The organism is Chitinophaga jiangningensis, from assembly GCF_900142605.1.
Lineage (GTDB): Bacteria > Bacteroidota > Bacteroidia > Chitinophagales > Chitinophagaceae > Chitinophaga > Chitinophaga jiangningensis.
The window spans coordinates 288,358-346,028 of the sequence record NZ_FRBL01000005.1 but is presented as its reverse complement, the minus strand read 5'-3'; the positions used below and the strand labels follow the sequence as shown (position 1 = coordinate 346,028).

51 protein-coding genes (2 of these 51 only partly in view) are annotated in these 57,671 nt (G+C 45.8%); 35 read left to right on the top strand and 16 right to left on the bottom strand.

Annotation, left to right across the window (positions count from 1 at the left end):
- The 3 genes from BUB18_RS14355 to BUB18_RS14345 all read left to right on the top strand — a co-directional run.
- Nucleotides 1–1,883: the final stretch of an Ig-like domain-containing protein gene (locus BUB18_RS14355; RefSeq protein ID WP_143159950.1), read on the top strand. It extends 7,831 nt beyond the left edge of the window; only the last 1,883 of its 9,714 coding nucleotides appear in the window; its start codon lies off the left edge, out of view; its stop codon occupies nucleotides 1,881–1,883.
- 85 nt (nucleotides 1,884–1,968) lie between these two features.
- Nucleotides 1,969–2,976 (top strand): PorP/SprF family type IX secretion system membrane protein, encoded by a 1,008-nt coding sequence (locus tag BUB18_RS14350; protein WP_073082131.1) that lies wholly within the window; start codon nucleotides 1,969–1,971, stop codon nucleotides 2,974–2,976.
- Nucleotides 2,977–3,035: 59 nt separating this feature from the next.
- A complete protein-coding gene (locus BUB18_RS14345; RefSeq protein WP_073082767.1) occupies nucleotides 3,036–5,090 on the top strand; it encodes an OmpA family protein in 2,055 nt (684 codons plus the stop codon).
- A 155-nt stretch (nucleotides 5,091–5,245) separates the two neighbouring features.
- On the opposite strand, the gene BUB18_RS14340 is transcribed toward BUB18_RS14345, so the two are convergent.
- Nucleotides 5,246–5,755 (bottom strand): hypothetical protein, encoded by a 510-nt coding sequence (locus BUB18_RS14340; RefSeq protein ID WP_073082128.1) that lies wholly within the window; start codon nucleotides 5,753–5,755, stop codon nucleotides 5,246–5,248.
- 483 nt (nucleotides 5,756–6,238) lie between these two features.
- Between BUB18_RS14340 and BUB18_RS14335 the strand changes: the two genes are divergently transcribed.
- Nucleotides 6,239–7,162 (top strand): PfkB family carbohydrate kinase, encoded by a 924-nt coding sequence (locus tag BUB18_RS14335; RefSeq protein ID WP_073082125.1) that lies wholly within the window; start codon nucleotides 6,239–6,241, stop codon nucleotides 7,160–7,162.
- Nucleotides 7,163–7,292: 130 nt separating this feature from the next.
- On the opposite strand, the gene BUB18_RS14330 is transcribed toward BUB18_RS14335, so the two are convergent.
- Nucleotides 7,293–8,084: a S1/P1 nuclease gene (locus BUB18_RS14330; RefSeq protein WP_073082122.1), complete on the bottom strand. Its 792-nt coding sequence runs from the start codon at nucleotides 8,082–8,084 to the stop codon at nucleotides 7,293–7,295.
- Between the two features lie 102 nt (nucleotides 8,085–8,186).
- On the opposite strand from BUB18_RS14330, the gene uvrB reads away from it, so the two are divergent.
- From uvrB to BUB18_RS14310, 4 genes are all read left to right on the top strand, one after another.
- Entirely contained in the window at nucleotides 8,187–10,241 is a 2,055-nt protein-coding gene (gene uvrB, locus BUB18_RS14325; RefSeq protein WP_073082119.1) for an excinuclease ABC subunit UvrB, read from the top strand.
- A 439-nt stretch (nucleotides 10,242–10,680) separates the two neighbouring features.
- A complete protein-coding gene (locus tag BUB18_RS14320; RefSeq protein ID WP_073082116.1) occupies nucleotides 10,681–12,072 on the top strand; it encodes an ammonium transporter in 1,392 nt (463 codons plus the stop codon).
- A gap of 318 nt (nucleotides 12,073–12,390) precedes the next feature.
- Entirely contained in the window at nucleotides 12,391–13,476 is a 1,086-nt protein-coding gene (locus tag BUB18_RS14315) for a porin (protein ID WP_073082113.1), read from the top strand.
- Between the two features lie 150 nt (nucleotides 13,477–13,626).
- On the top strand, nucleotides 13,627–14,286 hold the full coding sequence (locus tag BUB18_RS14310; RefSeq protein WP_073082111.1) for a DUF2461 domain-containing protein: 660 nt from the start codon (nucleotides 13,627–13,629) through the stop codon (nucleotides 14,284–14,286).
- A gap of 45 nt (nucleotides 14,287–14,331) precedes the next feature.
- Here the strand turns inward: BUB18_RS14310 and BUB18_RS14305 are convergent, their stop codons facing one another.
- A complete protein-coding gene (locus BUB18_RS14305; protein WP_073082109.1) occupies nucleotides 14,332–14,583 on the bottom strand; it encodes a hypothetical protein in 252 nt (83 codons plus the stop codon).
- 307 nt (nucleotides 14,584–14,890) lie between these two features.
- Complete coding sequence (locus BUB18_RS14300) at nucleotides 14,891–15,880, bottom strand: aspartate-semialdehyde dehydrogenase (RefSeq protein ID WP_073082107.1); 990 nt, start codon at nucleotides 15,878–15,880, stop codon at nucleotides 14,891–14,893.
- 154 nt (nucleotides 15,881–16,034) lie between these two features.
- Here BUB18_RS14300 and BUB18_RS14295 point away from each other — a divergent pair, with 154 nt between their 5' ends.
- The 3 genes from BUB18_RS14295 (at nucleotide 16,035) to BUB18_RS14285 (ending at nucleotide 20,326) form a co-directional block, all read left to right on the top strand.
- Nucleotides 16,035–17,762, top strand: a complete 1,728-nt coding sequence (locus BUB18_RS14295; RefSeq protein ID WP_143159949.1) for a hypothetical protein — start codon at nucleotides 16,035–16,037, stop codon at nucleotides 17,760–17,762.
- A 94-nt stretch (nucleotides 17,763–17,856) separates the two neighbouring features.
- The gene (locus BUB18_RS14290; protein ID WP_073082103.1) at nucleotides 17,857–18,534 is read left to right on the top strand and encodes a DUF5606 family protein; all 678 of its coding nucleotides are present in this window, start codon (nucleotides 17,857–17,859) and stop codon (nucleotides 18,532–18,534) included.
- 70 nt (nucleotides 18,535–18,604) lie between these two features.
- Nucleotides 18,605–20,326, top strand: a complete 1,722-nt coding sequence (locus BUB18_RS14285) for a M3 family oligoendopeptidase (protein WP_073082102.1) — start codon at nucleotides 18,605–18,607, stop codon at nucleotides 20,324–20,326.
- Nucleotides 20,327–20,399: 73 nt separating this feature from the next.
- Here BUB18_RS14285 and BUB18_RS14280 read toward each other — a convergent pair whose 3' ends face one another.
- Both BUB18_RS14280 and BUB18_RS14275 read right to left on the bottom strand, forming a co-directional pair.
- A complete protein-coding gene (locus BUB18_RS14280; RefSeq protein ID WP_073082100.1) occupies nucleotides 20,400–20,834 on the bottom strand; it encodes a Fur family transcriptional regulator in 435 nt (144 codons plus the stop codon).
- Nucleotides 20,835–20,846: 12 nt separating this feature from the next.
- Entirely contained in the window at nucleotides 20,847–21,473 is a 627-nt protein-coding gene (locus BUB18_RS14275) for an SCO family protein (protein WP_073082098.1), read from the bottom strand.
- Between the two features lie 171 nt (nucleotides 21,474–21,644).
- Here BUB18_RS14275 and BUB18_RS14270 point away from each other — a divergent pair, with 171 nt between their 5' ends.
- The 3 genes from BUB18_RS14270 to BUB18_RS14260 all read left to right on the top strand — a co-directional run bounded on the left by BUB18_RS14270 (nucleotide 21,645) and on the right by BUB18_RS14260 (nucleotide 25,836).
- Nucleotides 21,645–22,055, top strand: coding sequence for a MerC domain-containing protein (locus BUB18_RS14270; RefSeq protein WP_073082096.1), 411 nt, complete (start codon nucleotides 21,645–21,647; stop codon nucleotides 22,053–22,055).
- 11 nt (nucleotides 22,056–22,066) lie between these two features.
- Nucleotides 22,067–23,248: a GTP-binding protein gene (locus BUB18_RS14265; RefSeq protein WP_073082093.1), complete on the top strand. Its 1,182-nt coding sequence runs from the start codon at nucleotides 22,067–22,069 to the stop codon at nucleotides 23,246–23,248.
- A gap of 134 nt (nucleotides 23,249–23,382) precedes the next feature.
- Nucleotides 23,383–25,836 (top strand): TonB-dependent receptor, encoded by a 2,454-nt coding sequence (locus BUB18_RS14260; RefSeq protein WP_073082090.1) that lies wholly within the window; start codon nucleotides 23,383–23,385, stop codon nucleotides 25,834–25,836.
- Here the strand turns inward: BUB18_RS14260 and BUB18_RS14255 are convergent.
- The 3 genes from BUB18_RS14255 to BUB18_RS14245 are packed head-to-tail and all read right to left on the bottom strand — an operon-like array spanning nucleotide 25,833 to nucleotide 27,897.
- Entirely contained in the window at nucleotides 25,833–26,504 is a 672-nt protein-coding gene (locus BUB18_RS14255) for a hypothetical protein (RefSeq protein WP_073082087.1), read from the bottom strand. The two genes, BUB18_RS14260 and BUB18_RS14255, sit on opposite strands and share 4 nt — an antisense overlap.
- A 37-nt stretch (nucleotides 26,505–26,541) precedes the next feature.
- Nucleotides 26,542–27,108 carry a phosphoribosylglycinamide formyltransferase gene (gene purN / locus BUB18_RS14250; RefSeq protein ID WP_073082084.1) on the bottom strand — a complete coding sequence of 189 codons (567 nt, stop codon included), beginning with the start codon at nucleotides 27,106–27,108 and terminating at the stop codon, nucleotides 26,542–26,544.
- 39 nt (nucleotides 27,109–27,147) lie between these two features.
- A complete protein-coding gene (locus tag BUB18_RS14245; RefSeq protein ID WP_178372143.1) occupies nucleotides 27,148–27,897 on the bottom strand; it encodes a copper resistance protein NlpE N-terminal domain-containing protein in 750 nt (249 codons plus the stop codon).
- 450 nt (nucleotides 27,898–28,347) lie between these two features.
- Between BUB18_RS14245 and BUB18_RS14240 the strand changes: the two genes are divergently transcribed.
- From BUB18_RS14240 to BUB18_RS14170, 15 genes are all read left to right on the top strand, one after another.
- The gene (locus BUB18_RS14240) at nucleotides 28,348–29,613 is read left to right on the top strand and encodes a c-type cytochrome (protein ID WP_394333096.1); all 1,266 of its coding nucleotides are present in this window, start codon (nucleotides 28,348–28,350) and stop codon (nucleotides 29,611–29,613) included.
- 72 nt (nucleotides 29,614–29,685) lie between these two features.
- Entirely contained in the window at nucleotides 29,686–32,748 is a 3,063-nt protein-coding gene (locus BUB18_RS14235; RefSeq protein ID WP_073082078.1) for a TAT-variant-translocated molybdopterin oxidoreductase, read from the top strand.
- Nucleotides 32,749–32,859: 111 nt separating this feature from the next.
- On the top strand, nucleotides 32,860–34,296 hold the full coding sequence (gene nrfD / locus BUB18_RS14230; protein ID WP_073082075.1) for an NrfD/PsrC family molybdoenzyme membrane anchor subunit: 1,437 nt from the start codon (nucleotides 32,860–32,862) through the stop codon (nucleotides 34,294–34,296).
- Nucleotides 34,297–34,345: 49 nt separating this feature from the next.
- On the top strand, nucleotides 34,346–34,939 hold the full coding sequence (locus BUB18_RS14225; RefSeq protein ID WP_073082072.1) for a DUF3341 domain-containing protein: 594 nt from the start codon (nucleotides 34,346–34,348) through the stop codon (nucleotides 34,937–34,939).
- 81 nt (nucleotides 34,940–35,020) lie between these two features.
- Complete coding sequence (locus BUB18_RS14220) at nucleotides 35,021–35,629, top strand: c-type cytochrome (RefSeq protein WP_073082069.1); 609 nt, start codon at nucleotides 35,021–35,023, stop codon at nucleotides 35,627–35,629.
- Nucleotides 35,630–35,677: 48 nt separating this feature from the next.
- Nucleotides 35,678–36,883 carry a quinol:cytochrome C oxidoreductase gene (locus BUB18_RS14215; RefSeq protein WP_073082066.1) on the top strand — a complete coding sequence of 402 codons (1,206 nt, stop codon included), beginning with the start codon at nucleotides 35,678–35,680 and terminating at the stop codon, nucleotides 36,881–36,883.
- A 62-nt stretch (nucleotides 36,884–36,945) separates the two neighbouring features.
- The gene (locus BUB18_RS14210; RefSeq protein WP_073082063.1) at nucleotides 36,946–37,992 is read left to right on the top strand and encodes a cytochrome c oxidase subunit II; all 1,047 of its coding nucleotides are present in this window, start codon (nucleotides 36,946–36,948) and stop codon (nucleotides 37,990–37,992) included.
- Nucleotides 37,993–38,105: 113 nt separating this feature from the next.
- Nucleotides 38,106–39,917, top strand: a complete 1,812-nt coding sequence (locus tag BUB18_RS14205) for a cytochrome c oxidase subunit I (RefSeq protein ID WP_073082060.1) — start codon at nucleotides 38,106–38,108, stop codon at nucleotides 39,915–39,917.
- A gap of 134 nt (nucleotides 39,918–40,051) precedes the next feature.
- The gene (cyoE, locus tag BUB18_RS14200; RefSeq protein WP_245805673.1) at nucleotides 40,052–40,927 is read left to right on the top strand and encodes a heme o synthase; all 876 of its coding nucleotides are present in this window, start codon (nucleotides 40,052–40,054) and stop codon (nucleotides 40,925–40,927) included.
- 34 nt (nucleotides 40,928–40,961) lie between these two features.
- Nucleotides 40,962–41,510 (top strand): cytochrome c oxidase subunit 3, encoded by a 549-nt coding sequence (locus BUB18_RS14195; RefSeq protein ID WP_245805672.1) that lies wholly within the window; start codon nucleotides 40,962–40,964, stop codon nucleotides 41,508–41,510.
- A gap of 27 nt (nucleotides 41,511–41,537) precedes the next feature.
- Complete coding sequence (locus BUB18_RS14190; protein ID WP_073082052.1) at nucleotides 41,538–42,212, top strand: cytochrome c oxidase subunit 3; 675 nt, start codon at nucleotides 41,538–41,540, stop codon at nucleotides 42,210–42,212.
- Nucleotides 42,213–42,279: 67 nt separating this feature from the next.
- The gene (locus BUB18_RS14185) at nucleotides 42,280–42,690 is read left to right on the top strand and encodes a cytochrome C oxidase subunit IV family protein (protein ID WP_073082049.1); all 411 of its coding nucleotides are present in this window, start codon (nucleotides 42,280–42,282) and stop codon (nucleotides 42,688–42,690) included.
- 57 nt (nucleotides 42,691–42,747) lie between these two features.
- The gene (locus BUB18_RS14180; protein ID WP_083550000.1) at nucleotides 42,748–43,440 is read left to right on the top strand and encodes an SCO family protein; all 693 of its coding nucleotides are present in this window, start codon (nucleotides 42,748–42,750) and stop codon (nucleotides 43,438–43,440) included.
- A gap of 161 nt (nucleotides 43,441–43,601) precedes the next feature.
- A complete protein-coding gene (locus tag BUB18_RS14175) occupies nucleotides 43,602–44,090 on the top strand; it encodes a DUF420 domain-containing protein (protein ID WP_245805671.1) in 489 nt (162 codons plus the stop codon).
- 60 nt (nucleotides 44,091–44,150) lie between these two features.
- On the top strand, nucleotides 44,151–44,366 hold the full coding sequence (locus BUB18_RS14170) for a hypothetical protein (RefSeq protein ID WP_073082040.1): 216 nt from the start codon (nucleotides 44,151–44,153) through the stop codon (nucleotides 44,364–44,366).
- A gap of 60 nt (nucleotides 44,367–44,426) precedes the next feature.
- On the opposite strand, the gene BUB18_RS14165 is transcribed toward BUB18_RS14170, so the two are convergent.
- Both BUB18_RS14165 and BUB18_RS14160 read right to left on the bottom strand, forming a co-directional pair.
- Nucleotides 44,427–45,041: a MarR family winged helix-turn-helix transcriptional regulator gene (locus BUB18_RS14165; protein ID WP_073082037.1), complete on the bottom strand. Its 615-nt coding sequence runs from the start codon at nucleotides 45,039–45,041 to the stop codon at nucleotides 44,427–44,429.
- A 119-nt stretch (nucleotides 45,042–45,160) separates the two neighbouring features.
- The gene (locus tag BUB18_RS14160) at nucleotides 45,161–45,685 is read right to left on the bottom strand and encodes a protoglobin domain-containing protein (protein ID WP_073082034.1); all 525 of its coding nucleotides are present in this window, start codon (nucleotides 45,683–45,685) and stop codon (nucleotides 45,161–45,163) included.
- Nucleotides 45,686–45,874: 189 nt separating this feature from the next.
- On the opposite strand from BUB18_RS14160, the gene BUB18_RS14155 reads away from it, so the two are divergent.
- Complete coding sequence (locus BUB18_RS14155) at nucleotides 45,875–47,143, top strand: chloride channel protein (RefSeq protein WP_073082031.1); 1,269 nt, start codon at nucleotides 45,875–45,877, stop codon at nucleotides 47,141–47,143.
- Here the strand turns inward: BUB18_RS14155 and BUB18_RS14150 are convergent.
- The 4 genes from BUB18_RS14150 to BUB18_RS14135 all read right to left on the bottom strand — a co-directional run bounded on the left by BUB18_RS14150 (nucleotide 47,117) and on the right by BUB18_RS14135 (nucleotide 50,302).
- Complete coding sequence (locus tag BUB18_RS14150) at nucleotides 47,117–47,443, bottom strand: DMT family transporter (protein ID WP_073082028.1); 327 nt, start codon at nucleotides 47,441–47,443, stop codon at nucleotides 47,117–47,119. The genes BUB18_RS14155 and BUB18_RS14150 overlap by 27 nt on opposite strands.
- Before the next feature lie 196 nt (nucleotides 47,444–47,639).
- Nucleotides 47,640–48,302: a DNA alkylation repair protein gene (locus tag BUB18_RS14145; RefSeq protein WP_073082025.1), complete on the bottom strand. Its 663-nt coding sequence runs from the start codon at nucleotides 48,300–48,302 to the stop codon at nucleotides 47,640–47,642.
- Nucleotides 48,303–48,304: 2 nt separating this feature from the next.
- A complete protein-coding gene (gene meaB, locus BUB18_RS14140) occupies nucleotides 48,305–49,207 on the bottom strand; it encodes a methylmalonyl Co-A mutase-associated GTPase MeaB (protein ID WP_073082022.1) in 903 nt (300 codons plus the stop codon).
- Nucleotides 49,208–49,252: 45 nt separating this feature from the next.
- Nucleotides 49,253–50,302: a glycosyltransferase family 4 protein gene (locus BUB18_RS14135; RefSeq protein WP_083549994.1), complete on the bottom strand. Its 1,050-nt coding sequence runs from the start codon at nucleotides 50,300–50,302 to the stop codon at nucleotides 49,253–49,255.
- Between the two features lie 299 nt (nucleotides 50,303–50,601).
- Here BUB18_RS14135 and BUB18_RS14130 point away from each other — a divergent pair, with 299 nt between their 5' ends.
- The 4 genes from BUB18_RS14130 (at nucleotide 50,602) to BUB18_RS14115 (ending at nucleotide 54,133) form a co-directional block, all read left to right on the top strand.
- Nucleotides 50,602–51,237: an LON peptidase substrate-binding domain-containing protein gene (locus BUB18_RS14130; protein WP_073082019.1), complete on the top strand. Its 636-nt coding sequence runs from the start codon at nucleotides 50,602–50,604 to the stop codon at nucleotides 51,235–51,237.
- A 172-nt stretch (nucleotides 51,238–51,409) separates the two neighbouring features.
- Nucleotides 51,410–52,708 carry a BamG family beta-barrel-assembly machinery protein gene (locus BUB18_RS14125; protein ID WP_073082016.1) on the top strand — a complete coding sequence of 433 codons (1,299 nt, stop codon included), beginning with the start codon at nucleotides 51,410–51,412 and terminating at the stop codon, nucleotides 52,706–52,708.
- 111 nt (nucleotides 52,709–52,819) lie between these two features.
- Nucleotides 52,820–53,569 carry an LPS export ABC transporter periplasmic protein LptC gene (gene lptC, locus BUB18_RS14120; RefSeq protein WP_083549991.1) on the top strand — a complete coding sequence of 250 codons (750 nt, stop codon included), beginning with the start codon at nucleotides 52,820–52,822 and terminating at the stop codon, nucleotides 53,567–53,569.
- 225 nt (nucleotides 53,570–53,794) lie between these two features.
- Nucleotides 53,795–54,133, top strand: a complete 339-nt coding sequence (locus BUB18_RS14115) for a tRNA-binding protein (protein ID WP_073082011.1) — start codon at nucleotides 53,795–53,797, stop codon at nucleotides 54,131–54,133.
- Between the two features lie 624 nt (nucleotides 54,134–54,757).
- Here the strand turns inward: BUB18_RS14115 and BUB18_RS14110 are convergent.
- A complete protein-coding gene (locus BUB18_RS14110; protein ID WP_083549988.1) occupies nucleotides 54,758–56,890 on the bottom strand; it encodes a S9 family peptidase in 2,133 nt (710 codons plus the stop codon).
- Between the two features lie 322 nt (nucleotides 56,891–57,212).
- Between BUB18_RS14110 and lysS the strand changes: the two genes are divergently transcribed.
- Nucleotides 57,213–57,671, top strand: partial view of a lysine--tRNA ligase gene (gene lysS, locus BUB18_RS14105; protein WP_073082008.1) — the start only. Its footprint extends 1,056 nt past the window's final position; the window shows 459 of its 1,515 coding nt (coding positions 1–459); its start codon is at nucleotides 57,213–57,215; its stop codon lies beyond the right edge, outside the window.

Genomic DNA, 57,671 nt, shown 5'->3' with positions numbered 1-57,671 from the left:
CTGCAAGAGTACCTGTAACAGTAGTCATCGCGCCAACACCGGCAATACCAACACTGGTTACTAACAGCCAAACTGTTTGCGCAGGAGGTAACGTAACGTTCACAATCAATAACCCGGATGCAGCTGTAACCTATCGTTGGTTCGACGCGGCGGTAAATGGTACTGAGCTTACGCCTGCTTCACCAACTACGTTCACTGCTTCAGGCATAACAGCTACCACCACCTACTATGTGGCCGCATTCAACAGCGCAGGCTGCAGCAATGCAGGTGGCAGAGCAAGTGCAACAGCTAATGTATTACCAGCACCTGCAACACCAACAGTGGTAGTAGCAGATCAGGCAGCTTGTGTGGATAACATGCTCACCTTCCAGATCAGCAATCCGGACGCACAGCTCCGTTATGTATGGTATAACTCACTGACAAATGATAGTCTGGCAACAGGTACGGCCTTTAGCACCGGCAGACTCAGAGCAAGCTCCGATTACTACGTGGTTGCGAAGAATATATCCGGTTGTGCAAGTCTGTCAAGAACAGCGCTCCGTGCAACCATCGTGGATTCACTGGCTACTCCGAGTGTGGCACCAAATGCAAGTGTATGTCTGGGTCAGGCACTCACACTCAGCGTAAATAATCCGATCAATGGCGTGGTTTACCACTGGTATACCAGTGCAACATCTACCACACCGATAGCAACAGGCGCAACTGTGAATATCAATGGTGTAATTACTAATGGCTCTTACTTTGTAGATGCAAGCATTGCAGCAGGTAACTGCGTAAGCAGCAGCAGAGGTCAGGTGAACGTAACAGTTAGCAGCGTACCGGCAACACCAGCAGTTGCAAATGGAGCAGTCACCACTTGTACCAACAGCCTCGCTGTGCTGAAAGTAGCAAACCCTGACCGTAGCCTTACCTACAAGTGGTACACCACTGCTCAGGGAGGTACACCGGTTACTACAGGGGATAGTGTAACTGTCGGACCAGTTACTGCAAATGGTTCCTACTATGTAGAAGCAGTAAATGCGAACGGCTGTAGCAGTGCAACCCGCACACTGGTAAGCGTATCCGTAGGTAATGCACCAGGTGCACCACAGGTTGCCGGCAACGACATCGGTAAGTGTCCGGGTGAAACATATACACTCACCGCCACCTCTACCACACCGGGTGCAAGCTTCGCATGGTATGCTACACCAAATGGCACGACACCGGTGAGCACAAGTGCACAATTCACTACACCTCCGATCAGCCAGGATGTGGTATACTACGTAGAAGCTTCCATCGGCAGCAACTGCGTAAGCGCCACCAGAACAGCAGTACCAATTACAGTATTGAAAGCACCGGCTGCACCGGTAGTAACCGTAGCCGAAAGAACTGCTACCAGCGTAACATTCACATGGGCTCCAGTGCCAGGTGCTGAACGATATGTAGTGGCTGTGAATGATTCTACCGGCAACTTCGTTGCACCAAGTTCCGGTGTTAACGGTACTACACATACTGTAACGAACCTGCAGCCAAACCAGAATGTAACGCTGTATGTGAAAGCAGTTGGTTCAAGCTTCTGTCAGATTAGTCTGATCAGGGAAATCACAGATAAAACAACAAATCCACAGGGTAACAATATCTATGTACCAAACCTCTTCAGTCCAAATGGTGACGGGGTGAATGATATCGAGTACGTGTACGGTACAGCTATCGCACAACTCGAATTCAGGATCTACAACCAATGGGGTCAACTGGTGTTCACATCCAAAGATCAGCGCCAGGGATGGGATGGTACCATGAGTGGTCAAAGACAACCGGTAGGCGTTTACGTATACATCGTGAAAGCTACCATGCAGGATGGCACCGTGATTACTAAGAAAGGTAACGTAACCCTCATGCGATAATCAACATTATTAAACCCGTAGAAAAAATAAAACCGGGATGCTGTAAGGCATCCCGGTAATCTTCAACAAAGTAAATTATGTTCCTATGAAGAGGATTTCTATAATTATGATACTTTTATGGAGCAGTTTGTTGCCCCGTTTAGCTGTAGCACAGGTAGATCCACACTTCTCACAATATTATGCCTATCCTTTATGGCTCAATCCTGCGCTGACAGGCGTAATAGATGGTGACTTCCGTGTAAATGGTGACTATCGCAACCAGTGGGCAAACTATGGCAAACCGTTTTCTACTGCCGGTGTTTCCATTGATGCTGCTACAGATAAGAATATAGGCGTTGGCGCAAACGTGATTAATATGTCGGCCGGTGATGCGGGGTATAACTACCTCAACGCTATGGCCAGCGTATCATACACCGGTGTTAAGTTTGGTAGAACTAAAACCAGTCAGCTGGCATTTGGTATACAGGCGGGTTTGCTGAACAGGCGCGTGGATCCCGCTAAGTTCCAGACCGGTAGCCAATATAGCCCTACGATCGGTTATGATCCAAGTATCGCCAATGGAGAAAATGTAACCACCACCTCTGCCAGTTCATTCGACGTAGGAGCAGGTACCGTATTTTTTGATGGTAACCCCAACCACCGGTTTAATCCGTTTGTAGGGTTTGCTGCTACTCACCTTACCAAGCCTAAAGATCCATTTGCGGCAGCAGGTACGGAAAGAAATCTGCCCGTTAGATGGCTGTTTCATGGAGGCACAAAAATTAAGCTGAATGAGCAGTTTAGTCTCACCCCAACAGGCTTATACATGCGCCAGGGTAATGCAGAAGAAATTGTTGCAGGGGTATATGCCCAGATGGCAGTAAATCCGGAATTCGATTTTCTCCTCGGAGGCAACTATAGGTTTAATGATGCCGCAATTCCATTCGTAGGTTTCCACTTCAAAAGCTTCGTGCTGGGCTTCAGCTACGACGCCAATACCTCTAATATGAAACGCCTGGTAAATGGAAGCCAGAGCTTTGAAGTTTCCCTGTCCTTTATCAGTCGCAAGAGAAGAGTGCTGAACGAAGAATATTTTATCTGCCCTAGATTATAAAAACAATGTCAATGACTCCAAGTGCGGAAATATTTGATGAATTTAGAAAAGCACCCCTCATGAAAAAATATACACTCTGCCTGTTACTTGTCTTATCCGGGCTGCTAAATACTGTCCAGGCGCAGTATGTTTATGACTATAAGCATACGGCCGACATCTACTACAATGCCAAAGATTATTATTCAGCTGCCCAGTATTATAACAAAGCGCTGGGTACCTTCAAAATCAAAAATGATCAGGTACTTCCCTATGCTGTTGCGGGCGCTGCACCTCCATCCGGTAAGCTGAAAGATTATCAGCAGGTAGTGGCCCGCCTGGCAGAATCCTATCGCCTATATAATGATTTCGGTAATGCCGAAACCTGGTATGCCCAGCTGGTAGGATTTAATAATCCACAGTATCCACAGGCCCGCTATTGGTATGGTGTCTGCCTGAGAGCAAATGGAAAATACAACGAAGCCCTGGAACAATTTAAAAAGTTCAAGGAAACGTATACAGCGGCCGATGACATCTCCACAAAAGCTAACCTGGAAATTCAAAGTTGTGAGTTTGCAATTGCAGAAGAGAAAAAGCTGCCAAGATACACGATCATTAAAACTGCCGGAAATATCAACGAAGGCGGCGCTAACTATGCACCGGTAATTACCGAACCCAATACCCTGATGTTCACTTCTTCCCGCCCGGAAACGCCACCATTACCGGATAATGCAAGTGAGAAAGAAAAGAAGGAAAAAAACAAAAAAGGCAATCCTTATGTAAATACTTTATACACTGCTTCCGGTCATAATAATACGTATAACAACGCTACCAAGCTCACCATACCTGATCCTCCCAAAGGTACCGATCAGGGAGTAGCCGCTATTTCACCGGATGGCAGAACATTATACCTGACCAGGTGGACTTTCAAAAACGGAGAAAAGCAGGCAGCTATTTATCTCAGTACCAAACAAAACGGATCATGGTCTGAACCAAAATCCCTGGGGGCAAATGTAAATGTTGATGGCTACAACTCCATGCAACCGTATATTACGGCGGATGGTAAGTACCTGCTGTTTGCATCCAACCGTCCGGGTGGAATGGGTAAAAACGATATCTGGTATTGTGTAATGACCAACGGTACCCCAGGTAGCGCCAGAAACATCGGTACTGCCATCAATACAAAAGAAGAAGAACAAGCGCCATTTTATGACGCCGAGAAAGGATTGCTGGTATTCAGCTCCGATGGCCGTGTAGGTCTTGGTGGACTTGATTTCTTCCAAAGCGAAGGCGACTTCGGCAGCTGGTCAGAACCCAAGAATATGGGTAAGCCATTGAACTCACCGAAGGATGATATTTATTACACTGCTTTGGATAATTCCCGCCCTTTTGCTGCAGGCTTTATCAGTTCCGACAGGGAGTCAGTATGTTGCCTGGAAGTATTTGGTATCAGGCGTATCCGCAAAATTGCAAGCGGTCTGATTATAGACTGCGATACACATAAACCGCTGGAAGGCGCCACTGTTACGCTGATGGATACCATCCGCCAACGTATAATCGGTAAGGTGACCCTAAATGAAACCGGCAGGTATACTTTCGAAGTAGATCCTAATCGCCAGTATAAACTCGTGGCCGAAAAGGAAAACTATTTTACAAAGTCGCTGCACTTTAAAACAGATCAGCTGGAAAATACCGATTCACTGGATAATCCTACCCTTTGTATCAAGCACTATGAAGTAGAAAAACCAATCGTTCTGAATAATATCTACTACGACTTTGGTAAAGCTACGCTCAGAGAGGAATCGAAGATTGTGCTGGATACCGTGGTTGACCTGCTGAATGAAAATCCAAAACTAACCATAGAAATGAGTGCGCATACAGATAGCGTAGGTTCCGATAAGTTTAATAATAAACTGTCTCAGGAACGTGCACAGTCCTGCGTGAATTATCTTATTAGTCGCGGTATATCGCCTACACGTCTGATCGCAAAAGGCTATGGTAAAACCAGACCGATTGCACCTAACTCACTGCCTAATCACAAGGATAATCCTGAAGGCCGTCAGCTCAACAGGAGAACCGAGTTCAAGGTATTGAAAAAACAAGTAGAGGCGCCTACATCAAACTATCAGACAGAATGATACAACACACATTCTGAAACCCCTCCATATCCTAGAAAAAGTCACAAAACCAGGAATAGCCCACGCGTTTGCGTGGGCTATTCCTGGTTTATCACACTTTTAATGAACTATCTGCTGATAGTACATCTCTATCTAAATTAACCAGCGCCTAGGGCTTATTTTTTACCTACCACACCGATAGCCAGTGTATCTTTCTTCTCGCCAGTCAGCACTTTCATGTGTGCAGCATATGCCAGCACATCAGCGTAACGGAAAGCAACATCTTTCTGACCAGCAGCAGTGTTAGCTTTGATAGTTTTTACATTTTTGAAAATGTTTACAGTCATAGCAGCACCGGTACCTTTGATATCAGCAGTAGTGTTCACATACAGCGTATCAGTAGTAGGAGTAGCAGCAGTACCACCAATCAGGTAGATAGCCTGTTGAGCATCTTTGGTAGTTTTATTCAGCTTCAGAATCAGGTTGATGGAGCTGTCAGTGTTTTCAGTCAGTGTTACCACACCATTTACTTTAGCCGCATCAGCGCCAACACCTTTCAGGTCGTAGCTGGTAGTGCGGGCTGCAGGTGGATTGTCATCATCTTTCTTACAAGCAGTGAAAGTTACAGCCATAGCAGTAGCCACCATAACTCCCGCTGTGAGAGCACGTTTCTTGGAAATCGACATGATATAAATTTTAATTGAAGATTGTTAGATTGATATAAGTCTTTGTTTTCTTATTGCAATAGGTTTTCAGCGCTTACTGAATTGTTAAACGGGGATGATAACTTTATGTTACAGTGAAAAATTAAATTTTATTTTTTGAGGAGTAGTTAGTATGCCTGTAATGGTTTGCTGTAAAGGATTTCAGGCCGGTAAAAAATTTTATGCGAAAAGATATCATCAAAAATATTTTACAAACAGTGTAACATTTTTGGTGAGGAGTACTTTATATATTCTGCCATTTAATAAATCGATTACTGATTTTCGTATAGTCATTATAGTTATATTTAGTTATGGTGTTTATTTAGGGAGATGTTAAGGCCGGTCCGGGTAATTTTTAGCGGATTATGCCATAAATATAATCTGCCATGTATTTATGACAGATATATTACCTTTGCCGGGTTTTGTATATCACATTAACTAACTAAACCAGTAACTAAAAATAGTATGTCACTTACAGTAGTAGGCACAATGGCATTCGATGAGATCGAAACGCCCTTTGGTAAATCAGGTAGAATCATCGGTGGTTCCGCAACATATATTGCCTGGGCGGCATCCAATTTCGTGACACCCATTAACCAGGTTTCCGTGATTGGTGGCGATTTCCCGGAGTCTGAACTGGCAGCCCTCAAGGCTAAAGGGGTAGCAATGGATGGTGTACAGGTAAAGAAAGATGAAAAAACTTTCTATTGGTCCGGTAAGTACCATATGGATATGAATACCCGCGACAGCCTCGCCACCGACTTGAACGTACTGGCTGATTTTCAGCCGGTTATACCTGAAAGCTACCAAGGTTCTGAGTTCCTCATCCTCGGTAACCTGACTCCACAGGTGCAAATGAGTGTGATCGACCAGCTGAAAGAAAGACCTAAGCTGATCGTAATGGATACCATGAACTTCTGGATGGAAGTAGCCCTGGACGATCTGCTGAAAGTGCTGAAACGAGTAGATGTGCTGATGGTAAATGATAGCGAAGCCCGTCAGCTGAGCGGTGAGTACAGCCTGGTAAAAGCTGCCCGCAAAATCCTGACCATGGGTCCACGCTACCTGATCATCAAAAAAGGAGAACACGGTGCGCTCCTGTTCCACGAAAACCACGTGTTCTTCGCTCCCGCCATGCCACTGGATGATGTATTTGATCCAACCGGTGCTGGTGATACCTTCGCAGGTGGCTTCATCGGTTACCTGGCTAAAACAAGAGATATTTCCTTCGAAAACATGAAAACTGCGATCATCGTAGGTTCTGCCATGGCTTCCTTCTGCGTGGAGCAGTTCGGTACCGGCCGTATCAGAGAAGTATCCAAGGAAGAAATCCACTCAAGAATCGACCAGTTCGTACAACTGGTAAACTTTGATATCGATCTGGTATAGGACTTAACCAGCATATTATATAAGAAAGCCCGATGCATTCGCATCGGGCTTTCTTTTTGTACCTGCTGGAAGCTGCCCCGGCAGGGGCGGCTCACAAAGCTGACACCGAAGGTGTCAGCTAAAATATTTCTTATTTAAAAATACCATTCAAGACAGCCGCCAAACGCAGGCCACCTTTCAATAACTGCGTATTTAAATCTTCCACAAATACATAGTTATAACGGTAGCTGAGCTTGGAATCCGGCTTCGTATACCCGTACACTTTATCCGCCAGCAGATGCGATTCAAACATCCAGTCAGCAATAGTGCCCGCCTGGTAAGATTTAACCTGTGCCGGAGAAGCAATATCCAGTGCTTTAGTATATTCTGTATAGCTAAGTTGTTGGTATTCAATTAACTGTTCGTCCCACACGCGATGCAGGTTAGATGGTGTGTTAAACCAGTTTACCGCAATTTTATTACCACCCTGGTCCTCGTCGCGGCCCACATGTAAAGGCTGGTGCATATCTCCCATCATATGAATCAGGAAAGTGAGGGCAAATACCTTCTGATCCTGTGGTAGCTGGCGATTCTTCAGGTCCTTGATCATGGCGTTGGTTTCGGTATACAGGTTTTCGCCTGTAGCGGCTTTCAGCAGCTGATCAAACTCCGCACGCTCAATGCCAGCCGGAAAATCCAGGTAGTGCCAGGTGTTGGTATGATCATATTTATGAGTGGTGTCTGACTTGATGAAGTCGGGCCAGTTAGCCACCATGGCCATTGAAGTGCGACCAAGTATGGCTGCCACCGCTTTGCGGGCCTGCGGCGTAAGATGGTTATAGGCAATTTCCGCTACTACACGATGGCCGATAGGGCCCCAGGCGAAGCTGGCGAATGGCAGTAAAACGCCCAGCAGCAAGGTAAAGATTAGTTTTTTTCTCATACTATTGTTCCTGATTGAAAGGGCAAAAGTAAAGAGCTTTTTAACACTTTTGTCCGCACTTCTTTAGTATTTTTACATACTGCTCAATTTAAGATTCACATTATGCCATTTAAGATACAAGCGCCTTATGCTCCTGCTGGTGATCAGCCGGAAGCTATAAAACAATTGACTGAAGGCATCAACGAAGGGGAACAGTTTCAGACCCTGCTGGGGGTAACCGGCTCGGGTAAAACCTTTACTGTTGCAAATGTTATTCAGCAAGTACAACGCCCCACATTGGTGTTGACCCACAACAAAACCCTGGTAGCACAGCTATATGGGGAACTTCGTCAGTTTTTCCCGGATAATGCCGTGGAATATTTTGTGTCGTACTACGACTATTACCAGCCGGAGGCCTATATGCCGGTAAGTGATACCTATATAGAAAAGGACCTGGCCATTAATGAAGAACTGGATAAACTCCGCCTAAAAGCAACCTCCAACCTGCTCTCCGGCCGCCGGGATATCATTGTGGTAGCCAGCGTATCCTGTATATATGGTATGGGTAATCCAACTGATTATGAAAACGGTATTATCAGGATTCAGCTGGGACAAACCATTGGCCGTAATGCATTCCTTCATGCCCTGGTAAACTCGCTTTACCAGCGCACCACCGGCGATTTTAACCGTGGTAACTTCCGCGTACAAGGGGATACAGTAGATATCAACCTGCCTTATGTGGATTATGGCTATCGTATCACCTTCTTCGGAGATGAGATTGAAGAGATAGAAAGCTTTGATGTGCAAAACGGGAAACGTATCGGTAAAATGGAGAATGCGGCCATATTCCCTGCTAATCTCTACCTGGCACCAAAAGATATGATGCGGGAGATCATTTTTGAAATACAGGACGAGCTGATGGCGCAGGTGGAATACTTCAAAGCGAATGGAAAGCTGATAGAAGCCCAGCGCCTCTCCGAGCGTGTAAACTACGACCTGGAAATGATTCGGGAATTAGGTTACTGTAGCGGTATTGAAAACTATTCAAGGTTCCTCGACCGGCGTACTCCGGGTACCAGGCCTTTCTGTTTGCTGGATTACTTCCCGAAAGATTATCTGCTGGTAATAGACGAAAGCCATGTAACCGTTCCGCAGATTGGGGGAATGTATGGTGGCGACCGCTCCCGTAAGCTCAACCTGGTGGAATACGGATTCCGCCTGCCCTCCGCACTGGATAACCGTCCGCTGAACTTCTATGAATTCGAAAACCTGGTGAACCAGGCCATTTTTGTAAGCGCTACCCCCGGAGAATACGAACTGAAGAAAACGGAAGGTGTGGTAGTGGAGCAGGTAGTACGACCTACAGGCCTGCTGGAACCACCTATTGAAATAAGGCCCAGCGCCAACCAGGTGGATGATCTGCTGGATGAAATTGACCGCCGTGTACAAAAAGGAGACCGCGTACTGGTAACTACCCTCACCAAGCGCATGGCCGAGGAAATGGATAAATACCTGCAGCGTATTAATATTAAGTCAAGGTACATTCACTCCGAAGTGGATACCCTGGAACGTATTGAAATCCTGCGCGACCTTCGCCTCGGTAATATCGATGTATTGGTGGGCGTGAACCTCCTCAGAGAGGGGCTGGACTTGCCGGAGGTATCGCTGGTGGCCATCCTCGATGCCGATAAGGAAGGTTTCCTGCGCGATGAGCGCTCCCTCACCCAAACGGCGGGCCGCGCGGCACGAAACGTGGACGGGCTGGTAATATTCTACGCTGATAAAATCACGGAGAGTATGCAGAAAACGATCGATGAAACAGATCGCCGCAGGGAAAAACAAATAGCCTATAATATAGAACACGGCATTACGCCACGTACCGTTCGTAAGAGCAAGGAGCAGATCCTGGCTCAAACCGGTGTGCTTGAAATAAAGAACTTCGACGAAAATTCCCCTTATGCCGTGCATGACGAGGTTACGCTGGTAGCGGAAGCTGCCATGGAGGTCGCCAAGTCGTCCGCCGCTTCGGTTAAAACTATTCCGCAGATGGAAAAAGCGATTACCAAAGTGAAAAAAGAGATGGAAAAGGCGTCCAGAGACCTCGATTTTATGGAGGCTGCCCGCTTAAGGGACCAAATGTTTGCTATGGAAAGAGAACTACAGGAAATGAAAGGCTAAAATCAACGATTTTTTGCCCGGAATTGAAATATTCATTCATTCGATCGCCTATATCATATATGTAATTATTTATTATATGATATGGGCGATTCTATTTCGTCTTATAAAAATTTACATACGTATTTTACTTATAATAAATAATTTAATGTGATGTTTTTATAATTGCAGTAGCAACTGTTACGCCCATTTTAGAAATTTGTTAACGTTCCCATAATATTCATATAACTAATTAAATATTAACTAGTTAGTATTCATAATTGCGCCCATATCTCCCCATATATTCTAAAAAATAATAATTAATATTATAATTATTTATTATTTGATTAGAACTGACTCAATATTTAGCCCCTAAATTCAAATAATTCTATTTTTAAGCCCTTCTATTTGATGTTTTAAATTTCACACCTACTTTTATTTAAGAAATTTAAAATCAAATGCTATGATGAAAAAATCGTTTCAAGACTACCTACCCTTTATTTTTTTAGCGGTAGTTGCCGTAATCGGGATTTTTATTCCCACGCTCCCCTCTTATTCCGATGCCAGTAAATATAGCACAGCAGATATCGCCTGGATTCTGGTAGCATCTTCACTGGTATTCTTAATGACTCCGGGATTATCCTTCTTCTATGGCGGTATGGTTAATAGAAAGAACGTAATCTCCACAATGATGCAAAGCTTCATTGCCACCGGCCTTATCAGCGTTGTTTGGGTAGTTGTCGGTTTTAGTCTGGCATTTGGTAAGTCCCACGGAGGACTGATTGGTGACCCCACCACTTTCTTTATGTTTAATAATGTAGGCAGCGGCGAACCATGGAGCCTCGCCCCTACCATTCCTCTCCTGCTGTTCGCCCTCTTCCAGATGAAGTTTGCGATCATCACCCCTGCACTGGTAGTGGGTGCGGTAGCAGAAAGAATCCGTTTTACCTCCTATGTATTGTTTATGGTGCTGTTCAGCATCCTGGTGTACGCTCCAATTGCACACTGGACCTGGCATCCGGATGGTATCCTGTTTAAGTTAGGGGTACTCGACTTTGCCGGTGGTACGGTAGTACACATTTCTGCTGGTTGCGCGGCCCTCGCTGGTGCAATTGTACTGAAACGCAGAAAAGATCATATTGAAAAGAAAGAATTACAGCCTGCAAATATTCCTTTTGTACTCCTGGGTACCGGTTTGCTCTGGTTTGGCTGGTTCGGTTTCAACGCCGGTTCCGCACTGGGCGCTAACCAACTCGCAGCCACCGCATTCGCTACCACTAACACTGCCACTGCTGCTGCCGGATTATCCTGGGTATTCTTTGATGTGGTGCGTGGTCGCAAGCCCTCAGCCCTCGGTTTCTGTATCGGTGCTGTAGTTGGTCTGGTGGCCATCACACCTGCCGCAGGTTATGTTGCTATCCCACAAAGTATATTCATCGGATTTGTTGCCGCAATCATCTCCAACATGATGGTGCATTGGAAATCCAAAACCAGCATCGACGATACCCTCGACGTATTCCCTTGCCATGGTGTAGGTGGTATGGTAGGTATGCTCCTGACCGGCGTTTTCGCTACCAAAGCTATGAACAGCGCTGGTAACGACGGTTGGTTCTATGGCAACTTCGACCTGTTCAAAAACCAGGCACTCGGTCTGTTCCTCGTAGTAGCTTACAGCTTCGCAGTATCCTACGGCATCTTCAAAGTGATCGACTGGGTTCACCCGCTGCGTGTTAGCGACGACGAAGAGTCACTCGGCCTCGATGCTACACAGCACAACGAAAGCTATCATCCTGCAATGATGACCGTCGACACAGAAGGTGATCTGAAGGAAGAAGCAGAACTGGCGCACTCCTGAACAGCGCGCCCCTTTAACATAGCAAATGAATTAAAGTTCTTTGATCTGGACCTTTATCAACTGTATTAATAGCTGTTCGTTTACCCGAACACGTTAGAAGACCCTGGAATGGATAGTTAACGCAGGAAGCCGACAACGGTGGAACTGCCTGCAACCGGCTTCGTTAACTATCCGTTCCTAACTAGCTATCGCATGCACGTTACTTACTGAGTATGTAGAAGTTACCTGAACCCGCGCAAAGTACGCACGCACCCCCAAAACAACGCAGAAAAGGCAGCATATACGTCTTACCATTTTATCAACCAAATTCATACGTAAATGAAACGAATGCTTACCACCTTATTCGCGACTGGCAGCTTATTGTCTGCATATGCACAAACATCGACAGATACTACCACCGTCCCTGCTTTTAAATTGTCCGGTTCCGCGGATGTATATTATAAGTATAACCTGAATGGTAACTATACGGATAATAAAACCAGCTTTACCAACTCCCACAACTCCTTTGAGCTGGGCATGGTTTCGCTGAAAGCAGAGCACAGCTTTAAAAAAGGTAGTATCGTTGCCGACCTCGGTTTTGGACGTCGTGCCGGAGAATTTTCCTACAATGATGTACCCGGCTCCACCAACGGCTTATCAATGGCCATCAAACAATTGTATGTGTCCTATCAGGTAACTGATAAAATTAAATTGAGTCTCGGTAGCTACGGCACACACGTAGGCTACGAACTGGTAGATGCTTATCTGAACAGGAACTATAGCATGAGTTATATGTTCAGCTACGGTCCTTTCTTCCATACAGGTGTGAAGGCGGATGTGGCTTTAAGCTCTTCCCTCTCCGCCATGGTGGGTGTTTTTAATCCAACCGACCTGAAATCTGTTACTTTAAACAGCCATAAATATATAGGTGCACAACTGGGCTGGGCGCCGGCAGAAACTCCGGTGAAGTTATACCTGAACTACCTCGAAGGAAGAGATACCAGCGGCATTCAGAACCACCAGGTAGACGTAGTGGCTACTTACCAGGTAACCGAAAAATTCGGACTAGGCTATAACGGTACCTATAGTACCTATCTCGATACCAAAATAAAAGGCGAAGCCAACGCAAGCGCCAATTGGTGGGGATCTGCCCTGTACATCAATGCCGATTTCACTGATAAATTCGGCCTTACGCTCAGGGGAGAATATTTCAGTGACAAAGACGCACTCAAAGTATATGCTGCATCTCCGGAAGGAGGAAATATAGTAGCCGGTACCCTGTCATTTAATTATAAGATAGGAAACCTTACTTTAATACCAGAATTCAGACTGGATAAGTCTTCTGTTGACCTCTTCAATAAAAAGGATGGCACTGCCACCACCACTACCGCAAACGTATTATTTGCTGCAACATACCATTTTTAACACCTGATAAGGATTACAACGCTGAATACTGCTTTATGAGAATCGACCCTGCGGGTGCTTAGGCAGCCTGCAGGGTTTCCCCATTGCCACCGGAACAGGATGCACTTCTTCGTAACAATTATTATCTTGGGGAAAATTAATTCCGGATAAATGTTACAGTCTTCCACGTTAAAGTTTCTGCGGACTTTAAAACAACATAATACCAAACCCTGGTTCGATGATCACCGGCAGGAGTACGAAACTGCCAAAGATGACTTCGAAACACTGGTACAGCAGGTAATCGATGGTGTTCAAAAACAGGATCCCACCCTGGCCGGCCTTCAGGTAAAAGATTGTGTGTTCAGGATCTATAAAGATGTTAGGTTCTCAAAAGATAAGACCCCTTACAAAACGAATATGGGAGCTGCTTTCCAGCAGGGCGGTAAAAAATCCCCGCTGGCAGGATATTATTTTCACCTGGAACCGGGCGGAAATAGTTTTGCCGGGGGCGGCCTGTGGATGCCTCCCGCTCCGGTACTGAAAAAGGTACGACAGGAAATTGATTACAATTTCGACGAATTCGAAAGTATCATTTCCAATAAAGAGTTTATTAAACATTTTGGGAAGGTAGAAGGGGAATCCCTGAAAACAGCACCGCAGGGCTATCAGCCGGATAATCCGGCTATTGCCTATCTCAGACTAAAAAGTCTGGTGGTAACCCGTTCCCTTTCAGACGATGCTGTTGTACAGCCCGCGCTGGTACGAGATATACTCAAAACATTTTCCCTGATGCAACCGCTGCTGCAATTTATTAACCGGGCTATGGACTGATCCAGCCCGGTTTTAATTACGTAAAAGTCAGCAATTCATAAACCTTTAGTTTTTGTGGATGAGGAACTCAAAAGGTCGCGCTTTCCTGTTTTTCAGGAGATCTTCCTTGTCAGTTCTGGTGTGTGCAAATTTCTGATTGTAAACATTGGCCACTTCTATAATTGGAATGATGCCGTCCAATGTATCCTGCTGATCAACAATGTTCATGATCCTGGATACCTGGGAGGAAAAGTTAGTGCTCCACTCTTCGGTAAACTTGTGCATTAACAAAAGCTCACGATTGGTGTTGGTTTTCATAGGACTTAAGGGTGTTTTCGTTAGACAATAGCGAAAAAGTTCACACGCGCTCTAAAATCGGACTACTCAGAATCAGTTTAGCTGGCATAGGATTATTAATTCCAAAATTGAATTTTATCTACCACAAATCAATACTACTTCCGTGTAATTTTTACACGTGCAAAGTTATGTTATTATAAAATGGATAAAAAAAAGCAAGCGATAATTCGCTTGCTTTTAATATGTTACAGATTAAACTTCGTTTATCCGTTACCGGTACTATGTTACTGCTGTTATATTACGGGAATTGCATAGCACAACAGTATGATTATAACCAATTCTTAGCCATCAGGAACTCTGCGATCTGAACAGCGTTAGTGGCAGCACCTTTTCTGAGGTTATCCGCTACTATCCACATGTTTACCGTTTTAGGCTGTGTTTCATCCCTGCGGATACGTCCTACAAAAACTTCGTCTTTGTCGTGGGCATCCTTAGGCATTGGGTATTCCGCTTTGGAAGGATTGTCAACCACAATCACACCAGGCGTTTTAGCCAGCAGGTTGCGGATGTCTGCCAATTCGTATTCCTTATCAAACTCGATGTTTACTGCTTCACTATGACCGCCCATTACAGGAATTCGTACAGTGGTTGCCGTTACCTGGATCTGGTCGTCGCCCATGATCTTTTTGGTTTCGTTGGTCATTTTCATTTCCTCTTTCGTATAGCCGTTGTCGAGAAATACGTCGATCTGAGGAATAACGTTCAGGTCAATAGGGTAAGCATATGCCATTTCACCCTGGATACCCTGCCTTTCGTTCATTAACTGGTTTACCGCTTTTACGCCGGTACCGGTTACTGACTGATAGGTAGATACTACTACCCTCTTGATTTTATATTGCTCGTGCAGTGGCTTTAACACCAGCACCATCTGAATGGTAGAGCAGTTAGGGTTTGCAATGATTTTGTCCTCAGGAGTCAGTGCATCACCATTCACTTCAGGCACCACCAGTTTTTTGGTTGGGTCCATTCTCCAGGCACTGGAGTTATCGATAACAGTGATACCTGCTGCAGCAAACTTAGGCGCCCACTCCAGGGAAGTGCTGCCACCAGCAGAGAAGATAGCTACATTTGGTTTCATGGCAATTGCCGTATCTGCACTAACCACCTTATAGCCCTTGCCCTTAAATGTTACTTCCTTACCTACTGACTTCTCAGAAGCCACTGGAATCAATTCTGTGACAGGGAAATTCCTTTCTGTCAACACTTGTAACATTTTTGAGCCTACCAGTCCGGTAGCTCCTACTACGGCAACTTTCATTTTATTTTACATTTTAATTTTTAGGAAGGTCAAAATTAATATATCGCTGGCTCTTTTCATAATCTCTGTCATGTTTTTATCAGCCGTTAACATCTGCTAAAGGAATAGCATCTTAAACACGCGTAATTTCATTCTCTCTTTAAATATTTTTATTATGTTTTTAACCCTTGTTTGTCATGCATTGGTCATGCGTGCAGCATCACTGATGGCAGCAGATACCATATATCCCCACATTCATGAAATAGTGATTCATGAAATCATGGCTAAACCTACACCGGCAAAGGGCCTGCCCCCCATTGAATACCTGGAGTTACTAAACCGGACCAAAGAAGCCATCAACCTGAAAGATTGTATCCTGAAAGTAAACAGCCGGGAAGTAATCCTGCCCGCAGTAACATTGCCGCCGGAGGAACTGGGATTGCTATGCCAGCAAACGGCGGTGGACAGCTTTCCGCATGCCACTATTATCCCCATTGCCAGATGGCCCGCTATTGCAGATGATACAGGCGTCATCGTATTATATACTCCCAGGCGGGAAGTTATACATGCAGTTTCGTATAACCGTTCCTGGTATAATCATCCGGCAAAAGACGACGGAGGCTACAGCCTTGAAATGATCAACGACGCGATCCCCTGTGCCGGAAAGTCCAATTGGCGCGCCAGCACCGCAGCCGCAGGCGGTACCCCTGGAAATATCAATGCGGCCGCGGCGGACTGGGATGAGCAACTCCGGCCTGATCTCCTGTACAGCAGCATACCCGATAGCATTCATACCCAGCTTGTATTTGCCATTCCACTGGATAGTAGCACAGCGGCCATTCCGTCCTGTTACGAACTTACTGAAACCGGCTCAGGCAGGGTACTCCATGCCAGTCGCGTTACCGTTATACCGCCCTTGTTTACCAGGGTATTGGTGGAATGGGAGACGGCAATGCTGCCTTCGGAAAAATATTATCTCCATACAAAAAAGCTCATCAGCTGTACCGGCATGGAAAGCCTGCAATTCACCGATTTGCCGCTGGCCATGCCCACGCCGGCTGACACTGGCCAGTTACTGTTTAGTGAGATACTCTTTGACCCGGACAAAGATATCCCGGGGTTTATTGAAATTGTGAATAAAGGCAATCACGCAATAGACCTCCAGCAGCTCGTTTTCAGGAATATACGGGGAGATGCAGGCGCCGATCCGGCCAAAAGGCTGAGTAACGATCACCGTATCCTTTTACCGGGCCAGTGCCTGGCTTTTACCGCTAATGCCATGGCGCTTTGCAACAGGTATGGCTGCACGCAGCCAAGAGGCATAACGGAAATAAACATGCCGGCCACCTACGTAGCAGGTGGTCAGTTACTCCTGAGTTCCACAGACTCGGTGGAGCAGGACCTCCTGAAATACAACGCTGACTGGCATTTCCGCTTATTACACGACGGCGAAGGGATCTCACTGGCAAGGATTAGTTTTGAGCACCCCGCAGCAAAGGCGGATAACTGGACTTCCACCCCATCCAACGACGGGTTCGCCACCCCCGGATGGATAAGGGAAGTGCCGGCTGGCCGCCCGGAAGAACTAAATTTCAGCAACTTAACACCTTTTTTTACCCCGGAATCAGCCGGGGGAAGCCAGGTGGCCAAATGTAGTCTTGAACTGGGAAAGCAGCAGTGGATGGGGACTGTCGGTATATACGACATAACAGGCAAGCCTATACGCACGCTGGTAAAGAATATGCTGCTTTCCGGCACCGCTTCCTGGACCTGGGACGGATGTGATGAAAAAAAAGTACTTTTGCCGGCAGGTGTTTATATATTTTTAATCGAAATATTTAACCTCAAAGGTCAAACCCGGCGCTGGAAAGAGCCGGTAATTCTGGCCAGAAATTTTCATTAACAAGGTCTGGTGACAAGGATGCCGCTTAACGGTAAATTTGTCAGCGGGCAATCTATTAGAATTATTTATATTTGCGCTTCCTAAAAATTTGAACATGCAGTACAGAGAAATTGTTGCAGTAACCGGATTGGGCGGTTTGTTTCAGTTAATGGCCAGCAAACAAGATGGCGCCATCGTTAGGTCACTGGAAGATAAAAGCACTAGGTTTGTGTCTTCCCGCGTGCATAATTTTACTCCACTGGAAAGTATTGAAGTTTTTACCACCGGCGAAAACGTAAACCTGGCAGAAGTTTTCAAAGCGATGGACGAAAAAGCTGCAGCCTTCCCTCCACTGGATGCGAAAGCTGATAACAATACTATCAAAGCCTATTTCAAGAATGTATACCCTGACTTCGACGAAGAAAGAGTATATGTGAGCGATATGAAAAAAATGGTGAAATGGTTTACCATCCTGAAAGCCAACGACCTGCTGAAATTTGAAGAAATTCTGGCAGAAGAAGGTGAAGAAGAAGCTGTAGTGGAAGAAGCTCCGGCTCCTGCTAAGGAGAAAAAAACCAAAGCAGCCGCAGCTGCACCTGCTGAAGCTACCGAAGTAGCCGAAGAGGAAAAACCTAAAAAACCTCGCGCTAAAAAAGCTGCTAAAGCAGAAGGCGAAGAGGCTGAAGGGGAAGAAAAACCTAAAAAAGCTGCGAAAGCGAAAAAAGAAGAAGCTGCTGAAGGTGAAGAGCCTAAAAAAGCTGCTAAACCACGCAAAAAGAAAACCGAAGAGTAATCTCCGGATTTTAACATAACTATTATTCCAGGCTGCCCTCGGGAAGCCTGGAATTTTTTATTTTAGTAAGATGAAGAATTTAAGCGCAGATATAAAGAAAACACCCCGTCACTTTCTCCCGGAAGATTTTAAAGTGACCACCTGGGAAGCACTGCAGCCCTACTACGATGAACTGCAGCAACGCCCCGTTAATAACGTAGCCGAACTGGAAAAATGGCTCAAAGACATCAATGAACTCGAAGCTGTTATCAGTGAAGATGCCTGCTGGCGTCAGATCCGCATGACATGCGACACTACCGATAAATCGCTCGAGGAAGCATTCGCATTCTTCTGCATGGAAATACAACCCAAAATGCAGCCCTATGCAGATGCTATCAATAAAAAACTGCTGGCCAGCCCCTATCTCAAAGAACTGGACCAGGACCTTTACAAAACGTATCTCCGGAATGTAGATAAGCAGGTGAAACTCTTCCGCGAAGAGAATATCCCGCTGCACGCTGAACTGAGCGTTACCGCTCAGCAATACGGCGCCATCTCCGGCAAACAAACCGTAACCGTTAACGGTCAGGAATACACGCTGCAACAGGCTGCTAAGTTTCTGCAGAGCAGCGACAGAGCACTCCGCGAAGAAGTATTTGTAAAAACCTGCGAACGCCGCCTCCAGGACCGCGAAGCCCTCGACAAACTTTACACTGAACTGGTAGGTAAGCGCGACCTGGTAGCTAAAAACGCCGGCTACGCCAACTACCGCGATTATAAATTCGTGGAGCTCGGCCGCTTCGATTACACCAAGGAAGATTGCTTCCAGTTTCATGACGCCGTGAAATCACATATCGTACCCCTGGTAAAAGACATCCTCGAACACCAGCGCCAAAAGCTGGAACTGGATACGCTCCGCCCATGGGATACCGATGCTGAACCAGCCGGTATAAAACCGCTGGAGCCATTCCATACCGGCGATGAGCTGGTGGATAAAGCCACCAAAACCTTCGATGAACTCGGTCCTTTCTTTGGCAACTGCCTCCGGGTAATGAAACAAATGAAACACCTGGACCTCGAAAGTCGCAAAGGCAAAGCACCAGGCGGTTACAACTGCCCGCTGGCCGAAACCGGCGTGCCATTCATTTTCATGAATGCTGCCGGCCAAATGCGCGACCTCACCACCATGGTACACGAAGGTGGCCATGCGGTACACTCCTTCCTGGCACATAACCTACCCCTGGCAGCTTTCAAGGAATATCCGATGGAAATTGCAGAAGTGGCCAGTATGAGCATGGAACTGTTTACCATGGATCACTGGCATATTTTCTTCGATAACGAAGAAGAACTGCGTCGGGCTAAACGCCAGCAACTGGAACGTTCTATCACCATCTTCCCGTGGATTGCCATCATCGATAAATTCCAGCACTGGGTATACGAAAATCCAAATCACAGTGTGGAAGAACGCACAGCGAAATGGAACGAAATTCAGGATGAATTCTCGCCTAACGTAGTGGATTGGAGCGGCCTGGAAGCATTCCGTGCTACGGCCTGGCAACGCCAGCTCCACCTGTTCGAAGTACCATTCTATTATATTGAATACGGTATCGCACAGCTGGGCGCCATCGCTATGTGGAAACAATACAAAGAAAATCCACAGCAGGCGCTGGACAATTATGTGGCAGCTTTAAGCCTGGGTGGTACCAAAACGCTGCCGGAACTCTATAAAGCAGCCGGAATCAAATTCGACTTCTCTCCGGCCTATGTAAAAGACCTGGCAGATTTTGTAAAACAGGAAATGGATAAACTCTAAATAGGAAAGCCGGTCCCCTGGGACCGGCTTATTTCACAAACAAATTAATAGATAATATCTTAAGCCTACACGCTTATTTACAGGTTTTGCAAACCCCGCTCACCACTACTTCCACATTATGCATCGCATAGCCTTTAGGTAAGCTGATTTCGGGTATGTTCGTTTCATCCAGGCAGGTGGTGTTGCCACAACTCTCACACTTGAAGTGCACATGATGATCATGGTGATCATGCTCCGTACATTCCGATTTACATACTGCATAACGCACAGATGTGTCAGTTGTTGGAATCTTATGTATAATTCCTTTATCAAGAAAAGTTTGCAGGGTACGGTATACCGTTACTCTGTCAAACGATTGACCTGTTTGTGTTTCAATATCACTGTGTTCAAGCGCGCCGTTGCTTTTCATGAACAGCTCCAGGATTTTTACCCTGGTTTCTGTCACGCTCAGCTTACTATCCTTTAGCAGCGCAGTGATCCTTTCTGTTATTTGCTGTTTGGTGCCCATAAATCAGGAGCTTTATTCATTCATTAATCGGTCTATATCAACGATTAGTTTTTGTACATCTTTCTCTTTAGTGCCTTCGTACAGGCCGCGAATTCGTCCAACTTTATCCACCAGGGCAAACCATTGGGTATGAACGAAATCTTCGTCGCCACCGGGAGTGCCGTCATCTACCAGGTAACCCTGGCGGGCCAGGCGGTAAAGTTGCTTTTTATCACCGGTCAGGAACCACCAGTTTTTGCTGTCGGCGCCATGCTTCGCAGCATAGGTTTTCAGTACTGGTACGCTGTCGTGCTCCGGGTCTACAGTATGTGAAAGTATCAGAAAATCCGGTTTATCCTTATATTCCTTATAAACTTTCTCCATATTGGCATTCATTTTTGGGCAGATACCGGTGCAGGTGGTGAAAAAATATTCAGCCACATAAATTTTTCCCTTCACATCGGCCTGGGTTCTGGTATTTCCCTCCTGGTCGGTAAAGGAGAACCCCGGTACTGTGTGGCCTGCTGTACCAAGTACGGGCAGTTTTTCCACTCCGAAAAATGTACCTTTCTCGCCTTTGATCACATACCCTGCATAGCCCAGAAACGCTATACTCAATACCACAAAGAATATTACCAAGCCTTTTGTTTTCTTTGACATAGCCTTTTCTTCTAAAGTTTGTTCAATATACAAAGGTAGCACATACTTAACAGATGCCCATATTCCATGTTAACTGCCTGCTGTTTTTAACAAAATCTCAAAAAAAAGAAAATAAAATGCAACTCTGTTGCAAAAATATGATATTTTTGTCGGGTAGAAATAATTTAAGAGATGATAGACCGACTTTTTTCCAGGTTAAACCTGGATGTGCTGGGCATTGGCACCTCGGTGCTCTGCGCGGTACATTGCGCGCTGTTACCGCTGCTTATTTCGGCGCTCCCATTACTGGGGCTGCATTTTACCGGGCATGGCCTGCTGGAGTACTGCCTGCTCTCCGTTTCTTTCCTGGCAGGTTGCCTGGCATTGGGGCGCGGATTCTGGTATCGCCACCGCTGGGTGTTGCCATTACTATTGTTCGGGATCGGCTTCGTGTGTCTGGTTGCAGGTCATTTTATTCCCTTATTTCATGCATACGAAGGTTGGATCATTGCCCTGGGTGCGGGATTGCTCGTTGCCGCGCATTGGTTGAACATTCGTCATACTCATCCTAAAGTTCCTTCATCCGCCGCTACGGCCAACTAAAAAACTTACATATGAATAAATTACCGGTAACGGTGCTGAGTGGCTTCCTCGGCGCAGGGAAAACTACTGTCCTTAACCATGTGTTGCACAACCGCGAAGGCCTGAAAGTAGCGGTGATCGTCAACGATATGAGTGAAGTAAATATCGATGCGCAACTGGTGAAAAATGAGCAGGTGCTGCATAAAACTGAAGAAAAGTTAGTAGAACTAAGCAACGGCTGCATTTGCTGTACACTGCGCGAAGACCTGCTGAAGGAAGTGGAAAAATTAGCCGCCGAAAATAAATTTGATTACCTGCTGATCGAATCCACCGGCATTTCTGAACCTATTCCGGTGGCACAAACATTCTGCTACCAGGATGAAGCCAATGGTATTGATCTGAGTGCTGTCAGTCGCCTGGATACCATGGTAACGGTAGTGGATGCATATAATTTTCTGAACGACTTCAGCAGCGTGGAACGCTTGCAGGATAAAGGGCTCACAGAGGAGGATGACGGCCGTACTATTGTGAATTTATTGACTGACCAGGTAGAGTTTGCGGATGTGATCCTGCTGAACAAGTGCGATCTCGTGAGTGCTGAAAAGTTAGGCGTCCTCTCTGCAATGATTCGCAAGCTAAATGCAAATGCAAAAATTATTCAAACCATAAAAGGGGAAGTACCCTTGCCGGAAATTCTGGATACCAGGCGATTCGACTTTGAAACCACCAGCCAAAGTGCAGGCTGGCAGGCCGAGCTGGAATCGGAACACACTCCGGAAACACTCGAGTATGGTATCTCTTCTTTCGTATTCAGAAGCCGAAAGCCTTTTCACCCGGAGCGCTTCTGGCATTATATCCAGCAGCAGTGGCCTGGTAACGTGATCCGTTCCAAAGGACTTTTCTGGCTGGCCTCACGGCCGCAGGTAGCCGTAAACTGGAGTCAGGCAGGAGGTTCCGTGCGTGCGGATAAAGCCGGTTACTGGTGGTGTGCGATCCCACGGCAGCGGTGGCAGGTAGACGAGGAAACCATGCAACTGATCACCGACCGATGGGATAATCGTTTTGCAGACAGGTATAATGAATTGGTAATCATCGGGCAGTTTATGGACCGGCAAGTGATTGAAAATGAGCTGGAAGCCTGCCTCTGTACGGAACGGGAAATATCGGCCTACTTACAGGGTGAGTCCTTCAAAGACCCTTTTTTAATCTATTGATTTAGGTTGGTCTAAAAAATAATTCAAGTACATTTAAATTGTTCAATATAGATTTGTAAAAAATTAGCTTCGGAAGTCTAAATATTTGTTACTATCCAATCCCCTGTTTTTAAAAATGATAATATGATCTGAAGATGAAAAGATTTTTTACTGTTCTGTACCTGCAATTATTGACTGTACTGGCATTTGGTCAGCAAGCAACTGTAAAAGGAAAAATTACTGCTGCCGGAAAACCTTTGCAATACGCTACAATCGCTATACCTGCCCTTCATACCGGTACCGTTACCGATAAAGAAGGCAACTACAAACTCGCCATCAAATCGGGAACATGGGATGTAACCGTTTCCATGATGGGATATCAGCCCCAAACATTTACGCATACTTTTGCCGGCACGATTGAAACGCTGGCGGAAATCAAGCTGACAGAAGACCTTTCCCGACTGGATGAAGTAGTGGTGACGGGTGTTTCACGTAATACCATTGCCCGCAAAAATCCGGTGCCTATTGCCATTATTGGAAAGAAGGAAATGGTTTCACAGGTAAATACCAACCTGATTGACGCCATCGTGCGGGGCGTTCCCGGCATCAGCGCCGTTACCACCGGCCCCAACATCTCCAAACCTTTCATCCGTGGACTAGGCTACAACCGTGTACTCACGCTCTACGACGGACTACGCCAGGAAGGCCAGCAATGGGGCGATGAGCACGGAATCGAAATTGACCAGTACGGTGTATCGCGGGCCGAAGTGGTGAAAGGTCCTGCAAGTCTTACCTACGGTTCCGATGCCCTGGCAGGGGTTATTAACATTATCCCGGAAGTGCCGGCAGGGCCACAGGGAAAGCTGAAAGGGAACTTTCTCACGGACTATCAGTCCAACAACGGCCTTATAGGATCTTCGCTGGGGTTGTCGCTGCAGCATAATGACTGGAAGTATGCCTTGCGCGGCACCATCCGAACCGCACATAATTATCGCAACGCCGTAGACGGATATGTATACGGTACTGCATTCCGGGAATCAAATCTCTCCGCATTAGCCCACCTGGACAAAAAATGGGGTTACTCACACTGGGGAGCCACGCTCTACGATAACCTGCAGGAAATCCCTGACGGCAGCCGTGACTCTCTCACCAGAAAATTTACCCGCCAGGTAAAGGAAGGCGATGAGGATGATATTCGCAACAGGCCGGTGGTACCGGAGTCGGAGCTGAAAACATATACACTCAATCCACTGCATCAGCACATTCAGCATTATCGCCTCTATAACCGCAGTATGCTCAAACTGGGTGGCGGAGAACTCACCGGAACGCTTGGTTACCAGCAAAGTATCCGGCGGGAGTATAATCATCCGGTGTATACCTCACAGGCAGGGCTATACGTAGTACTAAACACCCTCAACTACGATCTGCGCTACAATCTCCCGGCGATAGCCGGGGTAGAAACTTCAGTTGGTGTAAATGGAATGTACCAGGTGAATAAAAGTAAGGATGCCACCGATTTCCCGATTCCTGATTATAACCTTTTTGATATCGGCGGGTTTTTGTTTGCCAGGAAAACTTTTGGGAAGATAGATATCTCCGGCGGTATCCGGTACGACCTGCGGACTATCCACTGGAGCGACTTCTATGTAGGGGAGGATAAAACTACCGGTTTCGGCTACCATGCTACCGATACTACCGGCGCCACCCTGCAGTTCCCTGCATTCAGTAAGCAATACACCGGTATTTCCGGTAGCCTGGGTATTACCTATAATATTAGTGAGCGGATTTTAGTGAAGGGGAATATCGCCCGCGGTTACCGCGCTCCTAATATCACGGAGATCGGCTCCAACGGCCTGGATCCGGGCGCACATATTGTGTACCTGGGTAACCGCAGCTTCGAGCCGGAGTTTAGCCTGCAACAGGATCTTGGTTTCCTGGCCTATCTGCCAGACCTTGACCTGAGTGTGGAGTTATTCAATAATAATATTCAGAACTATATCTATCAGGCACGACTATACGATGCCAACGGCGATCCGGTAGTGATTGTTCCGGGGAATGTGACCTATAGTTATCAGCAGTCCAAGGCACGCCTGTTTGGTGCGGAAGCCACCGTGAACCTGCATCCCCGCCGCTGGGCATGGTTTAGCTGGAATAACAGTATCGCCTATACGGAGGGCCGGAATAAAAACAAGGCCCTGATTGATCAGCATGGTGCAACGGCTAAATATTTGCCGCTAATACCACCCATGCATATACGTTCTGACTTAAAAATCACGGTTCCAGACTGGAAGTGCTTCCGCAAAGCCTATATCCGGGGAGGTGTGGATGTATACGCTGCCCAATCCCGCTTTTATGGTGTGGATGATACCGAAACTTATACGCCTGGCTATACCTTGTTGAACCTGGGTGTAGGGGCTACCATAGAAAATAAAAAGGACAAGCCTTTATTTGAATTGTATGTGCAGGCGGATAACCTGCTGGACAAGGCCTACCAGTCCGGCCTTAACAGGCTGAAGTATTTTGAATACTACAGTGCATCGCCTAACGGCAGGTCAGGTATATATAATATGGGTAGAAATATAAGTATGAAAGTGATAGTGCCCTTTTAACGGGCCAGGTTCAGTCCGATCTTTATACCCAGATGAAGACTCGGTAAAACACTTACCAGTCGGCCATCGTTTATCTGTACGCCATTGTTTTCCACGCCGTGGAAGGTGGTGTACTGGTAAACTTTGCCACGAATGCCCAGACCGAGAAACGGATCGAGGATCAGTTTGTCTTTTCTGAACTGGCGGCCCACTAACAGCTGTATGCCGTAAACGTCCTTTGTGGCGTTGTTGGTATAGCCGGTACCGTTAATGGTAACGTCTTCATTGGGGTAAAATACTTTTTTATAGAGAAGAATGGGTTCAAAGTAAGTACCGGCTGCACGTGCAGGAGCAAGTTCCCGGGAGATCAGGTACAGTTTAACGCCTGCCCTGAAACCGAGCCCGCGGCCGTCAACAAATTGTTCTGTGCTGATATCTGGTTTTTTCTGGCCGAAGTCGATTTTTTTGGTGAGTACGTAATCGGGGTAATCTGTATAGATTCCACTGATACCCAGTTCGATACTGAGTTTTCCTGATATTTCCTGTTCCAGGTAAATATCCAGTTCATTAATCAGGGTGGTTGGATTTACCTTCAGGTATGTATTCCGGTGGAAGCGTTTATCTTCCTGAGCAAAGGAAGTGAGGACGGAGGATACTAACAGACATATTAACAGTAGCGTCTTTTTCATACAGTTGAAGGGTTAGAAAGGAGCTGGTGAGCTCCTTTTATTTTTCCAATAATCGTTCCACAATTAGCGGAAACCACTGATGTTCCAGCACCTGCACTTTCTTAGCGAGGGTCTCCGGGGTATCATCTGAGGTGATCACGCATCGTTCCTGTAAGATGGGTGCGCCATCATCATATTTTTCATTTACGAAATGGATGGTGATACCACTTTCTTTTTCTCCGGCGGCAATAACGGCTTCGTGAACAAAGTGGCCGTACATCCCTTTACCTCCGTATTTAGGGAGGAGGGCCGGGTGGATATTAATAATCCTGTCCGGGAAGGCCTGCACCAGGTTGGCCGGGATTTTCCAGAGGAACCCCGCCAGCACAATCAGGTCTATATTATTTTCCTGTAGCTGTTTCACGTAGGTGTCGCCGCGGAAAAATGCTTCTTTTTCTATAATAATGGAAGGGATACCTTCTTTTTCGGCTATCTGCAATACGCCGGCTCCGGGTTTATTACATACGATCAGAGATACTTTGCCTTTGGTGGAGTTTCTCAGGTGATCAATTATCTTCTGTGCGTTGCTTCCTGCGCCTGAGGCGAATATGGCGATATTTTTCAATGTTACGATGTTTGAAACCAGGTGCAAAAGTAGTACTTGCTATTTAATAAACTCGCCACAGCCGGAATATGTTTTGTCGCCCACCTCCAATTGTACGGTGTTGGGGCGCAGGTAACCGCTCATATCATCGGCGCAGGTGGTAGGTCTTATATTAATGGTGATCCCCTTGCCTTTATATACTTTCAGCGTGTCGGTATTGATTGACAGTCCCGGCAGCGGGGTGTAGATGCTGTCGCCCCCCACTGTTTTGAACCGGATATTCTTTTTGTCGAGCTCGAGGGACCAGAATGGTTCGTTCCCGTTAGCGTAGAAGGTCACGCCCTGTGTTTTTTTATCGGCGAGGAGCGTGCGGCGGTCTCCTCCTTCTACGGGTTTCAGTATATAATTGCTGGCGAGCATGCCTTCGATGCGCTTGCCGGCCTTGTCGAGCAAGATAAGTTTATGTTCGGATGCCACGAAGGACACGCTGTCGTTTTTCTTCACCAGCATGGCGATGGAGTCGTTAATCGCCCGCCAGGTACCTGTTTCTACCGTGGCTATATTTTCTCCCCTGCCCTGGTAGGCGGTCAGTTCGCTGTAGGTGGAGTCGTCATACAGGGAGATCTGGTAGTCAATTCCGGGGCAGTCGGCGCAAGGGAGGGTACCCTGGTAGGTGCCGGCCAGTTTTGTGGTTTGTCCGGGGGCAGCCTTATTTATTCTGATAGAGTCCTGTTGTTCCCGGGCAGCGTTATTGTTATTACAGGCGGCGAAAGCCAGTGCCAGAGTGGGTAAGAATAGTAGTCCGCGCATGGGTAATTTTTTAAGGGTATTAATGAACATTATGGTAAGGTGGCAGGTTATTAAGGTAAAATTACGGTACCCGGTTCAAAAATCGACGGAGGAGCTTATATATATTATTGTACAGCGAACCAGGATATAGGGGGTTATTATAGAATTCCAATCTGCATATATTATTATTATAACCCCATGAAACCTCATACCATATTATATATGCGTGAGGTTTAGTCAGAAGAGTCAAATCCCCTAATAAATTAATAACATCGGGCAGGATCTGTAACAGGGGACTGTAGAATTAGCCAGCAGCGAGAGTTTTGGAGTATCTGAGGCTCGGAAAATAGGAAAAAATTGGCATTATTTACGGCAATTATTTTTTTTATTTGTTGGTAAATTGTCAACATTCTGTCTTATTTTTGCTGGCACTTTTAAGAAACTTTAGGTCAAATCTAAACTATATAGGCTGTGTATCGTCGTGTTTCCATTCTTTTGCGCAAGCATTTTGTGAGTGTGCTTATTCTATGCGCTAGTATAGTAATTCCGTTTTCTTCCGTTAAAGCTGCGGATCCTAACGCTGGTAAAGCACTGTTCCAACAGAATTGCGCCTCATGTCACAATGTCTTCAAAAAGGTGACAGGTCCTGCACTTGAAGGTGTGGAGGGCAGATGGGCAGATAAGAAATTACTGCACCAATGGATTCGTAACTCAGCGTCAGTTATTGCTTCTGGCGACAAGTATGCGAACGATCTGTTCAATTCTTACGGTAAGCAGGCCATGCCGGCTTTTGCCTCTTTCAGTGATGCTGATATCGACAACATCCTGGAGTATATTAAAACCGCTAAACCTCCTAAAAAACCAGGTGACGCAAATGAGCAAACATCCGGTGCTGGTGGTGAGTCAAGCGATAATAGCCTCCTCTTTGGCATTATTACCCTGATCCTGGCAGTGGTAGCGCTGATCCTCATGCAAATCAACAGCAACCTGAACAAGTTGGCTGGTGATAAAGAAGGGGTTGCTACTCCTGAACCGGTTCCTTTCTACAAAAACAAAGCTTACATCGCGCTGGGTATCCTGGTGTTATTCATGGTAGGTGGTTACTTCACTATCCAAGGCGCTATCGGCCTGGGTCGTCAGAAAGACTATATGCCTGAGCAGCCGATTTTCTACAGCCACAAAGTACACGCTGGCATCAACCAGATCAACTGTCTGTACTGCCACGCTGGTGCTGAGAAATCCAAGCATGCGATGATTCCTTCCGAAAACATCTGTATGAACTGCCACAAGTCAATTAACTCTTACTCTGGCCCTGAGCTGTTTACAGCTGAAGGCAAGAAAGTTGACGGTACTGCAGAGATTCACAAATTATACGATTACGTAGGATGGGATGCTGAAGCTGGTAAATATACCAAGCCTGGCCGTCCTATTGAGTGGACTAAAATCCACAATCTGCCTGACCACGTTTACTTCAACCACTCCCAACACGTGGTGGCTGGTAAGCAACAGTGTCAAACCTGCCATGGTGCTATCACCGAAATGGATGAAGTTCATCAGTTCGCGGACCTGTCTATGGGCTGGTGTATCAACTGTCACCGTACTACTAAAGTGCAGTTCGCTGACAACAGCTATTACAGCATCTTCGAAAAACTCCATCAGGATGTTAAAGATGGTAAAATCGATAGCGTAACCGTTGAAATGGTAGGTGGTACAGATTGTCAAAAATGTCACTACTAGGATGGATTTGGAGATATTAAATCTCAGATCAGAAGAATATCAAATTTTATAAACGTAACTCGTTAATATAACATGGAGCAAAAAAAGTATTGGAAAGGCTTGGAGGAGTTGCACAATACCGAAGCGCATCAGGAAATTGTGAAGAACGAATTCAGTGAAGAACTGCCGTTTGAGAGTGAAAGCCTGTTGAATGCTACTACCCCTCGCAGGGACTTCCTTAAATACCTCGGATTCACTACTGCCGCTGCTACTATCGCAGCCAGCTGTGAAACACCTATAAAGAAAGCTATACCTTATGTGAACAAACCTGAAGAGATCACTCCGGGTGTAGCTAACTATTATGCTTCTTCCTACACAATTGATGGTGAGTTCCTGCCATTGCTGGTTAAAACCCGCGAAGGCCGTCCTATCAAAATTGAAGGAAATACACTGTCTACCATCACGGGTGGTTCTACCACTGCTAAAGCACAGGGTGCTGTACTGAGCCTTTACGATACGGCTCGTCTGCGTTTCCCTACTATCGGCGGTAACGAAACAACCTGGACTGAGCTGGACAAACAGGTTGCCGGTGCGCTGGCAGGCCTGGGAGGTGCTCCTGTAGTAGTTCTCAGCTCTACCCTGCTGAGCCCTACCTCTAAAAAAGTAATAGGTGAGTTCCTGGCGAAATATCCTGGCTCCCGTCATGTGGTTTACGATGCAGTTTCTTACTCCGGTATGCTGGCTGCAAACGAAGCTTCCTACGGTAAAAGAGTAATTCCAAGCTACCGCTTCGAAAATGCCTGGACCGTAGTGAGCCTTGGCGCCGATTTCCTCGGTACCTGGTTAAACCCTGCTGAATTCGCAAAAGGATTCGCTGCTACCCGTAAGATCAATGCTAAGAACCCTGAAATGTCCAAACATTTCGCTTTCGAAAGCACCATGAGCCTTACCGGTGCAAACGCGGATTACCGTTATACTCACAAACCATCAGAAGCCGGTGCTGTAGCCCTGGCCCTGCTGGCAGCTGTAGGTGGCAGCGTAACTGCTCCTACCCTGGATCCTAAAGTAGCTGAAGGTGTTAAAAAAGCAGCGGCCTCTCTGAAAGCTAACGCTGGTAAAGCACTGGTAGTTTCAGGTTCCAACGATGTAAACGTACAGATCATCGTTAACGCCATCAACAACGCGATTGGTGCTAACGGTACTACCATCGACCTCGCTAACCCTAGCAACTACCGCCAGGGTAACGACGTGGAAATGGCTAAACTGGTAAGCGATATGAACGCAGGCGCTATCGGCGGTCTGATTGTTTATGGTGCTAACCCTGCTTACGACTACTTCGACGCAGCTAAATTCTCTGAAGGTCTGAAAAAAGTGAAACTCTCCGTTTCCTTCAACGACCGCGTAGACGAAACAACTGAACTCTGCAAATATGTAGCTCCTGATCATCACTTCCTCGAAAGCTGGAATGATGCAGAAGCTAAACCTGGTTATTACAGCTTCACCCAGCCTACTATCAGCCCGCTGTTCAAAACACGTGCTGCACAGGATTCTCTCCTGACCTGGGCTGGTAACACCACTCCTTGGGTTGATTACCTGAGAAACGAGTGGGTAGCTAAACTGGGTGGCATCGAAGCATGGGATAAAGCACTGCAGGACGGTGTAATTGAACCTGCTACTGCTCCTGCTATCGGTGGTGCAGCCTTCGCCGGTGATGTTGCCGGAGCCGCTTCTAAAATCAGCAGCGCTAAGAAAGGTGGTAAACTGGAGCTGGTACTCTACGAAAAAGTAGCTATCGGTAACGGCCGCCTCGCCAACAACCCATGGTTACAAGAAATGCCTGATCCAATCACGCGTTCTACCTGGGATAACTACGCATGTATCTCCAACACCCTGGCTAAAACTTTCTCTACTCAGCTGGGTGATGACTACGAAATCAATCTCGGTAAAAAAGTACTGAAAATAAAAGCGAACGGTAAAGAAGTGGAACTGCCACTGCTGATCGTTCCTGGTATTCACCCTGAAGTAATTGCCATCGCAGTAGGTTACGGCCGTAGCGAAAAAACTGGTAAAGCAGCAGGTGGTATCGGTAAAAACGCTTACATCTTCTCCAGCTTCAACGGTACCTCTGTTGATTTCTTCGCTCCTGAAGTGACAGCGGAAGCTACCGGTGCTAAATACGATGTGGCACTGACCCAAACGCACAACAGCTACGAAGGTCGCCCTATCGTTAAAGAAACTACACTCGAAGAGTTCAAAAAGAACCCGCACGAAGTAAATGAAGACAGAGCAGAACTGCAGAAATTCGGTAAAGATTTCCGCAAAGATGCTACCCTGTATCACAACTACGAATATCCTGGTATTAAATGGGGTATGTCCATCGACCTGAACACCTGCTTCGGTTGTGGTGCATGTACCATCGCTTGTCAGGCTGAAAATAACGTTTCCGTTGTAGGTAAGGAAGAAGTAGGTAAGGCGCATGAAATGCACTGGATCCGCATCGACCGTTACTTCTCCGGTGACGAAAACAATCCGGAAGTAGTATTCCAGCCAATGCTGTGTCAGCACTGCGACAACGCTCCTTGTGAAAACGTTTGTCCGGTAGGTGCTACCAACCACAGCAACGAAGGTATCAACCAGATGGCGTATAACCGTTGCATTGGTACCCGTTATTGCGCTAACAACTGTCCATACAAAGTACGTCGCCTCAACTGGAGAGACTGGAACGGTGCGGACAGCTTCGAAAACAACCTGTACGATGTGGCAGATATGAACGATAACCTGACACGCATGGTGCTGAACCCGGATGTAGTGGTTCGTAGCCGTGGTGTGATGGAAAAATGTTCCTTCTGCGTACAGCGTCTGCAGGATGCTAAACTGTCTGCTAAGAAAGAAGGTCGTCCGGTTAAAGATGGCGAAGCTAAAACAGCATGTCAGCAAGCTTGCGCGGCCGATGCAATTGTATTCGGTAACGTAAATGATAAGAGCAGCGCTATCTACAAGATCCGTAACGAGGAACAGACAGAGAGAATGTACTATGTGCTGGAAGAAACTCACACATTACCTTCTATCAACTACCTGGCTAAGATCAGAAACAAGGACGCTGAACCTAAAGCAGAAAAAGAAGCTGCTCACAAGGAAGAAGCGCACCACGCGTAAGATCTTAACAGGAAATCGTTAAGAGGAAAAGAAAAGAAGTTACAGAATCTGAGATCATAACAAAAGACAAGGGCTAGTAGCTAGAAGCTAGCAGCTAAAAGCTTAAAGGATATGCATTTAAAATACGAATCCACACTGAGAGAACCTTTAGTAGACGGGGTTAAGGATTATCACCAGGTAACGGAAGATATCATTAGTCCTATCGAGGCTAAGCCTGGAAAACTGTGGTATGTAGGCTTTTTTATATCACTGGCACTGTTGGGCTTCGGCGCATTTTCAGTGTTTTGGCAGATCTATTTCGGGGTCGGTGTTTGGAATCTGAACAAGACCATCGGTTGGGGTTGGGATATCACCAACTTCGTATGGTGGGTAGGTATCGGTCACGCCGGTACGCTGATTTCAGCCATCCTCCTGCTGTTCCGTCAGGGATGGCGTACAGGGGTAAACCGTGCAGCAGAAGCGATGACCATCTTCGCGGTAATGTGCGCCGGCCAGTTCCCTATTATTCACATGGGTCGTGTTTGGATGGCGTTCTTCATCCTGCCTTACCCTAACACCCGCGGTCCGGTTTGGGTTAACTTTAACTCACCGCTCCTCTGGGACGTATTCGCGATCTCCACTTACTTCACGGTATCGCTGTTGTTCTGGTACTCTGGTCTGATTCCAGATTTCGCTACCATCCGTGACAGAGCAAAAACTAAATTACGCAAGCATTTATACGGTATCGCCTCTTTCGGCTGGACTGGTTCTACCAAACACTGGCAACGCCATGAGGCACTGTCACTGGTACTGGCAGGTTTATCCACTCCACTGGTACTTTCCGTACACACCATCGTATCTTTTGACTTTGCGACATCTGTAATTCCAGGCTGGCACACCACGATCTTCCCTCCTTACTTCGTTGCGGGTGCGATCTTCTCTGGTTTCGCGATGGTAAATACCCTCCTGATTATCACACGTAAAATCCTGAAACTGGAAGAATACATTACCATTGGTCACATGGAAGCCATGAACAAGGTAATTGTACTGACTGGTTCTGTGGTTGGTTGTGCTTACCTGACTGAGCTCTTCATGGCATGGTACGGTGCTAACCCTTACGAGTTCGATACATTCTTCAAATACCGTGCAGCAGGTCCTCTGGGCTGGTCTTACTGGATCATGATGACATGTAACGTAATCACTCCTCAGGTGTTCTGGTTCCGCAAGATGAGAAGAAACGTAATGGTAACATTCGTTATGTCTATCATCGTAAACATCGGTATGTGGTTCGAGCGTTTTGTAATTATCTGTACTTCCCTGTATCGCGACTACCTGCCATCCAGCTGGTCTTACTATCGTCCATCCTGGCCGGAAGTCGGTTTCTACATGGGTACATTCGGTCTGTTCTTCACCTGCTTCTTCCTGTTTGCTAAATACTTCCCGGTAATTGCAGTAGCAGAGATCAAATCTGTTCTGAAAACTTCCGGTGAGAACTTTAAAGAGAAAATGGAAGTGTACGAAGAAGAAAGCGCTGAGAAATTTGCTCACGACGTTGCTCACGCACACTAATAGACAGACAGAAACAGAACTAATTATTAGACTTTGAATTTTTAAATATATGGCTGTTAAAAATTTTGTTGTAGGGTTGTTTGACGATGAGGCAGTGTTGTTCCCAGCGGTAAAGAAAGTACGTACAGCTGGTTACAAATTACACGATGTGTACACTCCTTTCCCTGTGCATGGCCTTGATCACGCGATGGGCCTGAGGGAATCCAGCCTGCACACAGCCGGTTTTATCTATGGTATCACCGGTACAACTACGGCATTATCTTTCATGAGCTGGGTGTTTAATGTTGACTGGCCGCTGAACATCGGTGGTAAGCCTCACTTCCCATTACCAGCTTTTATTCCTATCACCTTCGAGTTAACAGTACTCTTCGCTGCAGTAGGTATGGTGATGACTTTCTGCTGGCTGTGTCAAATCATGCCAGGTGTTAAGAAACACATCTTCCACCCAAGACAAACTGATGATAAGTTTGTAATGGTGATCGAACTGACTGAGAAAACCAACGCTGAAGAAGTGAAAAGCTTCCTCCAGGCTGCAGGTGCCCATGATATTAATGAGCAACAGGCAGAAGCAGGATGGTGGTTCGGCAGATTCGATAAGGATGATGAACCTTATCTCCGTAAGGTTAAACCGGTTAACGCGTAATTAAAAACAGCAAAAACGACAGTGGCAGTTACTACCTACTGTATTCACAATAAGCAGTAACTGCCAGTTAAATAAATTCTGATGAAAAGGACTTCCAACATATTGATTGTAGCCGCATTGGCAACTGGAGCTTTCCTGGCAGCTTGTAACAGAGGGGAGCACAACAGAAAGCCCGGCAGGATTTATATGCCAGACATGTATGAATCCCGTGCGTATGAATTTTATAATGCTCGTTTGTCAGGGATGAAACCAGTGGAAGGAACAGTAAAAAGAGGTGAAGTATTACCATACCATCTGAAAGAATCAGATACTGCTCTGGCTAATCTGGTAAAAAATCCGCTGACTATCACAGCAGCTGATCTGGCAGAAGGTGAGCGTTTATTCAACATTTACTGCGGTATCTGCCACGGTACAGCATTGGACGGTAACGGCCCTCTGTATAAAGGCGGAGAAGGTCCTTACCCTGCAGCACCTGCTAACCTGGCATCCGGTCCTAAAGCAGCGTACTCTGAAGGTCGCCTGTTCCACGTGATGACTTACGGCTTCAACGCAATGGGTAGCTACGCTTCCCAGCTGGACAGAGCACAACGCTGGAAAATTGCTGCTTATATCAAGAGCAAAAATGCTCCGTCTGCTGCTCCTGCAGCCGCCGCAGCACCTGCAACTGATAGCGCTGCAACAGCTAAATAAGTAAGAGAGAGTTAAACTGATTTCAAACTAGTATTTTAATATACGATAATGAAAGACCAATTTGTAGTTCCAGCAAGATTAAAAAAGACCAGCTTCGTTTTGATGGGCGTGGGCTTGCTGACTTTATTGATCGGATTATTCGCGTTTCAAGGTGAGAACGCCACACGTTTCTGGGCCGGTCTGTTGCAGAACAGCAGCTTCTTTTTGCTGATTACATTAGCCAGCACATTCTTTATTGCTGCTACAACCCTGGCACATGGTGGTTGGCAGATCGCATTCCGCCGTGTTCCTGAAGCTATTTCAATGGCAGTACCTGTACTGGCTGCGATATTATTTGTGATCGTAATGATCCTGGTGTTTGGTGGTAAAGATGAAATCTACCACTGGGTTAACCTGCATCACGTACACGAAGACAAAATCCTTTCCTGGAAATCACCTTTCCTGAATAAATCATTCTTTACCATCGCTACCATCCTCACCCTGGGCCTGTGGATTTTCTTTACACTGAAACTCCGCAATATGTCTATCGAAGAAGATGGTTGGGATCTGAAACCTGCTACCGGTAAAAAAATCCTCTGGAGAAATACCGTAGTAGCTGGTGGATTCCTGGTGGTATTTACCCTCAGCGTTGGTTCTACCACTCCATGGTTATGGCTGATGAGCATCGATGCTCACTGGTTCTCTACCATGTATTCCTGGTACACCTTCGCCAGCACCTGGGTATCCGGCCTGTCTCTGATCGCACTGTTCGTAGTATACCTGAAAAAACACGGTTACCTCACTTACGTGACGGAAGAGCACCTGCATGATCTGGGTAAATTTATGTTCGCCTTCAGTATCTTCTGGACTTACCTCTGGTTCTCCCAGTACATGCTGATCTGGTATGCGAACATGCCTGAAGAAACTGCTTACTTCCAGCCGCGCGTTTGGGGCGAATGGAGACCAATTTTCTTCCTGAACCTGCTGATTAACTTTATCACTCCGTTACTGTTCCTGATGAAAAGGGATACTAAACGTAACTATACCGCTGTTGTTTTCATGGCCTTCGTAATTATCGCTGGTCACTGGATGGACTTCTGGCAGATGGTTTACCCTGCTACCGTGAAACACCTGGTGTTCCCTTGGTATGAACTGGGATTAGGCTTGGGTTTTGTGGGTCTGATTATATTCCTGGTATCCAATGCGCTTACAAAAGCAGCACTGGTTCCAAAAAATCACCCATACCTGAAGGAAAGTATCATTCACCACACCTAATCGGTGAGAAAGGAGATCAGATAAAAGAAAAGCATTAGATAACTTAATTATTTCATATAGCAATGTCAGGATTTTTAGCAGTCTTAGTTGTTGTTCTCATATTCATAGTCATCTTCCAGATTGCGAAGGCGAGCGAATATGTGTCCATATTGAAGGGAGAAAAGAAAGCTCGCGAGCAGAGCAACCGTATTAACGGATTCCTGCTGATCGCATTCCTGGTGCTGGGGCTTATAGGAGTTTACTACTGTAACGATTTGCTGAAAGGTAAAATCCTGGGCGAATCTGCTTCTGTGCAGGGTGAAGGTGTTGATACCCTCATCTACGTTACCCTTGCCATCACTGGTGTAGTATTCGTTATTACCCAAATCGCCCTCTTCGCGTTTGCATTCAAATACCAGGAAAAAGAAGGCCAGAAGGCTTTCTACTTCCCACATAACAACAAACTGGAAGTAATCTGGACAGTAATTCCGGCAATCGCCCTGACTGTTCTGGTGGCTTTCGGTCTGAAACACTGGTTCCAGCTGACTTCTGATGCTCCTGCAGATGCAGCAGTAGTGGAAGTTACCGGTAAACAGTTCAACTGGCTGATCCGTTACCCAGGTAAAGATGGTCAGCTCGGTCGTAAAGCAAATAACCTGATCGATCCTGCAGCATCCAACGAAATTGGTGTTGACTGGAACGATCCACTGTCTAAAGATGACTTCCAGGCAACTGAAGTTCACCTGGTGGTTGGTAAGCCGGTGAAGTTTGTAATCGGTTCCCGCGACGTTATCCACGACGTTGGTCTGCCTCAGTTCCGTTTGAAAATGGATGCGGTACCTGGTATCCCAACTACACTTTGGTTCACTCCGAAATTCACTACCAAGCAGATGAAAGAGAAAACCGGTAATCCGGATTTCACCTACGAAATTTCTTGCGACCAGATGTGCGGTGCCGGTCACTACTCCATGAGAGGTGTGATTGTGGTAGAAACACAGGAAGAATATGATGCATGGGTAGCTAAACAACCTACTCAGTACAGCCTGGCTCACCCTGACGCAGCACCTGCTGCTCCAGCAGCTGATGCTAAAGCTGATAGCACAAAAACTGTGGCTGCCAATATCAAGTAAGCCTTAATTTTGTGAAGAAGATTTTATTGACGGAGTCCAATTAATAACATTAAAAAAGAACTGACAAACGACAAAACTTCCCGGGTGTTAGTTTAATAAATACCGAACCGATTATGAGTAACGAAGCAACTTTGCACAGTCAACAGGAGGTTATGCACGGCGCGGGGGCGCATGATCACCACGATCATGAGCACCATGACAGTTTCATATCCAAGTATGTGTTCAGCATGGACCATAAAATGATTGCCAAACAATTCCTGATCACAGGTATTATCTGGGCTATCATTGGTGCTTTCTTTTCTGTACTGTTTCGTTTGCAACTCGGCTATCCGGATGCTACTTTCCCTTGGCTGGAAAGCATCCTCGGCCACTGGGCTAAAGGCGGTCGTATTACCCCTGAAGCATATTACGCCCTGGTAACCATGCACGGTACCATTCTCGTATTCTTTGTATTAACCGCCGGTTTGTCCGGTACCTTCTCTAACCTGCTTATTCCACTGCAGGTAGGTGCCCGCGACATGGCGTCCCCTTTCATGAACTGCCTCTCCTACTGGTTCTTTTTCCTCGCCAGTCTGGTAATGATGGCTTCCCTGTTTGTACAAACAGGTCCTGCTTCCGGTGGTTGGACAATGTATCCGCCGCTGTCAGCACTGGGTGATGCTTCTATCGGTTCTAAAATAGGTGTGGATCTGTGGCTGACCTCTATGGCGCTGTTCGTAGTATCTCAGCTGCTCGGTGGTCTGAACTATATCTCCACTATCCTCAACATGCGTACAAAAGGTATGAGCATGACCAAAATGCCACTGACAATCTGGTCATTCTTCTTTACCGCTGTACTGGGTGTACTGTCTTTCCCTGTGTTACTGTCAGGTTTCATCCTGCTGCTCATGGATCGTCACGCAGGCACCAGCTTCTACCTGTCTGATATCTTCATCGCCGGTAAAGCACTCGCTAACGAAGGTGGTTCTGCCATCCTCTACCAACACTTGTTCTGGTTCCTGGGTCACCCAGAGGTATATATCATCATCCTCCCTGCAATGGGTATGGTATCTGAAGTACTCGCGATTAGTTCGCGCAAGCCTATCTTCGGTTACCTGGCGATGATCGGTTCCCTGTTCGCTATCTGTATCCTCGCCTTCCTGGTGTGGGCACACCATATGTTCGTAACAGGTCTGAATCCATTCCTCGGTGCGTTCTTCGTACTGTTAACACTCCTGATCGCGGTTCCTTCTGCCATCAAGGTGTTTAACTGGATCACGACCATCTGGAAAGGTAATATCAGGTTTACACCTGCCTCCCTGTTCTCTATCGGTTTCGTATCCACATTCATCTCCGGTGGTCTGACAGGTATCTGGCTGGGTAACTCCTCTATCGATATTCACCTGCACGATACTTACTTCGTAATCGCGCACTTCCATATCGTAATGGGTGTATCTGCATTCTTCGGTATGTTTGCCGGTATCTACCACTGGTTCCCTAAAATGTATGGCCGATTCATGAATAACACCCTCGGTTACATCCACTTCTGGGTTACCCTGGTTGGTGCTTACCTGATCTTCTGGCCAATGCACTATGAAGGTATGGCCGGTATGCCTAGAAGATATTTCGACTATTCTACCTGGACTTCCTTTAACCAGTTCGAAGGTCTGAACCAGTTCATCAGCTTCGTAGTAATCATCGTATTTGCTACCCAGCTCCTGTTCGTGTTCAACTTCTTCTACAGCATTTTCAAAGGTAGAAAAATGACTACCCTCAACCCATGGAAGGCAACTTCCCTGGAATGGACTACTCCAATCCATGCAGGTCACGGTAACTGGCCTGGTGAGATTCCGGAAGTTCACCGCTGGGCATATGACTACAGTAAAGATGGTAGAGACTTCATTCCTCAGACTGAACCACTTGGTCCGAACGAATCAGCTCACTAACAATATTTTTACAGGCGCCGGCAGGTATTTAATTTATCTGCCGGAACCTGTTAACTGTGATGTTTGTAAATTTGTCCTGAATTAACTTTCAGGACGTGGATAGAAAAAAAATGTTGCAAGAAAACTCCATAAAATTGTCGACATCTTATGCAGTAGCAAGCAAGGTGAAGGATTACTCTCAGCTAATGAAGTTTAATCTCACCTTCATGGTGGTGTTTTCATCCGTGGTGGCTTATCTGCTGGTGCCCGAGGTGGAGTTCAACATTATTAAAGTTCTTTTATTATTTGCTGGTGGTTTACTGGTTTCCGGATCAGCCAATACCATCAACCAGATATGGGAAAAGGAAACGGACAAGCTCATGGCACGTACTGCCGTACGTCCGCTGCCCGCTGGTCGTATGACCGAAGGTGAAGCGATCGTACTGGCTATCATCACCGGTGTTGCTGGTATCCTGATCATGGGTTACAGCTTCAACTGGCTGAGTGCCGGGTTAAGCCTGCTGTCGCTGGTACTATACGGTTTCGTATACACTCCCTGGAAGAAATGGAATTCACTGGCCGTACTGGTAGGTGCTATTCCGGGTGCTATGCCCCTGCTGATCGGCTGGGCTGCTGGCGCCAACACCCTTTCAGAAGGCGGCTGGTCGCTGTTCGCCATCCAGTTCTTATGGCAATTCCCGCATTTCTGGGCTATCGCCTGGATCGCACATAAAGACTATGCCAGAGCCGGTTTTAAACTCTTACCAGGCAATGGTGAACCTAATAAATTCACCGCATTGCAGGCAGTGCTCTATACACTGTTAATAATACCAGCAGGCGTAGCTCCTTATCTGTTACATATCACGGGTCGTATTTCCGCCATCGTAGCGATCTTAGCCGGATTGTTTTTCTTGTACAGGGCTATTAACCTGTATCGCAAGAGCGACGTTCCCGCTGCCCGCAAACTGATGTTCGGCTCTTATATCTACCTTACGATTGTGCAGCTGGTGCAGTTGCTGGATAAATATTAATCAGAAACAGGAGGAAGTGATGCAAACAATGAGCATGCAACGTAAAAAGATACATCCGCACAAATATTCTCTGTGGATAGCTATGGGTAGTATTACCATGATGTTCATCGGGTTTACCAGTGCGTACGTTGTGAAGAGATCCCAGGCTAACTGGCTGGCATTTGAACTGCCACATATTTTCTGGCTTTCCACTGCTGTGATTTTACTCAGCAGCTTGACCATACACCTGGCGTTAAAGCAATTCAAGGAAAGGAATATGCAACGCTACAAACAGCTGATCACGCTTACCGCGTTCCTGGGAGTAGTTTTTGCAGTGTGCCAATGGTTAGGTTTTTCACAGATGAAATCTGAAGGATTACCTCTCAGCGGCCCGGTTTCCGCTTCCTTTATTTATGTTATCGTAGGAGTGCACATCCTGCACGTGCTCGGCGGAGTAGTTGCCTTACTGGTGATGTTCTTCAGAGCCTACAGAACACGTGTCCGTTCCTACAGCGCAGTACCTATTGAAGTCGCTGCCACTTACTGGCACTTTGTAGATATACTGTGGATTTACCTGTTGGTTTTTTTAAGTATCGCGAGATAAACTTTGTAAAATTTTATAAAATAAACAATGGATACAGCAGTTACAGCGAAGAAAAAATGGTGGGCCGGAGGGTATTCTCCATTCAATGTGAACTACGGCAAGTTGATGATGTGGTATTTTCTGTTATCAGATGCGTTCACTTTCGGCGCATTGTTGATTTCATATGGTACCATCCGGTTTTCCAGCCCATCCTGGCCTGATCCGAATGAAGTCTTCAAATCCTTCCCTGGTATGGGACACGCGAACCTTCCGCTGATGTTCGTGAGTTTGATGACCTTCATCCTCATCATGAGTTCTGTAACAATGGTACTGGCCGTTCACGCTGGTCACCACAGAGATAAAAAAGCAGTAGCTAAATGGCTCACCTGGACCATCATCGGTGGTATCGCCTTCCTCAGCTGTCAGGCATGGGAATGGACTCACCTCTATCACGAAGGTGCATGGTGGGGTCGTAATCCTTTCGCTAACGTAGACGGTACTGTTGCCTCTACCAACTTCACCAACTTCTTCTTCACCATCACCGGTTTCCACGGTTTACACGTAACTTCCGGGGTAGTGCTGAACATCGTAATCCTCATCAACGTACTGAAAGGTACCTATGAAGACAGAGGTCACTACGAAATGGTGGAAAAAGTAGGTCTCTACTGGCACTTCGTAGATCTGGTTTGGGTATTCGTATTCACCTGCTTCTACCTGCTCTAAGAGATCACCTTACAAGGTTTATTGACTACTGGAAATTGATTTAAGAATTTTATTAACAGAAATAGAAATGGAACATACTCAATCCTCAGAAATAATAGAACCTGTTCACCACGACTCTTCCACAAAAAAGATCTGGAGAACATTCTGGATCCTGTTGGGTATCACAATTGCTGAAGTGGGGCTGGCATTCTTACACCTGGAAACCGGTTTTCCTAACAGAATGTTCCTGAACGGAATCTTCGTTATTCTGACCTTCTTCAAAGCGTTCTATATCGTAGCTGAGTTCATGCACCTCGGTCATGAAATCAAGAATCTGGTAATGACCATCCTCATGCCGCTGCTGCTGTTCATTTGGTTCATTGTCGCATTCCTTTATGAAGGCCACTCCTGGAAAAATATGAGAAAAGATCTCGCTCCGGGTACCAAAGTAGAAGCGCCTAAAGCACCAGCTGCCGAAGGTCACGAAAAACACTACTAATATTATTAATTACACTAAATAGATAGGATCATCTCACGCAGGGCTTTATTAGGAGTAATGTTGGCGATTTTGGTGCCACTGACGGGTTATCTGATTGTAGATCACTACGGTAAGAACGTTGTACCCATCCCCCGTTACTTTATACCCGAACGAGTTGATACTATCATGACAGACGGCAAAGTCTCTTATGATACGGTTTACCATACCATAAGAGACTTTTCCATGTATAATCAGCTGGGTGAAAAAGTGAGTCTGAAAGATATGGAAGGCAAAATCCTGGTGGTAGATTTCTTCTTCACCTCCTGCCCAAGCATCTGCCCTACCCTCACTAAAAACCTGAGATTACTGCAAAGTGCATACATCAAAAATGATTCACTCCTGCAGATACTCTCCTTCTCAGTTGATCCTGTCAGGGATTCTGTCGATAAGCTGCGTAACTACGGCTACGACTATAAAGTGAATCCCGATAACTGGTGGCTGCTCACCGGTGATAAGAAAGAGATCTATGACCTTGCCCGTCACGACTTCTTCGTTTCCGTTACAGAAGGCGACGGCGGCCCGGATGATTTCGTTCACACCGAAAAAGTAGTGCTCATCGATAAAGACAGGCATATTCGCGGATACTATAATGGGCTCGACTCTACGGACATGAAAAGGCTGGCTACCGATGTGGCTATCCTCCATCTGGCGAAAGAGAAGAAACGACCGGGATTCGTGAAGTTCCTCAAAGGACTATTCTCCGGAAAATAATATTGCTTAAATAGGTAAGGTGAATAGAGAAAGGGTGTTCACCTTTCTTTATTCACCTTTCACTTTTACGGAATATCATGGAACTGAAAAATAGAAATCTTAACGTCCCGATAGCAATTGTATCTATTGTTATCCCTGTGCTTGTAGCTATTTTGTTTTACATGCCTAAGCCGGAACTTCATCCAGGCTTCGATATCAGAATTTTACCGCTTTTTCACGCCATCCTGAACTCAGCTACTGCTGTATTGCTGGTAGCCAGTCTGTATTTTATTAAAAATAAGCAGGTAAAGGCACACAAAATCACCAATATCATTGCGGTGGTATTGTCTATCATTTTCCTCCTCTCCTACGTTACCTACCATTCCCTGGCACCGGAAACCAAGTTTGCTGACCTGAACCACAATGGTATTGTGGAAGCTACAGAGAAAGCAGCCGTAGGCGGTATCAGATATGTATATTATTTCCTGTTGCTGACGCACATTGTGCTGGCAGCCATCATCGTTCCATTTGTGCTGTTCACGTTGCTGAGGGCCTTCCAGAATGATATTCCAAGGCATAGAAAAATTGCCAGAATCACCTGGCCTATCTGGTTTTATGTAGCAGTTACAGGCGTAGTGGTGTATATCATGATATCTCCCTACTACCACTAATAGAAAATACGGGACAGGCTCCCGATTCTTTCGTAATTTTACTGTACAAACTAGTAATCGATGAAGAAACTGTGTGTAATAACGCTGACGGGATGGTTACTTACAATCGGTAACCAGCTGATGGCACAGTGCTCTCTCTGTACCAAAACAGCACAGCAACTCGGTGAGGGCCCCGCGAAAGGCCTCAACAATGGTATCCTCATGCTGGCAGTTACCCCGCTGGCAATTATAGGATTCCTCGCTTTCCGTTGGTGGCAAAGCAATAAACAGGCTTAAAATAATGAATATACGGCAGGAGGTTCTCCTGCCGTAAATGTTTTGGTGATTGGTCTTCTATCAGGCTTCTTCCATCCTGACATCAAAGTGAGTGCAATCCAGCCTTAAGTCAGCCTGTTTTAAGGTCGACTTCATGACACTGCAATAATGTCCCTTCTTCAGGCTATAGTATTGACAGTTAAAGCACATGTGCTGTGTAGTGGTGATTTCCTGCTGATTCAGCTGGTAAATCAGCTGCATCAACTGCTCCAATAACACTCCCTGTTCCTTCACCGGTACCTGCGCTACACTATCCTCTAAAGGTTGTGCAAAACGCTCAACTTTCTTTGCAATCGCTTTCCCTTCTTTTACCAGCTGTAAGCTGTGGCTTCTCGTGTCAGTCACACTGGCCTTTCTAACAAGGTACTTCTTCTGCTCCAGTGATTTAACGGCATCACTGATCGTAGCTTTAGTCATGTTAAAATAAGATGCCAGAGACGTAACCGTACGTTTTTCCTCCGGGTAATGCAGCAAATAAGTTAACACCTGAATCTGTATTGGACTTAATCCATACTGTGTGGCCTCTTGCCAGAGAAGCACTCTAAAGGCTTCTGATAAACGCTCCAAAGCGGCGACAACCTTGCTAGATGTATTGTCCGCCTGCTGCTCGGGGCTGAATGTGGATACTTTCCCCATGATAAATTTCGTGCTGTCCTTAATAGTTTGGGGGCAAGGTACAATATTAATATATGGGTGTAAATAGCATATTAGTGACATGTCGATATTCGTATGCACTTGATAAGAATAGCAACTTATTAATTTTTATCTGTATACGCCCACAGTGCAACACTTAATGTAACAGCCTTAAACCATGCCTGCTTTACATGTGGGAGTAGTTCAGCCGCAATGGATGAATCCTGTAGTACTTCATTACCGGCCTGTATAACCGGGTAGGCAAATGCAGTTAAATAACGGAGCAGTTCCGGCTGTAAAGGCCGCAATTGGCCAGCATCTTCAGGTATAGCGTTCTCAATAGATTCCCATTGCGGCACCCCTCCCCTGTTACATAGCTGTTGTAGCCATTCACCAAATCGTGATCCTGCAAACTCGGCTGCAGTAGCTGGTTTGAAGTAGTTAGAGAGATACGGGTCCGCGATGATATACGCATACCAGGTATGCAAAATCCTGGTGGCAGATGCACTGATGACAGGGGCCACAAGTTGAAGGTATTCATCATCCTTTCTTGTATACATTAACATCCGTCTAAGTAATACCAGATCCTTGAAACGCTGATCCGGCGCATGTTCAGGTATCTCTGCCTGAGGGTTAGTGTTCAACATGTCGACTCTTTATTTGGGCGCTCGGTTTGCTTATACCTACAATATATGATAAGGTTTCCTAACGGGGAAAATTTTTGCAAGTGATTAACAATCAGCGTGTATACGTTAAGGTTATTCTGCTGTTATTTTTTAAATAGTTTTGAGATTTTGATATTTAGCTTATAGATTTGAGCATTAGCAAATCATTCTATGTATAACCGGCTCCGTCAATTTAATTCTTACCATACACCAGTATTTCCTCCCGCAGTGGTTACCAGTGGCAGCGCCGCCGGGGAGCAGCCGGTTAAACTTATCAGGATATGTTTGCTGGCTTTGATGGCAGGCAGTTTATGGGCTTGCCTGGGGTTGGGCTTATATGCCATCATACCGGCATTGGGTAACCTGATCTACCTGGGCCGTTTTTCTATGGAGCCATTCGATGTTTACTACAGCGGTATTGGCCCCATCATCATATTGCTGCCAATAATGGCCACCGCCCTTTGGTTATGGCTTAAACAAAAAAGTAAAATGGTAAACCCATTTGCCCTGATAGGTATGTCCGCCACAGGTATTCCACTGGGCCTTGAAAATGTATTGAGCTACCTCTGCAGCTTTGGATTGCGAAATAATAACTCCCGGCTAACCCATAAGGAAGGTAATATTCTCATTATGACGGGAATAGCAGGTGCCATTACCTGGTGCTTCGGCACTCCGCTCGCAGCCATCGCCTGTTGTATAGAATTGTTTCTCACTGAGATATCATTAGCCTCCATTTTGCCATTGCTGATTTCAGTGGCAGCAACTACTGCATTACAATACTATCTGAACCCCCAGGCATATGATTTAATCATTACTAACAGTGATGAATACACGTTATTATGGCTTTATGGTATCATCGGTATGGTGTGTGCACTGCTGGCGGGACTGTACCGTTACGTGTACTTACGGACGCAACAGCAAGTAATATCTCTCCATAATAAAAAACAATGGCTGCTGCTGATACCTGCGCTGGTTGTGGGATTGGTGATATGGTATTACCCGGAAAGCTATGGCCCCGGAAATAATTACCTGGTACCGCTGCTGCATGGAGCAGTCACGTTTAAAGTTATTTTACTGATTTGTTTCGGGAGATATTTGTGCAGCTTGTTTTATAACAGCACCGCCATGATCGGTAGTTCGGTTACTACAATGCTAATCATCGGGGCATCGTGGGGATTGCTGACTGGTTTTATATTCCAGCTTTGCTTCCCACAGCTGCACGTAAGCAGCACCATGATTGCGCTGGCAGGCATGGCTGCATTCCTGACCGGCAGTACCCGCGCTGTTATCACTGCATTGATTTTTACAATCGAAATGAGTCACTCAGCACAGGTACTTCCTGCTGTCAGTATAGCCTGCGCGGCTGCATACGGTACCACGTACCTGCTGTCGGTACGAAAGATCCGTACATCCTTACTCGCCGCCGGAAACGAATTTTAAACCTACGATGGAAGCAATCAGCGTAGCGATAAAAAAGATACGCCATAAGGCTGCCGGCTCCTTAAAGAAAATCATACCTGCAATAGCGGTACCAGCTGCACCGATGCCCGTCCATACTGCATAAGACGTACCTATGGGTAATCCATTGTTAATAGCTTTATTCAGGAAAAAGAAGCTCAGTGAAATACAGATAAAGAAACTAATGGAAGGCCATAGCTTTGAGAAATTTTCGGAATACTTCAGTGAGATGGTAAAGCCTACTTCAAATAATCCCCCAATGAAAAGGAATAACCAAGCCATAATAACCAGATTTATAAATGAGAAAATAAAAATTACAATGTAATATTCAGAGAGAGGTATGGGCGTAGAATGCCCTACAGTCAATAATTAGAGACCGTAATTGAAAACTGCGTACGCGATTAATATGCCTGTAGTAAAGGTTCGCATGCCGCAAAGATAACATTTTTTCTGCTTGAGGGGTTCAACTGCTATAAACTTATAACAATCGTAAGGCTTCCCGCTTGCTGAGCGGAGCCAGCGGATGTTGGGCCACAAACTTTTTTACCGCCGCCGGGTTTACCTTGGAATATTCCCGCAGTGCCCATCCTATGGCCTTCTGTATGAAGAATTCTTTGGAGTGGTTACATTGTAAAATATACTGGAACATCACTTTCTCATCCGTCTGCAATTTCCAACCGTTCTGATAAATAATAGCACCCCGCTGCAACCACCTGTTATCACTCGCAATCCAGCGATCAGTAACAGCTGCTCTTAGTTCGGGGAATTTTTTAAACCAGGGAGATACTAATGCACTCAGGATATTATCTACCGTATCCCACCACGATTTTTCCAGCATCATAAATTCGAATAACGGTAAGTGATCGGGAATGAATTGCTTATGCATGGGCTGCATCATATCAACGGCAGCATATTGATATTCACGCTGGGGAAGCTTCCACAATGCCTTTACCAATGCAGGCATATCAGCAATGGGAGGTACACCGTGGGTTGCTTTCAATTCACGGAGTATGAGTTTCCGGCGGGGGGATTTAATACCGCAGAATTCAAACTGATCGCGCATGTATTTTTTCATGGCTATTGCGTCTGTGGCATTAGCAGCAGTTTCAAATTCGCGGACAATCAGTTGAAGGTATTCCATGTTCAGCTTTTAGATCTGATATAACTATAAAGGTTAAACGAAGATTGGTGAAGTTGTGCCGCTATTTCTTCCTGCAATGTTTTTTTACTGATATTCTTCATGCGGCGATGTTGAATCAGCTGGTATGCTTTTTCCGCAAGCAGTAAGGAGTGCCGATGTTGGTGATGAGTCACCAGTTGCTGGTGTTTGTTAATTGCCTCCGTAATTTCGTGTATGCCTTGCTGTTGGGTTGCCACTGATTTTACCACCGGTATTTCCCATCCGTCGTGCTGACGTGTATGCGCAAGTATTCGGAGGTTCTTTACAAATTCATCTGCATTTGCACGGTCGGCTTTGTTCACCACAAAGATGTCGGCTATCTCCATCAGGCCAGCTTTCATGGTCTGAATTTCGTCGCCTGCCTCCGGAACTACCACCACGATAGTTGTATCTGCGATTCCGGCAATTTCGACTTCGCTCTGCCCAACTCCTACCGTTTCGATAAAAAGATAGTCGAATCCGGCCGCTTTTACCAGGTCGCTGACCTCGATAATTTTGGGGCTGAGTCCGCCAAGGGCTCCCCGGCTGGCCATCGATCGAATAAACACATTTGGATTATTGTAATGCTGACTCATTCTTATCCGGTCGCCCAGCAGGGCTCCATAATTAAACGGAGAGGAAGGATCTACAGCTATAATGGCTATTTTTTTTCCGATGGAAAGCAGATGTTGGATAAGTGCATTTACCAGGGTGCTTTTACCGGCCCCCGGCGGGCCGGTAATTCCAATCACTTTAGTAGGTGAGTGCTCGGGAAGGGCCTCCAGCAGTGCTTCGTATCCGGTTGCTTCGTTCTCCACCAGCGATATACATCTTGCCAGGGATTTGATATTACCATTTAACAGACCGGATATATATTGCTGATGCATGAATGACGCTCCTGATTTATTCACAAAAATAGGATATCGGGTCCTTTATCGAACAAATGTTCGGTAGATCTCCAGGTATTGACTTGCGGCATTTTTCCAGCAGAATTGATTGGCATGGGCCTTAATTCGCTCTACAGGCATAGTTTCCTGGTAGTGGTGCATGCCTGCTGCAAACACCCGCTGCATGTCTGCCGGCTCAAAAGTCCTGAAGTAGTAGGCCGCATCTCCACCGATTTCGGGCAGACTGGTTTTATCCGAAAGGAAAACCGGTTTGCCAAAGTGCATGGCTTCGATTGGCGGAATTCCGAATCCTTCCGCCAGTGAAGGGAATGCAAACGCCGTACAGTTCTTAAGATACCAGTATTTGTCCTCATCCTTTACCGGGCCAATTACTTTTACCCGGTCGGTGACGCCGTAGAATGCCGCTTCGCGCATAATTTCGCTCAGGTACGATTCCCGTATGCTCCCCGCAATTACCAGTTCGTAATCATTATGTTGCAACAGGCAGGGCAGTACGTGGAAATTTTTCTTAGGAATTACGGTGCCGATGGCGAAAATAAAAGGCTTGGCAGGTTTATAGGGAGGAGCATCATATCCAGGGAATTCGGCGACGTTTATTCCATTGTGAATTACTTTAATGGGTGTGTTGCCCAGGTCTAAATGCTGCTCTACATCATTTTTCGCAAATGCTGAAATGGCAATTACATACCGGCTGGAATTTACTGTATCCTGCACCTGTTTGAGCAACTTTTTCCTTTTGGCATCCGTTTTTGCCTCGTAAAGGAAGTTGAGATCATGTATGGTAAGTATGCGGTTGGTTTTGCTGTTCCCCGGTTTATATCGGGAGGTTTGGTAAGTGGAATGCCATACATCATAGTGATCCCGATAGGGCATGAAATACTTCTGATATAATTTCTGCTCCAGGTATTTGGCACCAGGTCCAAAATCGGGTTTTTGCTTAAAGTTTACAAAAAAACTCATTTCCTCTGAAGGCATAAGTTGTTGGAGCATTGCTTTCCCCAGTTCCAGGCAATAGGTATGTAGGCCCGTGTTGGGATACTTCATTCTCTCACAGTCGAAAACGTAATGTGCCATAGTGTAATAGTCGTAGCTGTAGTTTCTGTTACTTATTAGTTTGTGCCAGCATAAAGCGTATAATTATTTAGTGTTGCTACAGAAATGCCCCTGCCAGGAGTCGCTGCTGCAAAGATTCAACATTTCTTCGATCTTCATCCGGATAATGTGGCATCGGTTTTCGTTATCTTAAAAAAATGATATGAAAAGGCTACAATATAGACAGTTGCAAGCACAGTAACGAATATTTTATGATATGTATTTTAGAAATATAAGAATTTGCTGATCAAAATATTGCCCATATTTAATAACTTGTTCCAATGACTAATTTTATACCCATATTTCCTTTGGGCATAGTAGCTTATCCGGGCGAACAGTTGAATCTGCACGTTTTTGAGCCAAAATATAAGCAAATGGTGGCCGAATGTGTTGCGGAAGGGAAGCCATTTGGTATTCCGGCAGTAGTGGATAAGAAGGTAATGGAGTATGGCACACTGGTAAAAGTGGAAAAAGTGGAAAAGTTGTACGACAATGGGGAAATGGACATTGTTACCCGGGGCGAAAAGGTGTTCAGAGTGCTGGAACTGGTGCAGCAGATACCTGATAAATTGTATGCCGGTGCAATTGTGAGTTATCCGGAGAATGATATGTCGGTCAGTGAGCGACTTCGGGAAGAGGTGTTACACGGTGTTCGGGAGTTACATGCCATCTTGCAGGTACATAAAACTTTCTCTAAACCAGATCCGCAGCTCATGTCCTATGATGTGGCGCACCATGCAGGTCTTTCATTATCAGAGGAATACAATATGTTGCACCTCTTTTATGAAGTGCAACGACTGGAATTTTTGAAGCAACATCTTCATAAAGTAATACCCATGATGGCGGAAATGGAACGCCTGAAAGAGCGGGTAAAGTTGAATGGACATTTCCGGAACTTATCGGCCGGTGATATTTGATAATATTTATGCAGATGATGATCTGGTAAGGATTTGCGAAGAAAAAAGTGCCAACTTTAACGAGGTTTTAACAGGCCGTAATTTGGTTTTTTTTGCTTCCCGCCTTAAAAATTAGATATTTGCAGACCCATAATTAATCTGATAACGGGTTTAAAAACAATTCTGTAACTCAATGCATCGGACAAAAGCCAGCATTCTTTGTTTATTCGGGGCAGTTTTTCTGCTTGCAAATAATGCCACAGCACAGGATAATTCACCATATTCCCGTTACGGACTGGGTGATCTGAATAATAACCAGAATATTGTCAATCGCGGTATGGGTGGTGTTTCTCAGGCATATAGTGATCCCACGTCTGTAAACTTCATCAACCCGGCGAGTTATTCCAACTTACTTTTAACATCATTAGATATAGCCGTTGAAGGTGGTGCCCGCAACATCAATGATGGGGGTGGTAGCTTCAGCAGTGGTTTTGGTACCCTGTCTTACCTTCAGTTAGGTATTCCTATCAAGAAAAAATGGGGTATGAACCTGGGCTTACGCCCGGTTACTCGAGTATCCTACAATATCCAGGAGCCGGTTACCGGCAACTTCTTTGATACCGTGCGCTTACCGCTGATCAACCGATACGAAGGCAGTGGCGGTTTGTACCAGGTGTATGCAGGTACAGGTGTGGGGATTGGTAACTTCTCTATCGGGGTGAATATCGGGTATCTTTTTGGTAACCTGGAAAATAATACCACTATTATCTATCCGGGCAATACCATTTTTGCTTCCCGCCGTATGAATCGGATCAGCTACAACAGCTTTTTCTATAAGGCCGGGGTACAGTATAAAGCAAAGCTCACTAAGGATATGGACCTCCTGCTGGGTGCCAGTGGAAGCCTGAACCAGAACATGAGTGCCAGAAGAGCGCAACTTCATGAGTCAGTTATCTACGATGCTTCTACAAACGCTTTTACCAACCAGGATACCGTATTATATACCAAAGGTGCCAAGGGGACCGTGGTATATCCAACAGAATTTGGGGGTGGCTTTATGCTGCGTAAGGCGGATAAATGGCAGGTGGGTGCTGACTTCAATACCACCAGCTGGCAGGATAACTTCAAGGTGTTCGGAACACCGGACCCTGAAACCCAGAATAGCTATAAGATGTCTGTCGGTGGTCAGTTCGTTCCCAACCTGAATGCGCTGAGCGGCTATTGGAATCGTGTAGCTTACCGTCTGGGTGCTTACTACGGTAAGGACTATATTTACCTGAAAGAGAAGGACATGCCTCTATTCGGGGCAACTATCGGTGCCGGTTTACCGGTTCGCCGCCTGCCTTACAGCAACCAGTACAGTATGCTGAATCTGGCTTTGGAAGTGGCTCACCGTGGCAACTCGGAAACAGCACTGAAAGAAACCGTTTATCGCATTTCTATCGGCTTTACGCTGAGCGACAGATGGTTTATTAAACGTAAATACGACTAGCAGGCAAGCCTGTTAGGCTACATAACTCAATAGTAATGCAGTGTATGGTTGGGGAGGTAAATTCTTTTTATCTTCGCCTCGCATTCACTGCATTTCTTTTTTAACAGATCCATGATTAAAAGGATTTCATATTGCTTGTTGTTAGCAGCGCTCCTGAGCAGCTGTGAAAATGATATTGGTGCGGTAATGGCGTTTGATGCCAAGAAGGCCGCCGTGGAAAACGGAACGGATATCGTAACTATTTTCAGCCAGGGAGGCAGGGTGAGCGCCAAGCTCACGGCACCCGTGATGGAAAGGAGCCTTGAAAGACCCAGCTATGTGGAATTTAAGCAGGGTCTAAAGGTGTTGATGTACGATTCCCTGTTAAACCTTACCAGCACCCTTACCGCTAAACATGGTAAGTATATGGAGGAAGAAGGCTTCGTGTATCTGCGCGACAGCGTGGAGCTGATTACCGTAAAAGGTGAAAAGCTGGAAAGTAACGAGCTTAATTATGACCCACACCGCAAAATCTTCTATTCTACCAAAGAAGTATTCATTACTACTCCTACTTCTCAGTTACATGGCTGGGGCCTGGAAGCGAATGAGGACTTTTCTGTAAAGAAGATATTGAGTGTAAGTGGACCTATTACTTTAGAAGACAGTACATCCATGTCTGAGGATTCTACCGTAAATGCGGTGCCATCTTCGGCTACCCCGGCTGCTCCTGCTCCGGCTACTACTACTGTAGCACCTGCGGCACCAACATCTCCCATACCCACCGGAGTACAGGCAGGAGGCAATGCCCCGGTATTAGCACCTAATGTTACCCGCCCGCGCCCGGCGCTGCTGAAGGTAAAAAAAGACACCACATTACATTAACGGCTATAACGTAATTGCATAAACGAAAGAACCCCACCTGTGCAGGTGGGGTTCTTTCGCTTTAACCTATTTTTTAACCTAAAATTTGATAAAATAAGGACCAATAATTATGCCAGACTGATGCTTAAAACGTAGAAATATCAAGGGTTTTTGCACTAGATATCTTTATTTTTTAGCTTGACATTTTGCATAATGATCTTTATTTTTATTAAATAACTCGACAGCATGGAATTGATCACCTGGCAGGATTTTGAAAAAGTAGAAATGAGAGTAGGGACGATTGTGGAAGTAAATGACTTCCCGGAGGCTCGTAACCCCTCCTATCAACTGGTAATAGATTTTGGTCCGGAAATCGGACTTCGTAAATCCTCCGCTCAAATTACCGTTCGCTATAAAAAAGAAGAACTCCTCGGAAAACAGATCGTTGCAGTCGTAAATTTCCCTAAAAAGCAGATAGCCAAGTTTATGTCGGAATGCCTCGTATTAGGTGCGATAGGTGCTGATAAGGCCGTAACCCTCCTGCAGCCCGGGCTTCCGGTAGAAAATGGATTGCGCATTGCTTAAAAAATTAATACGAACTAATCTAGTCCTGTCATTTAATTGATAATTAGTCAACTATATATGTGTAGTTAGATTAATTATTTATTAATAATAATATTACATTTTTTATAATATAAAAACATATTTACCATTATCCTCTCTTTACGAACAAAACCATAACGTTCACGGAAATGAAAACACAGGAGAAAATGAAGGATATATCTTTGTTCTAGGTTTTTCATAGGATATGGTTAAAATTATTACAAGGGCGGTAGTCTTACCACCCTTTTTTCTTTCTCTCACGGAGAAAATACCTGTCCATTTTATCCCGATACCTTTTCTCTACCTTGATTTAACCCCCATAACCTTCATATATTTAAATTCATAAAGTGATTTTACTACTTATACGTTAACCCCGATTTTCTACACGTTCCCCGGTTAAAATATATCATTCACTAAAAAGGGCTTTCACCATATGGTAAAAACGGCCATCTTTGGTATAGGTTTTTCAATAAAGATATGGTTAAAATTTTTCGGGGCTGTAGTCTTGCAGCCCCGTTTCTTTTTCAATAACGATCATCCCTATATTATTATATACACAAAAAACCCGGCCTGCAGGCCGGGTTTTTTGTTTTATAGCGTTGGTGATTACTTTGTAAACGCCGCTGGGAATGCTTTATCCAGCAGATTATTGTAGATGAACCGGTACGATTCACTGTTGGAGTGCACATTTTTAGGAGCCCCCCATCCGTGACGCTCCCCAGGATACAACATGAATTCAAAATGCTTGTTCAGGTTCTGCATTTTATCTATCAGCTGGATACAGTTCTGCATGTGTACGTTGTCATCCATGGTACCGTGCGTAATGCGCAGTAATCCATGATATTTCTCCACATAAGGCATCACTGCGGTTTTCTTGTAGCCTTCCGGGTTTTCGGCAGGCGTATCCATATAGCGCTCGGTATAATGGCTGTCGTACAGCTGCCAGTCGGTTACAGCAAAGTTTCCCATGCCATAATTAAACACATCCGCTCCGTAGGTCAGGGCCATACAGGTCATATAACCTCCAAAGCTGCCTCCGGTCATACATACCTTATTAGTATCTGCCCATGGCTGGGAACGTAACCAGCGTGCCGCGTCCATATAGTCCTCAATTTCATGGATACCCAGGTTACGGTGGATGTAGTTCATACCTGCTTTGCCCAGCTGACCACTGCTGCGGTTGTCAATTGCCACCTGGATCACCCCTTCCTGTGCCCACCACTGGGTCACCGGCGTTTGTTTCCAGGTATCATACACCGTACCGGCGTTAGGACCACCGTAAATACTGATCAGGATAGGATAGCGTTTACCAGCTTCCATATGCACCGGCATGGAAACGGTCATAGGCAGCTCCAGTCCGTCGCGGGTTTTATAATACTTCAGCTCCGTTTTTGCCACGTTATATTTATCGAAATCGGCTCCTTTGCTGTCGCCAAGCTGGCGGATCACTTTACCGTTGTTATCCACAATGGCCATTTTAGCCGGAGTAGATAAGTTGCTGTAGGTAGTGATAAAGTATTTAGCTCCGGGCGCCATGCTCACAATATTGTGGTAATTACCACTGGTGAGGCGTGTGAGCGCACCGTTTTTCATACTTACCTTATAAAGGTCAAAGCGGGTAGATGCTTCCTTACGACCTACGAAATACACCACTTCATTTTTCTGATCTATTTCCAGCACTTCTTTTACGGTCCAGTTGCCGGAGGTCAGCTGCTTTTTCAGGCTGCCGTCTATGTTATGAAGGTACAGGTGCGACCAGCCGGTTTTGTCACTCTGTAACAGGAATCCTTTATTGTTATCCAGGAAAGGGACTGCATCAAACCAGTCAATCCAGGTTTTTTGCTTTTCGTCGTAAATCTCTTTCTTGGCGCCGCTTTGCGGGTTGATGCTGTATATTTTCAGGTTATCCTGGCCACGTGGCATCCACTGGATCCAGAGGTTTTTGCTGTCAGCCGTCCAGAAAGGTGTACCAAAGTACTGATCATCATTTTCATTGAAATCAGCCCATACGGTGGCACCACCGGTAACAGGTACCACACCCAGTTTCACCGCCGGGTTAGGGTCGCCCGCCTTAGGATAACGGGTGTTCTCCAGGTAGCCATGCTGGCCTTTTTCGCTATAGATAGGGAATACAGGCACTTTCGTATCATTGAAGTGCATGTAGGCGATATTTTTACTGTCGGGGCTCCACCAGAAAGCGCGGTATTTGGTAGGTCTGCCGAGAATTTCCTCGTAGTATACCCAGGATGCCCAGCCGTTATAAATCACATCGGTGCCGTCGTTGGTATACCTCGTTTCTTTTTTCGATGCTATTTCTACACTGTATAAGTCATTGTTACGGGTAAATGCCACGTATTTACCATCCGGGGAAAGGGTAGGATTTTTTTCCTGCTCTTTGTCGTTGGTGAGCTGAATGGTTTTACCATCGTTTCCGGTATAGAATACGTCGTTGTTACGTACTTCTACAATCGGGCCGCCTACCGGTGCCGTATACACTGTGGCGTTGCCGGTGCGGGCGTCAATGCTGTAGGCTTGTCCCTGGCGGATTTCGATATAATGATCTCCATCAGCCCAGCCCTTTACTGCTGGCAAAGGCACCGTAATGTTGCTGGCTTTACCTTTAAAAGCCTGCTCAAAGCTGATGTCCTGCTTGTTTTGTGCTTTCAGCTGGGGAACGGCCAGCAGGCATAATGCTGCGCCGGTAATACAGGTTGGTTTCAACCGCTGTACAATTCTCATAAAGTGATAATATGTCTTTAGCTGTTAGATAGTGTTGGTGGGCGAAAATACGGATTCATGCACATAACACTGGTATAAAATTCCATGAGCGGAAGCCGCCATTACCTCCTGTAAAAGAATATGCCCCGGTTACCGGCCAAAATGCCCCGGACACAAAGTATTTCCACAATTCGCAGTCCTTGCGCTTAATTTTATTCCGGTTTTCATAGGATATGGTCAAAAAGTAAGGGGCTGTAGTCTTACAGCCCTTTCCTATGCTTATAAATCAGTTTCCTTGTTCCTTCTGCTTTATTCAGTTAAATTTGCACTCCAATTGAATCACATGACACAATTATCAGAGCAAGAGATTATACGCCGGGAAAAATTACAGGAGCTGCAAAAACTGGGCATCGACCCGTATCCTGCAGCTGAGTATCCGGTTAACAGTACTTCCGTAAATATTCTTAAAAATTTCTCGGAAGAAACTAAGGAGCAATTCCAGGATGTATGCCTGGCAGGTCGTATTATGACTGTTCGTGATATGGGTAAGGCTAACTTTGTGAAGATCCAGGACGCTGAAGGCCTGATCCAGCTTTATATCCGTCGCGACGATATCTGCCCTGGTGAAGATAAGTCCCTCTACGACGTTGTTTTCAAAAAACTGATGGACATCGGTGATATCATTGGTGTAAAGGGGTACGTATTCACCACTAAAACCGGTGAAACATCTGTACATGTAAGAGAACTGATTTTGCTGTCGAAATCTCTGCGTCCATTACCAATTGTGAAGGAAAAAGATGGT

What these genes read in the sequence shown, in the direction of transcription:
- BUB18_RS14315 (WP_073082113.1), top strand. Translation starts at nt 12,391, where the DNA reads ATGAAACGAATGCTTACCACCTTATTCGCGACTGGCAGCTTATTGTCT.
- meaB (WP_073082022.1), bottom strand. Translation starts at nt 49,207, where the DNA reads ATGCATCAGCAATATATATCCGGTCTGTTAAATGGTAATATCAAATCC.
- BUB18_RS14135 (WP_083549994.1), bottom strand. Translation starts at nt 50,302, where the DNA reads ATGGCACATTACGTTTTCGACTGTGAGAGAATGAAGTATCCCAACACG.
- BUB18_RS14155 (WP_073082031.1), top strand. Translation starts at nt 45,875, where the DNA reads ATGTATAACCGGCTCCGTCAATTTAATTCTTACCATACACCAGTATTT.
- BUB18_RS14205 (WP_073082060.1), top strand. Translation starts at nt 38,106, where the DNA reads ATGAGTAACGAAGCAACTTTGCACAGTCAACAGGAGGTTATGCACGGC.
- BUB18_RS14290 (WP_073082103.1), top strand. Translation starts at nt 17,857, where the DNA reads ATGCAGTACAGAGAAATTGTTGCAGTAACCGGATTGGGCGGTTTGTTT.
- BUB18_RS14285 (WP_073082102.1), top strand. Translation starts at nt 18,605, where the DNA reads ATGAAGAATTTAAGCGCAGATATAAAGAAAACACCCCGTCACTTTCTC.
- lptC (WP_083549991.1), top strand. Translation starts at nt 52,820, where the DNA reads ATGATTAAAAGGATTTCATATTGCTTGTTGTTAGCAGCGCTCCTGAGC.
- BUB18_RS14220 (WP_073082069.1), top strand. Translation starts at nt 35,021, where the DNA reads ATGAAAAGGACTTCCAACATATTGATTGTAGCCGCATTGGCAACTGGA.
- BUB18_RS14335 (WP_073082125.1), top strand. Translation starts at nt 6,239, where the DNA reads ATGTCACTTACAGTAGTAGGCACAATGGCATTCGATGAGATCGAAACG.
- BUB18_RS14185 (WP_073082049.1), top strand. Translation starts at nt 42,280, where the DNA reads ATGGAACATACTCAATCCTCAGAAATAATAGAACCTGTTCACCACGAC.
- BUB18_RS14225 (WP_073082072.1), top strand. Translation starts at nt 34,346, where the DNA reads ATGGCTGTTAAAAATTTTGTTGTAGGGTTGTTTGACGATGAGGCAGTG.
- BUB18_RS14150 (WP_073082028.1), bottom strand. Translation starts at nt 47,443, where the DNA reads ATGGCTTGGTTATTCCTTTTCATTGGGGGATTATTTGAAGTAGGCTTT.
- BUB18_RS14130 (WP_073082019.1), top strand. Translation starts at nt 50,602, where the DNA reads ATGACTAATTTTATACCCATATTTCCTTTGGGCATAGTAGCTTATCCG.
- BUB18_RS14235 (WP_073082078.1), top strand. Translation starts at nt 29,686, where the DNA reads ATGGAGCAAAAAAAGTATTGGAAAGGCTTGGAGGAGTTGCACAATACC.
- BUB18_RS14125 (WP_073082016.1), top strand. Translation starts at nt 51,410, where the DNA reads ATGCATCGGACAAAAGCCAGCATTCTTTGTTTATTCGGGGCAGTTTTT.
- BUB18_RS14310 (WP_073082111.1), top strand. Translation starts at nt 13,627, where the DNA reads ATGTTACAGTCTTCCACGTTAAAGTTTCTGCGGACTTTAAAACAACAT.
- BUB18_RS14350 (WP_073082131.1), top strand. Translation starts at nt 1,969, where the DNA reads ATGAAGAGGATTTCTATAATTATGATACTTTTATGGAGCAGTTTGTTG.
- BUB18_RS14340 (WP_073082128.1), bottom strand. Translation starts at nt 5,755, where the DNA reads ATGTCGATTTCCAAGAAACGTGCTCTCACAGCGGGAGTTATGGTGGCT.
- BUB18_RS14190 (WP_073082052.1), top strand. Translation starts at nt 41,538, where the DNA reads ATGGATACAGCAGTTACAGCGAAGAAAAAATGGTGGGCCGGAGGGTAT.
- BUB18_RS14265 (WP_073082093.1), top strand. Translation starts at nt 22,067, where the DNA reads ATGAATAAATTACCGGTAACGGTGCTGAGTGGCTTCCTCGGCGCAGGG.
- BUB18_RS14300 (WP_073082107.1), bottom strand. Translation starts at nt 15,880, where the DNA reads ATGAAAGTTGCCGTAGTAGGAGCTACCGGACTGGTAGGCTCAAAAATG.
- BUB18_RS14215 (WP_073082066.1), top strand. Translation starts at nt 35,678, where the DNA reads ATGAAAGACCAATTTGTAGTTCCAGCAAGATTAAAAAAGACCAGCTTC.
- BUB18_RS14165 (WP_073082037.1), bottom strand. Translation starts at nt 45,041, where the DNA reads ATGGGGAAAGTATCCACATTCAGCCCCGAGCAGCAGGCGGACAATACA.
- BUB18_RS14175 (WP_245805671.1), top strand. Translation starts at nt 43,602, where the DNA reads ATGCCTAAGCCGGAACTTCATCCAGGCTTCGATATCAGAATTTTACCG.
- BUB18_RS14255 (WP_073082087.1), bottom strand. Translation starts at nt 26,504, where the DNA reads ATGAAAAAGACGCTACTGTTAATATGTCTGTTAGTATCCTCCGTCCTC.
- BUB18_RS14145 (WP_073082025.1), bottom strand. Translation starts at nt 48,302, where the DNA reads ATGGAATACCTTCAACTGATTGTCCGCGAATTTGAAACTGCTGCTAAT.
- BUB18_RS14180 (WP_083550000.1), top strand. Translation starts at nt 42,748, where the DNA reads ATGTTGGCGATTTTGGTGCCACTGACGGGTTATCTGATTGTAGATCAC.
- BUB18_RS14210 (WP_073082063.1), top strand. Translation starts at nt 36,946, where the DNA reads ATGTCAGGATTTTTAGCAGTCTTAGTTGTTGTTCTCATATTCATAGTC.
- BUB18_RS14275 (WP_073082098.1), bottom strand. Translation starts at nt 21,473, where the DNA reads ATGTCAAAGAAAACAAAAGGCTTGGTAATATTCTTTGTGGTATTGAGT.
- BUB18_RS14115 (WP_073082011.1), top strand. Translation starts at nt 53,795, where the DNA reads ATGGAATTGATCACCTGGCAGGATTTTGAAAAAGTAGAAATGAGAGTA.
- BUB18_RS14260 (WP_073082090.1), top strand. Translation starts at nt 23,383, where the DNA reads ATGAAAAGATTTTTTACTGTTCTGTACCTGCAATTATTGACTGTACTG.
- BUB18_RS14110 (WP_083549988.1), bottom strand. Translation starts at nt 56,890, where the DNA reads ATGAGAATTGTACAGCGGTTGAAACCAACCTGTATTACCGGCGCAGCA.
- BUB18_RS14245 (WP_178372143.1), bottom strand. Translation starts at nt 27,897, where the DNA reads ATGCGCGGACTACTATTCTTACCCACTCTGGCACTGGCTTTCGCCGCC.
- BUB18_RS14330 (WP_073082122.1), bottom strand. Translation starts at nt 8,084, where the DNA reads ATGAGAAAAAAACTAATCTTTACCTTGCTGCTGGGCGTTTTACTGCCA.
- nrfD (WP_073082075.1), top strand. Translation starts at nt 32,860, where the DNA reads ATGCATTTAAAATACGAATCCACACTGAGAGAACCTTTAGTAGACGGG.
- BUB18_RS14305 (WP_073082109.1), bottom strand. Translation starts at nt 14,583, where the DNA reads ATGAAAACCAACACCAATCGTGAGCTTTTGTTAATGCACAAGTTTACC.
- BUB18_RS14320 (WP_073082116.1), top strand. Translation starts at nt 10,681, where the DNA reads ATGATGAAAAAATCGTTTCAAGACTACCTACCCTTTATTTTTTTAGCG.
- BUB18_RS14295 (WP_143159949.1), top strand. Translation starts at nt 16,035, where the DNA reads ATGTTTTTAACCCTTGTTTGTCATGCATTGGTCATGCGTGCAGCATCA.
- BUB18_RS14160 (WP_073082034.1), bottom strand. Translation starts at nt 45,685, where the DNA reads ATGTTGAACACTAACCCTCAGGCAGAGATACCTGAACATGCGCCGGAT.
- BUB18_RS14195 (WP_245805672.1), top strand. Translation starts at nt 40,962, where the DNA reads ATGCAACGTAAAAAGATACATCCGCACAAATATTCTCTGTGGATAGCT.
- BUB18_RS14270 (WP_073082096.1), top strand. Translation starts at nt 21,645, where the DNA reads ATGATAGACCGACTTTTTTCCAGGTTAAACCTGGATGTGCTGGGCATT.
- uvrB (WP_073082119.1), top strand. Translation starts at nt 8,187, where the DNA reads ATGCCATTTAAGATACAAGCGCCTTATGCTCCTGCTGGTGATCAGCCG.
- BUB18_RS14280 (WP_073082100.1), bottom strand. Translation starts at nt 20,834, where the DNA reads ATGGGCACCAAACAGCAAATAACAGAAAGGATCACTGCGCTGCTAAAG.
- BUB18_RS14345 (WP_073082767.1), top strand. Translation starts at nt 3,036, where the DNA reads ATGAAAAAATATACACTCTGCCTGTTACTTGTCTTATCCGGGCTGCTA.
- BUB18_RS14170 (WP_073082040.1), top strand. Translation starts at nt 44,151, where the DNA reads ATGAAGAAACTGTGTGTAATAACGCTGACGGGATGGTTACTTACAATC.